Annotated in this window: 53 protein-coding genes and 2 pseudogenes (1 of these 55 running past the window's edge); 22 read left to right on the top strand and 33 right to left on the bottom strand. The window is 73.2% G+C overall.

The annotated features are described in order from the left end of the window. Positions 1-111 precede the first annotated feature (111 nt). On the top strand, positions 112-792 hold the full coding sequence (locus tag ACIF8T_RS21315; protein WP_400037261.1) for a recombinase family protein: 681 nt from the start codon (positions 112-114) through the stop codon (positions 790-792). Between the two features lie 20 nt (positions 793-812). Next, positions 813-1070, top strand: coding sequence for a hypothetical protein (locus tag ACIF8T_RS21310; protein WP_400037259.1), 258 nt, complete (start codon positions 813-815; stop codon positions 1068-1070). Positions 1071-1146: 76 nt separating this feature from the next. Here the strand turns inward: ACIF8T_RS21310 and ACIF8T_RS21305 are convergent, their stop codons facing one another. Next, positions 1147-1320: a hypothetical protein gene (locus ACIF8T_RS21305; protein WP_400037257.1), complete on the bottom strand. Its 174-nt coding sequence runs from the start codon at positions 1318-1320 to the stop codon at positions 1147-1149. A 212-nt stretch (positions 1321-1532) separates the two neighbouring features. Here ACIF8T_RS21305 and ACIF8T_RS21300 point away from each other — a divergent pair, with 212 nt between their 5' ends. After that, positions 1533-1727: a hypothetical protein gene (locus ACIF8T_RS21300; RefSeq protein WP_400037255.1), complete on the top strand. Its 195-nt coding sequence runs from the start codon at positions 1533-1535 to the stop codon at positions 1725-1727. Between the two features lie 21 nt (positions 1728-1748). Continuing rightward, the gene (locus ACIF8T_RS21295) at positions 1749-2138 is read left to right on the top strand and encodes a hypothetical protein (RefSeq protein ID WP_400037253.1); all 390 of its coding nucleotides are present in this window, start codon (positions 1749-1751) and stop codon (positions 2136-2138) included. Positions 2139-2243: 105 nt separating this feature from the next. Here ACIF8T_RS21295 and ACIF8T_RS21290 read toward each other — a convergent pair whose 3' ends face one another. Continuing rightward, complete coding sequence (locus ACIF8T_RS21290; RefSeq protein WP_400037251.1) at positions 2244-2585, bottom strand: hypothetical protein; 342 nt, start codon at positions 2583-2585, stop codon at positions 2244-2246. A 26-nt stretch (positions 2586-2611) separates the two neighbouring features. Next, positions 2612-2809, bottom strand: a complete 198-nt coding sequence (locus ACIF8T_RS21285; protein WP_400037249.1) for a hypothetical protein — start codon at positions 2807-2809, stop codon at positions 2612-2614. Between the two features lie 69 nt (positions 2810-2878). On the opposite strand from ACIF8T_RS21285, the gene ACIF8T_RS21280 reads away from it, so the two are divergent. The 3 genes from ACIF8T_RS21280 to ACIF8T_RS21270 are packed head-to-tail and all read left to right on the top strand — an operon-like array spanning position 2879 to position 3733. Then, complete coding sequence (locus tag ACIF8T_RS21280) at positions 2879-3205, top strand: hypothetical protein (protein WP_400037247.1); 327 nt, start codon at positions 2879-2881, stop codon at positions 3203-3205. 2 nt (positions 3206-3207) lie between these two features. Next, the gene (locus ACIF8T_RS21275; RefSeq protein WP_400037245.1) at positions 3208-3459 is read left to right on the top strand and encodes a hypothetical protein; all 252 of its coding nucleotides are present in this window, start codon (positions 3208-3210) and stop codon (positions 3457-3459) included. A 10-nt stretch (positions 3460-3469) separates the two neighbouring features. Further along, positions 3470-3733: a hypothetical protein gene (locus tag ACIF8T_RS21270; protein WP_400037244.1), complete on the top strand. Its 264-nt coding sequence runs from the start codon at positions 3470-3472 to the stop codon at positions 3731-3733. A 58-nt stretch (positions 3734-3791) separates the two neighbouring features. On the opposite strand, the gene ACIF8T_RS21265 is transcribed toward ACIF8T_RS21270, so the two are convergent. The 4 genes from ACIF8T_RS21265 to ACIF8T_RS21250 all read right to left on the bottom strand — a co-directional run bounded on the left by ACIF8T_RS21265 (position 3792) and on the right by ACIF8T_RS21250 (position 7125). Continuing rightward, positions 3792-3983, bottom strand: a complete 192-nt coding sequence (locus ACIF8T_RS21265) for a hypothetical protein (RefSeq protein WP_400037242.1) — start codon at positions 3981-3983, stop codon at positions 3792-3794. A gap of 34 nt (positions 3984-4017) precedes the next feature. Beyond that, complete coding sequence (locus ACIF8T_RS21260) at positions 4018-4275, bottom strand: GntR family transcriptional regulator (protein WP_400037240.1); 258 nt, start codon at positions 4273-4275, stop codon at positions 4018-4020. A gap of 727 nt (positions 4276-5002) precedes the next feature. Continuing rightward, on the bottom strand, positions 5003-5626 hold the full coding sequence (locus ACIF8T_RS21255) for a GntR family transcriptional regulator (protein ID WP_400037238.1): 624 nt from the start codon (positions 5624-5626) through the stop codon (positions 5003-5005). An 833-nt stretch (positions 5627-6459) separates the two neighbouring features. Continuing rightward, entirely contained in the window at positions 6460-7125 is a 666-nt protein-coding gene (locus ACIF8T_RS21250; RefSeq protein WP_400037236.1) for a TetR/AcrR family transcriptional regulator, read from the bottom strand. Positions 7126-7282: 157 nt separating this feature from the next. Here ACIF8T_RS21250 and ACIF8T_RS21245 point away from each other — a divergent pair, with 157 nt between their 5' ends. Together ACIF8T_RS21245 and ACIF8T_RS21240 are read left to right on the top strand one after the other, a co-directional pair. Further along, complete coding sequence (locus ACIF8T_RS21245) at positions 7283-8158, top strand: shikimate dehydrogenase (RefSeq protein ID WP_400037234.1); 876 nt, start codon at positions 7283-7285, stop codon at positions 8156-8158. 31 nt (positions 8159-8189) lie between these two features. Next, entirely contained in the window at positions 8190-9986 is a 1797-nt protein-coding gene (locus ACIF8T_RS21240) for a bifunctional sugar phosphate isomerase/epimerase/4-hydroxyphenylpyruvate dioxygenase family protein (protein ID WP_400037232.1), read from the top strand. On the opposite strand, the gene ACIF8T_RS21235 is transcribed toward ACIF8T_RS21240, so the two are convergent. The 8 genes and pseudogenes from ACIF8T_RS21235 to tkt all read right to left on the bottom strand — a co-directional run bounded on the left by ACIF8T_RS21235 (position 9973) and on the right by tkt (position 20297). Further along, positions 9973-11433, bottom strand: coding sequence for a membrane-associated oxidoreductase (locus tag ACIF8T_RS21235; RefSeq protein ID WP_400037230.1), 1461 nt, complete (start codon positions 11431-11433; stop codon positions 9973-9975). The two genes, ACIF8T_RS21240 and ACIF8T_RS21235, sit on opposite strands and share 14 nt — an antisense overlap. 45 nt (positions 11434-11478) lie before the next feature. After that, a complete protein-coding gene (locus tag ACIF8T_RS21230) occupies positions 11479-12072 on the bottom strand; it encodes a histidine phosphatase family protein (RefSeq protein ID WP_400037228.1) in 594 nt (197 codons plus the stop codon). 5 nt (positions 12073-12077) lie between these two features. Then, positions 12078-12962 (bottom strand): phosphogluconate dehydrogenase (NAD(+)-dependent, decarboxylating), encoded by an 885-nt coding sequence (gnd, locus tag ACIF8T_RS21225; RefSeq protein ID WP_400037593.1) that lies wholly within the window; start codon positions 12960-12962, stop codon positions 12078-12080. Between the two features lie 10 nt (positions 12963-12972). Beyond that, positions 12973-14640 carry a glucose-6-phosphate isomerase gene (pgi, locus tag ACIF8T_RS21220; RefSeq protein WP_400037226.1) on the bottom strand — a complete coding sequence of 556 codons (1668 nt, stop codon included), beginning with the start codon at positions 14638-14640 and terminating at the stop codon, positions 12973-12975. Next, on the bottom strand, positions 14633-15568 hold the full coding sequence (gene opcA / locus ACIF8T_RS21215; protein WP_400037224.1) for a glucose-6-phosphate dehydrogenase assembly protein OpcA: 936 nt from the start codon (positions 15566-15568) through the stop codon (positions 14633-14635). Before opcA ends, pgi begins: the two co-directional genes overlap by 8 nt. Beyond that, positions 15565-17352: a glucose-6-phosphate dehydrogenase gene (gene zwf / locus ACIF8T_RS21210; protein WP_400037222.1), complete on the bottom strand. Its 1788-nt coding sequence runs from the start codon at positions 17350-17352 to the stop codon at positions 15565-15567. Before zwf ends, opcA begins: the two co-directional genes overlap by 4 nt. Further along, a pseudogene (locus ACIF8T_RS21205) lies at positions 17349-18169 on the bottom strand (transaldolase family protein); the annotation flags it as partial. The pseudogene ACIF8T_RS21205 and the gene zwf, both read right to left, overlap by 4 nt. A 52-nt stretch (positions 18170-18221) precedes the next feature. Further along, on the bottom strand, positions 18222-20297 hold the full coding sequence (gene tkt, locus ACIF8T_RS21200; RefSeq protein ID WP_400037220.1) for a transketolase: 2076 nt from the start codon (positions 20295-20297) through the stop codon (positions 18222-18224). Between the two features lie 146 nt (positions 20298-20443). Between tkt and ACIF8T_RS21195 the strand changes: the two genes are divergently transcribed. Beyond that, entirely contained in the window at positions 20444-21349 is a 906-nt protein-coding gene (locus tag ACIF8T_RS21195; protein ID WP_400037218.1) for an AraC family transcriptional regulator, read from the top strand. Positions 21350-21432: 83 nt separating this feature from the next. On the opposite strand, the gene ACIF8T_RS21190 is transcribed toward ACIF8T_RS21195, so the two are convergent. The 6 genes from ACIF8T_RS21190 to ACIF8T_RS21165 all read right to left on the bottom strand — a co-directional run bounded on the left by ACIF8T_RS21190 (position 21433) and on the right by ACIF8T_RS21165 (position 28532). Continuing rightward, the gene (locus ACIF8T_RS21190; RefSeq protein WP_400037217.1) at positions 21433-22176 is read right to left on the bottom strand and encodes an SAM-dependent methyltransferase; all 744 of its coding nucleotides are present in this window, start codon (positions 22174-22176) and stop codon (positions 21433-21435) included. Between the two features lie 206 nt (positions 22177-22382). After that, complete coding sequence (locus tag ACIF8T_RS21185) at positions 22383-23780, bottom strand: glycoside hydrolase family 16 protein (RefSeq protein WP_400037215.1); 1398 nt, start codon at positions 23778-23780, stop codon at positions 22383-22385. Between the two features lie 225 nt (positions 23781-24005). Further along, positions 24006-24773: an IclR family transcriptional regulator gene (locus ACIF8T_RS21180; RefSeq protein WP_400037213.1), complete on the bottom strand. Its 768-nt coding sequence runs from the start codon at positions 24771-24773 to the stop codon at positions 24006-24008. Then, the gene (locus ACIF8T_RS21175; RefSeq protein WP_400037211.1) at positions 24770-26137 is read right to left on the bottom strand and encodes an alpha/beta hydrolase family protein; all 1368 of its coding nucleotides are present in this window, start codon (positions 26135-26137) and stop codon (positions 24770-24772) included. The genes ACIF8T_RS21180 and ACIF8T_RS21175 overlap by 4 nt, the downstream gene beginning before the upstream one ends. Continuing rightward, positions 26134-27495 (bottom strand): MFS transporter, encoded by a 1362-nt coding sequence (locus ACIF8T_RS21170; protein WP_400037209.1) that lies wholly within the window; start codon positions 27493-27495, stop codon positions 26134-26136. Before ACIF8T_RS21170 ends, ACIF8T_RS21175 begins: the two co-directional genes overlap by 4 nt. A gap of 185 nt (positions 27496-27680) precedes the next feature. Beyond that, positions 27681-28532, bottom strand: a complete 852-nt coding sequence (locus tag ACIF8T_RS21165; protein WP_400037207.1) for a PaaX family transcriptional regulator C-terminal domain-containing protein — start codon at positions 28530-28532, stop codon at positions 27681-27683. 183 nt (positions 28533-28715) lie between these two features. Here ACIF8T_RS21165 and ACIF8T_RS21160 point away from each other — a divergent pair, with 183 nt between their 5' ends. Both ACIF8T_RS21160 and ACIF8T_RS21155 read left to right on the top strand, forming a co-directional pair. Continuing rightward, positions 28716-30053 (top strand): 6-phospho-beta-glucosidase, encoded by a 1338-nt coding sequence (locus ACIF8T_RS21160; RefSeq protein WP_400037205.1) that lies wholly within the window; start codon positions 28716-28718, stop codon positions 30051-30053. Between the two features lie 20 nt (positions 30054-30073). Continuing rightward, positions 30074-33126: pseudogene (locus tag ACIF8T_RS21155) on the top strand (glycoside hydrolase family 38 C-terminal domain-containing protein). A 46-nt stretch (positions 33127-33172) separates the two neighbouring features. On the opposite strand, the gene ACIF8T_RS21150 reads toward ACIF8T_RS21155, so the two are convergent. Further along, complete coding sequence (locus ACIF8T_RS21150; RefSeq protein ID WP_400037203.1) at positions 33173-34318, bottom strand: ATP-grasp domain-containing protein; 1146 nt, start codon at positions 34316-34318, stop codon at positions 33173-33175. 299 nt (positions 34319-34617) lie between these two features. On the opposite strand from ACIF8T_RS21150, the gene ACIF8T_RS21145 reads away from it, so the two are divergent. After that, the gene (locus ACIF8T_RS21145) at positions 34618-35478 is read left to right on the top strand and encodes a metallophosphoesterase family protein (RefSeq protein ID WP_400037201.1); all 861 of its coding nucleotides are present in this window, start codon (positions 34618-34620) and stop codon (positions 35476-35478) included. Next, positions 35475-36152, top strand: coding sequence for a 4'-phosphopantetheinyl transferase (locus ACIF8T_RS21140; protein ID WP_400037199.1), 678 nt, complete (start codon positions 35475-35477; stop codon positions 36150-36152). The genes ACIF8T_RS21145 and ACIF8T_RS21140 overlap by 4 nt, the downstream gene beginning before the upstream one ends. 25 nt (positions 36153-36177) lie before the next feature. On the opposite strand, the gene ACIF8T_RS21135 is transcribed toward ACIF8T_RS21140, so the two are convergent. The 3 genes from ACIF8T_RS21135 to ACIF8T_RS21125 all read right to left on the bottom strand — a co-directional run bounded on the left by ACIF8T_RS21135 (position 36178) and on the right by ACIF8T_RS21125 (position 37897). Continuing rightward, positions 36178-36414, bottom strand: coding sequence for a hypothetical protein (locus ACIF8T_RS21135; RefSeq protein WP_400037197.1), 237 nt, complete (start codon positions 36412-36414; stop codon positions 36178-36180). Between the two features lie 258 nt (positions 36415-36672). Further along, positions 36673-37215 carry a toxin-antitoxin system, toxin component gene (locus ACIF8T_RS21130; protein ID WP_400037591.1) on the bottom strand — a complete coding sequence of 181 codons (543 nt, stop codon included), beginning with the start codon at positions 37213-37215 and terminating at the stop codon, positions 36673-36675. 31 nt (positions 37216-37246) lie between these two features. Further along, the gene (locus tag ACIF8T_RS21125; RefSeq protein ID WP_400037195.1) at positions 37247-37897 is read right to left on the bottom strand and encodes a helix-turn-helix domain-containing protein; all 651 of its coding nucleotides are present in this window, start codon (positions 37895-37897) and stop codon (positions 37247-37249) included. 239 nt (positions 37898-38136) lie between these two features. Here ACIF8T_RS21125 and ACIF8T_RS21120 point away from each other — a divergent pair, with 239 nt between their 5' ends. The 7 genes from ACIF8T_RS21120 (at position 38137) to ACIF8T_RS21090 (ending at position 47015) form a co-directional block, all read left to right on the top strand. After that, positions 38137-38796 carry a hypothetical protein gene (locus ACIF8T_RS21120; protein ID WP_400037193.1) on the top strand — a complete coding sequence of 220 codons (660 nt, stop codon included), beginning with the start codon at positions 38137-38139 and terminating at the stop codon, positions 38794-38796. A gap of 84 nt (positions 38797-38880) precedes the next feature. Further along, positions 38881-39876, top strand: coding sequence for a LacI family DNA-binding transcriptional regulator (locus ACIF8T_RS21115; protein ID WP_400037191.1), 996 nt, complete (start codon positions 38881-38883; stop codon positions 39874-39876). Between the two features lie 133 nt (positions 39877-40009). Further along, complete coding sequence (locus ACIF8T_RS21110; protein WP_400037189.1) at positions 40010-41356, top strand: ABC transporter substrate-binding protein; 1347 nt, start codon at positions 40010-40012, stop codon at positions 41354-41356. Between the two features lie 5 nt (positions 41357-41361). Then, on the top strand, positions 41362-42309 hold the full coding sequence (locus tag ACIF8T_RS21105; RefSeq protein ID WP_400037187.1) for a carbohydrate ABC transporter permease: 948 nt from the start codon (positions 41362-41364) through the stop codon (positions 42307-42309). Further along, positions 42306-43169 carry a carbohydrate ABC transporter permease gene (locus ACIF8T_RS21100; RefSeq protein WP_400037185.1) on the top strand — a complete coding sequence of 288 codons (864 nt, stop codon included), beginning with the start codon at positions 42306-42308 and terminating at the stop codon, positions 43167-43169. Before ACIF8T_RS21105 ends, ACIF8T_RS21100 begins: the two co-directional genes overlap by 4 nt. Before the next feature lie 33 nt (positions 43170-43202). After that, positions 43203-44786: an alpha-amylase family glycosyl hydrolase gene (locus tag ACIF8T_RS21095; protein ID WP_400037183.1), complete on the top strand. Its 1584-nt coding sequence runs from the start codon at positions 43203-43205 to the stop codon at positions 44784-44786. Positions 44787-44837: 51 nt separating this feature from the next. Next, positions 44838-47015 (top strand): discoidin domain-containing protein, encoded by a 2178-nt coding sequence (locus tag ACIF8T_RS21090; protein WP_400037181.1) that lies wholly within the window; start codon positions 44838-44840, stop codon positions 47013-47015. Here ACIF8T_RS21090 and ACIF8T_RS21085 read toward each other — a convergent pair. The 7 genes from ACIF8T_RS21085 to ACIF8T_RS21055 form a co-directional block, all read right to left on the bottom strand. Beyond that, positions 46987-47808, bottom strand: coding sequence for an ABC transporter ATP-binding protein (locus ACIF8T_RS21085; RefSeq protein ID WP_400037179.1), 822 nt, complete (start codon positions 47806-47808; stop codon positions 46987-46989). The two genes, ACIF8T_RS21090 and ACIF8T_RS21085, sit on opposite strands and share 29 nt — an antisense overlap. Before the next feature lie 20 nt (positions 47809-47828). After that, positions 47829-48608 carry an ABC transporter permease gene (locus tag ACIF8T_RS21080; protein ID WP_400037177.1) on the bottom strand — a complete coding sequence of 260 codons (780 nt, stop codon included), beginning with the start codon at positions 48606-48608 and terminating at the stop codon, positions 47829-47831. Next, positions 48605-49378: an ABC transporter permease gene (locus ACIF8T_RS21075; protein ID WP_400037175.1), complete on the bottom strand. Its 774-nt coding sequence runs from the start codon at positions 49376-49378 to the stop codon at positions 48605-48607. The genes ACIF8T_RS21080 and ACIF8T_RS21075 overlap by 4 nt, the downstream gene beginning before the upstream one ends. Further along, positions 49375-50352 (bottom strand): ABC transporter substrate-binding protein, encoded by a 978-nt coding sequence (locus ACIF8T_RS21070; protein WP_400037173.1) that lies wholly within the window; start codon positions 50350-50352, stop codon positions 49375-49377. The genes ACIF8T_RS21075 and ACIF8T_RS21070 overlap by 4 nt, the downstream gene beginning before the upstream one ends. Before the next feature lie 155 nt (positions 50353-50507). Beyond that, positions 50508-51443, bottom strand: a complete 936-nt coding sequence (locus ACIF8T_RS21065) for a PDR/VanB family oxidoreductase (RefSeq protein ID WP_400037171.1) — start codon at positions 51441-51443, stop codon at positions 50508-50510. Beyond that, positions 51440-51622 (bottom strand): hypothetical protein, encoded by a 183-nt coding sequence (locus ACIF8T_RS21060; RefSeq protein ID WP_400037169.1) that lies wholly within the window; start codon positions 51620-51622, stop codon positions 51440-51442. The genes ACIF8T_RS21065 and ACIF8T_RS21060 overlap by 4 nt, the downstream gene beginning before the upstream one ends. Next, the gene (locus ACIF8T_RS21055) at positions 51619-52689 is read right to left on the bottom strand and encodes a Rieske 2Fe-2S domain-containing protein (RefSeq protein ID WP_400037167.1); all 1071 of its coding nucleotides are present in this window, start codon (positions 52687-52689) and stop codon (positions 51619-51621) included. The genes ACIF8T_RS21060 and ACIF8T_RS21055 overlap by 4 nt, the downstream gene beginning before the upstream one ends. A 297-nt stretch (positions 52690-52986) precedes the next feature. Here ACIF8T_RS21055 and ACIF8T_RS21050 point away from each other — a divergent pair, with 297 nt between their 5' ends. Beyond that, entirely contained in the window at positions 52987-55047 is a 2061-nt protein-coding gene (locus ACIF8T_RS21050) for a phosphocholine-specific phospholipase C (RefSeq protein ID WP_400037165.1), read from the top strand. Here ACIF8T_RS21050 and ACIF8T_RS21045 read toward each other — a convergent pair. Further along, positions 55028-55155 carry the end of a hypothetical protein gene (locus tag ACIF8T_RS21045; RefSeq protein ID WP_400037163.1) on the bottom strand. Its footprint extends 802 nt past the window's final position, so only the last 128 of its 930 coding nucleotides appear in the window; its start codon lies off the right edge, out of view; its stop codon occupies positions 55028-55030. The two genes, ACIF8T_RS21050 and ACIF8T_RS21045, sit on opposite strands and share 20 nt — an antisense overlap.

Genomic DNA, 55155 nt, shown 5'->3' with positions numbered 1-55155 from the left:
GTGGCAGAACCCGAGAGGAGGACGGGGGCCTGTTCATCAATCGGTCGGAACATGAACCTGAACGGTGGCCTTGCTCAACTCCCCGTTCGGCAAGTCGGGTTGTTCAGAAACTTGTTCATCAACCTGGTAGTGTTCAAGATGTTCGCCGATACGTTTGATGAACGAAAGGGGATGTGGATGGCCCTAGTCGGCCTCGTCCGCGTCAGCACCGACAAGCAGAACGTCCAGCGGCAGCACGACGCCCTCGACCCGATCTGCCTCAAGGTCTTCGAAGAGAAGATCAGTGGCAAGCTCACCGCCGAAGAACGTCCCGGGCTCACGGCAGCCATCGAGTACCTACGCGACGGCGACATGCTCTGCGTCCAGGAAGTCGACCGCCTCGGCCGCAACCTCCTCGAAGGGCTAATCGTCCTCAACGACCTCTTCGAACGCGGCATCGCCGTCAAGGTGCTGGAAGGCATCGCGGCCGGCGAGCACAAGGAACGATCGCTCATCCTCGACCTGGCCCTCGCGCTCGCTGAAGACCGACGCCGCGACATCGTCAAGAAGACCAAGGACGGATTGGAGGCCGCACGCAAGCGTGGTCGCGTCGGCGGACGCAAGCCCGTCATGACCGAAGCCCTCACCGTCCAGGCTGCTGCGCTCCGAGACCGCGGCTTCACCATCAGGCAGATCCAACCCCACCTCCGGATCGCCGAGGGCGCGAACAAGGGTAAGCACCCCAGCATCGGCGCCATCTCTCAGGCGCTCCGCGCGCACGACGAAGCGCTGGCCATGAAGCAGGCAAGCTGATGGGCGACGACCTGGGCAACGTGGTCCCCCTCTTCCGGGAGGAGCCCAACGAGCGCATCAAGCGGGAGATGGCGGAGAGCTGGGAGATCGCCTTCATGAGGGCCGGCCAGTCGCTGAGTAACCCGGAGACGGCCACGAGCGCGCGAGTGGCAATCTCCGTGATGAGCCACTTCATCCGAGGCCACTACGAGGTCGGCCACATCACGGAAGAGCAGAAGGACTCGCTCCTGTGGTGGCTCGGCACCGGCATCTACGCAGCTAACGAACTGCACAAGTAGGCGCCTACCGCCTTGCCCCCGTGCCACACTGGCTTTGGCCCGCCTCGCATCCCCCGTCGAGGCGGGCCGCGCCGTGTCAGCCCCGCGGTGCCGGCAGCTCGCCGGGCGCCACTTCGACGATCTCGATGTCCATGCAGCCGGCGTCCTTAAGCTCAGCCATCCGCTCGTCGGCGGAGGGCTTGTCGTAGGCGACGGCGGATGCGCGCGGGGTGCCGGTGGGGCTGGTCCAGATCAGGGCGTAGTTCTGCATGCGGGCATCATGCCTGCTGGCACTGACAGCGAAAGTTTCCGGCCTTGATCTATCGCGTGGCTGGATCGTGGTGCATGGTGGTGTGCACGGGATCCCCAGCCTCCCCGTGGAGGCTCCCGCCGGGGCCTGCCGTCATCGCCGGCCGGCAGGGCCCGCCGCACCTCCCGGCTCCCCACGGGAGGTCATGCGGCTGCCCGCCGTAAGGTGGCGGCATGCACCCCGACCGCTACCACCTCACCCTCTCCTCGGACGGCCGCCCGGTCGCACAGGGCTGGTGGGCATCGGAGGCGACGGCCCGCGGGAAATTCACGGAGTGGGTCGGCGACTGGGGAAAGCCCGGCGTGCAGGTCACCCTCATCGATGAGGACACCGGCGAGACGTTGACGGAGTGGCCGGAGGAGTCGTGAGCCTCTGCCATCCTGGCCTGCATGGACTCGCTACCTGCCTACGATCCGGCGCTGCATGATGAGGTGGCCCGCTCGCAGGGCCTGATCCCTGCCTCGATGGACGGGCTCACCCACTACTGCTCCAGCCGTGGCGACAAGACGCACCCCAAGTGCGGGGCGGTGGAGGGAACGCAGCTGTCACGGAACTGGGCGCTCGTGGACTGCCCGGAGTGCCGGGGCGAGGAGCGGCCGGACCCGTTCACCCCGGTCGTGGACACCTACCGCCTGTCGACGCGCGATGATGAGCACGACTTCCAGTACGGGGGCGACGGGGTGCAGCGCTGCACCCGCTGCCGTCACCCGCACTCGCAGTGGGCTGGCGGACCGTGCCCTGGGTTGCCGCAGGAATGGGGTCCCGGCCGATACGTGTGACCCGGCGTTGTCGGCGGCACCTCGTAGGCTGGTCGTATCTATCAGCCCATGCTGGCGCAGTGCTGAAGCCGCCCCGTCTGGTCACGCAGACGGGGCGGACTGCTGTCAGGCGTCGGCCGCAGGCGCCAGCTCGGCATCGATGACCTGAAGGAGTTCGGCCGCTGCCCCGGCCTGCAATTCCTGTTCGGTGTAGCCAATCGCCTGGAAGTGCGCCGCCACTGCGACGATCTGGCGCTTGACGCCTAGGCCAGCGGAAACGGCTGAGACGAGCTGTGGCGTCACCTTGTAGTTCATGCCGGCGATGATGTTCCCGACCAGGCTCTTACTGGGAGACCAGCCCGTCTGTGGGTCTACGGCAGCCGCAGCGAACTCGCGCGTGGTCATGCGGCGGCCCTCGCCGACGTGGCACTTCACGAGTTCGGTGAGCGCGTCACGCTGCTGGACCATGCGGCCCCTCCCTTCTAGTCGACTTCCTAGCCTTCCGCGTGCCGGACGGCCCGCTTGAGCGCCATCTCCACCTTGTACCGGTCGAGCCCTGCGGCTTCGGCGTAGGCGGTGATGCCGGCCTGCACGGCGACGGCCTGGTCGACGGTGAGCGTCCCGGCCTGGATCGCAGCCCAGGCCTCACGCTCAGCCGCCAGCAGGTCAGGGGGGAAGTCGAAGTCGCTCATAGGTTGATCCTACGGTGGACGCACCCTTATGCGCCTTGACTGCAAGTCTTGACTTGCTATCTTGAATGCATGCCAAGCAATGACAAGCCCCGTCTCCTGCCGACCGGCAACTGCTGGTGCGGCTGCGGCCGTGAGGTCGGCCTTGGGAAGTTCTTCGCCCAGGGCCACGACAAGACCGCCGAGTCCGCGCTCATCGCCCTCAAGTACGAGGGCAGCGTCCCGCACTTCCTCCACGCCCACGGCTACGGCCCACACCACTCGGTCACCGGCGACGCGGTAGACAGCGAGAAGACCGACTGGGTGGAGTGCGACGAGTGCACCACCAAGCCCGGCTACCGAGGAGCGCGAGCCAGCGTCGCCAAGCACAAGCGGATCTACCACAAGAAGGAGGGCTGACCATGCCGATCGTCCACTCGGACCGAATCAGCGGCACCATTTACGTCATCGCCGACAACGCCGAGACCGCTGGCGACCAGGCGATCGAGTACCTGCGGGACAAGGGCGACGATCGGGAGCACAACCACTACGGCGTCTTCGATGAGCGCGAGGCCGCCGACAAGGAGTTGCACAACCAGTACAACTCCTACGACCCCAAGCGCGACCGCGTGTACGCCTTCAGCCTCGACATCCGCATCGCCGACGAGAAGTAGGGCATCGACCATGGGGCAGCAGATCATCAGACAGCCGGACGGGAAGCTCGCCGTCTTCTCCAGCATCACCGACACGTTCATCGTCGTCGACGCCACTCCAGACGAGCTCATCGAGTGGCGGGCCGAGGAGGCGGCGGAGAGGGCCCGCGAGCAGACCCGCCGCGAGCTGGACAAGGTACTCGCCGGAAACCCGCAGGCCGCCTACCACCAGTCCGCCATGACGTGGGAGGAAGCCGCCGCGAAGGACCGCGAACACGGCGGCGACCTTCAGTAGCCAGCGCACGCAGGAGCGCCCCGGCCAGGATCAGTGGCCGGGGCGCTCGCGTGTCAGCCTACGCCGCGGTGGTGACGTCCCCACTCTCGACTCGCTGCAGCTCATCCAGCAGCCGCCGGTACTCGGCCCGCTGATCGTCGGTGAGCCGCAGCGTCGGATGCCCGCCCGGCCCCATCCACAAAGCACGGATCGCCGCATTCAGCTCGGCAGCAGACCGCGCGGCACCCTCAGCCGGGGGAGTGGTGGGCATGACGATCAGTCTAGGGTCGGGGTCTGACACCGGCCTAGGAATCCGCCCGCTCCGTGATGTACGTGCCCTTCGCCGGCAGCGTGACGACGAGGCCGCGCTCCCGTAGATCCTCGACCGCGCGCCGTACCGTGCCGACGGCGACACCGAGGGACTCCGCCAGCTCTCGCTCACCCTCCAGCCGGGCGCCAGGCTGCAGCTCCCCGGACGCGATCCGACCGGCGATGTGGTCGGCGACCTGCCGCCACACGTACACGGGCCGCGATGGGTCCACTGGTCTCTGATCGTCACCCATGAGTGGACCGTAGAGAGACGCACCGCGGCGCGCGTCCTCAGGTAGCGGCATGCTGCGCCATATAGCGGTATAGAGCAGTGGGTAGCGGTACCGTGAAATTGCACGCAGGACCCCCGCGACCGCTGGCCCGCGGCCCGGGGGCATGGCCGACGAAGGAGCCGTCGACGTGGACGAGCCTACGGATTCCCCGCCCGAGCACCAGGGCGCATCGCAGGACACGATGCCTTGCGTCTGTGGCAGCCAGGATCACGAGCCGCTACGCATTGGGGAGCGGCTGTCGCCGTCCGGGGGTGCCATAGGGCCGGTGTACGTGTGCCCCGCCCAAGCCCCGGCCGGCCTGAGGAGCGTCCTGTGAACCCCAAGACGGAGGAGGCGGAGAAGGGAGGCGTTGCCGGCGCCTGCCAGTTGGGGCAGTGCAGGCACTGTCACGGCAACGTGGTCTTGCAGTACGGGTCCAGTCCCGCGGTGCCGCTGCTGCGGTGCGCGCACCACTGCCACCGACGGCAGCCGGTCCGGGTGCGGAAGGTGTGACGGCAGTGCCTCACAGGCAATGAATGGGGCTCATCGTTGCCTGACAGGAAAGCGCTAGCCAAAGCTTTAACGGCTGGTCACGGAAACATGTCATTCAAGAACAGAACGTCAATGAATATGCAGTGGACACGCTTCCAGTTTCAACAGAAGTGAGCTTTACTTCAGAGTCAGTAGCAACTTGAAGGACGGTGCATACCTACCGGGCAGATGGCAGGCGGATCAGCCAACGATCCATCGGCAACACCAGATCGGCAGTCTCCAGGGGGCGACCTTGGCGGTCGAAGCGAGTACGAACCACACGGAACGCCACCGTGTCCACCAGCAGGCCCAGTGCATGAGCCTGCTCCGCCGACAGTTCCACACACCCCACCTCGGCGATGTACGACACGTGCGGCAGGCGCCGGCCGCGCCACCAGGACGACACCAACATCGCCGACCTGCCACCCGGGTCCAGGCACTCCACTGTCTCGTGATGAAGGAGCGCCCCGGTGCGCACGCCAAGCCGAGCGGCCAGCTCCTCGGTCGCAGGCCGCGGGTTAGTGTCGGTGGTCTCGCTCGCGTGCGGCCAGTCGGCGTCTGGGTCCGTAAGGGTGCGCATAGCAGGAGGATGCGCCACATAGACCGCCCGCCGTTCTTCTCCTTCGAGGATGCCGGTGCGACGTAGCAAGACGTAGGCGAGACGAACAGTTTGTGGGTGCACGCCGAGTTCGGCAGCTAGCTCGGCGCGAGATGGCAGCGGTTCGCCGGGCCGCCACTCGCCGGCGGCGATGCGGCGACGGATGTCGGCAGCGATGCGCCTGTAGCGCGCTGCTTCCGACATCGAGACCCCTGCCGTCGATCATGACGTGAGGTCCGAAGCTAGGGCCCTGCCCCGTAGCTGGATATATCCAGCTACGGGCGAGCGCTGTTGTCACCTGAAGAGTGAAGGTTTCGGTACCGCGGGGTTCAGGTCTCCGTAGGTACCGATGGGCTGTCCACCTGTCGCGTACCCCGGCGGCGCATGGACGGCCCCGGTGGGTACCCGGCAACCCCATCAGGGTATCCACTCGAACGAGTGAACTAATCCCCGTGTTCGATGCAGGGGGCACTCGTTGAAAATAGAAGCCGGGCCCGACTCCCGTCCATCGCCTTCGAGGGCGTCCCCAGGGAGTCGGGTCCGGCGCTTTTGTGCGTCGCCTTGCAGGACCAGTCTGCCACTGGGAAACGAGTGGGAAACGATCACGCGCACACATGCCTACACATGAGCACAGATGACTACCGATTCGAGTCATCCACCCAGCTAGAGAAGCTAAACGACTTCAAAGCGCAAGGTGGCAGAAGCCTGCCCGAACGGTGCTTCGAGAAGTCGTAGTACTCCAGGGCGCTGCCGATCCAGGCGGCGGTCGCGGCTTTCCTGGGCTGCCCGGGTGGGGCAGGGGCGCTGGCGGGCGTGCTGGGGACGGACACGGCGGCTCCTTTGGGGGACTCCGACGTAGGCGGAGTGCACGAGCGAAGGGCAAGAGGGCACGGGGGAGAAGGCCGGATCGCGGCTAATTAACCCACTGGGTAGTTACTAGGGGTTGCCAGGGATGCTGCGCCCGTGTGCCGCCGGTGTCAAGGGGGTGTTACGGAATCGGTCCGCGGGCCGGTCCGCCGCCCGTCCGGTCCCGCCGTTCAGCCGGCCGCGCGCTCGGCCGTCAGGTAGGCGATCACCATGTCGCCCAGCATGGCGCGGTAGTGCGCGCGCTGGGCCGGGTCCACCAGGTCGCGGCCGAACAGCGCGCCGAAGGTGTGCCGGTTGGCGACCCGGAAGAAGCAGAAGGACGAGATCATCGCGTGCAGGTCGACGGCGTCGACGTCGGCCGTGAACAGGCCCGACTCCCGGCCCTGCGCCAGGATGCGGCGGATCACGTCCAGCGCGGGCGAGCCGATCCTGCCCAGCTCCTCGGAGGCGGCGATGTGCTCCGCGCCGTGGATGTTCTCGATGCTCACCAGGCGGATGAAGTCGGGGTGCTGCTCGTGGTGGTCGAAGGTCAGCTCCGCCAGGCGCCGGATGGCCGCCACCGGGTCGAGGTGCTCGACGTCGAGCTGCTGCTCCGCCTCGCGGATGACGCCGTACGCCCGCTCCAGCACGGCCGTGAACAGCTGTTCCTTGCCGCCGAAGTAGTAGTAGATCATTCGCTTGGTGGTGCGGGTGCGGGCGGCGATCTCGTCCACGCGGGCCCCGTCGTAGCCGGCCCGGGCGAACTCCTGCGTGGCCACGTCGAGGATCTCGGCCCGGGTGCGGGCGGCGTCGCGGATGCGCTCGCCGGGTCGTGCCGGTTCTTCCACGCGGGTCATGGGGTTCCTTCGGGCGACGGGCGGCCTGTGCCGGTGATTCTAGAAGCAGTCCCCGCGCCCGGACCGGGGCTCCCCGCAGGTCTTCCCGCGCGACCGGTCCTCCTGATATAGCTAACGTACTAGTTCGTACATTACGGAGCCGCTCAGGAGGCACCCGGTGACCAAGGACTCGTATCTCGTCGGACTCATCGGGTCCGGCATCGGCCCGTCGCTCAGTCCGGCCCTGCACGAGAGGGAGGCCGACCGCCAGGGCCTGCGGTACCTGTACCGGCTCATCGACATCGACACCCTCGGCGTCCCGCCCGAGGCGGTCGGCGACCTGGTGCGCGCCGCCCGCGACCTGGGCTACGACGGCCTGAACATCACGCACCCCTGCAAGCAGCTCGTCACCGGCCACCTGGACGCGCTCGCCCCGCAGGCCGAGGCGCTGGGCGCGGTCAACACCGTCGTCTTCGAGGACGGCCGCGCCGTCGGCCACAACACCGACGTCACCGGGTTCGCCGCCTCCTTCGCGCGCGGCCTGCCCGACGCGCCCCTGGAGCGGGTCGTGCAACTGGGCGCCGGCGGGGCGGGCGCGGCCGTCGCGCACGCCACGCTCACCCTGGGCGCCGAGCGGGTCACCGTGGTGGACGCGCTGCCCGACCGGGCGGCCGGCCTCGCCGCGGCCCTGAACCGCGCCTTCGGCGCGGGCCGGGCCGCCGCCGCGGCCCCGGACCGCCTGGCGGAGCTGCTCGCCGGCGCCGACGGCATCGTCCACGCCACCCCCACCGGCATGGCCGCCCACCCCGGCCTGCCCCTGCCGGCCGAGCTGCTCCACCCCGGGCTGTGGGTCGCCGAGGTCGTCTACCGCCCGCTGGAGACCGAGCTGCTGCGCACCGCCCGCGCCCGGGGCTGCGCCGTCCTCGACGGCGGCGGCATGGCCGCCTTCCAGGCGGTGGACGCGTTCCGCCTGTTCACCGGCCGGGAACCCGACGGCGCGCGGATGCTCGCGGACATCACCGAACTGGCCGGGGCCGTCACGGCACCCCGCTGAAGCCGCCCCGCACGGAAGGACCGAGGTCATCATGCGCACGTCCATCGCCACCGTCTCCCTGAGCGGATCCCTCACCGAGAAGCTCACGGCCGCCGCGCGGGCCGGCTTCGACGGCGTGGAGATCTTCGAGAACGACCTGCTGGCCAGCCCCCTCGCCCCCGAGGAGATCCGCGCCCGCTGCGCCGACCTGGGACTGGGCATCGACCTCTACCAGCCGATGCGGGACATCGAGGCGGTGCCCGCCGAGGAGTTCGCCCGCAACCTGCGCCGCGCCCGGCACAAGTTCGAGCTGATGAGGCGGCTCGGCGCCGATACCGTCCTGGTCTGCTCCAGCGTCTCCCCGTCCGCCGTCGACGACGACGCCCTCGCCGCCGAGCAGCTGAGCCGGCTCGCCGACCTGGCCCGGGAGCACGGGATCCGGGTCGCCTACGAGGCGCTCGCCTGGGGCCGGCACGTCAGCACCTACGACCACGCCTGGCGCATCGTCGAGGCGGCCGGCCACCCGGCGCTCGGCACCTGCCTGGACAGCTTCCACATCCTGTCCCGGGGCAGCGACCCCCGGGGCGTCGAGGACATCCCCGGCGAGAAGATCTTCTTCCTCCAGCTGGCCGACGCGCCGCTGCTCGCGATGGACGTGCTCCAGTGGAGCCGCCACTACCGCTGCTTCCCCGGCCAGGGCGGCTTCGACGTCACCGGACTGGTGCGCCGGGTCCTGGCCACCGGCTACGACGGCCCGCTCTCGCTGGAGGTCTTCAACGACGTCTTCCGGCAGGCCGAGGCCGGCCCGACCGCCGTGGACGCCCGGCGCTCCCTGCTGGTGCTCCAGGAGGCGCTGGGCGCGGCCGGGCCGCCCGCCCCCGTCGTCCCCACCGGCGTCGCCTTCGCCGAACTGGTCACGCCCGACGCCGAACCCCTCACCGCGCTGCTCGGCGCCCTCGGCTTCACCCGCACCGCGCGCCACCGCGGCAAGCCCGTCGACCTGTGGCAGCAGGGCGAGGCCAGGATCCTCGTCAACACCGGGCCGGCCGTCCGCCGGGACGGCACCGGACTGGCCGCCGTGGGCCTGGAGTCGCCCGACCCCGCGGGCGCCGCCCGCCGCGCCGAGGCGCTGCTGGCCCCCGTCCTGCCGCGCCGCCGCGCCCCGGGCGACGTCCCGCTGGAGGCGGTCGCCGCCCCCGACGGCACGGAACTGTTCTTCTGCGCCACGGGCCGGCCCGGACTCCCCGACTGGCGGGCCGACTTCGAGGACACCGGGCGGGCGCCGCGCCCCGGCGGGGTCCGGCGCATCGACCACCTCGCGCTGACCCAGCCCTGGCACCACTTCGACGAGGCCGCCCTCTTCCACCGCAGCGTCCTCGGGCTGCGCGCCCAGGAGAGCGTCGACGTCGCCGACCCCTACGGCCTGCAGCGCAGCCGGGCCGTCACCGACGACGACGGCAGCGTCCGCATCGTCCTCAGCGTCGGCGCGGCCCCCGCCGACGACACCGTGCACGCCCAGCACATCGCGCTGGCCACCGACGACGTGGTCGCCGCGGCCCGCCGGTTCCGCGCGGCCGGCGGCCGGCTGCTGCCCATCCCGGCCAACTACTACGACGACCTCGCGGCCCGCCACGACCTCGGCGAGGAGGAGCTGGCCGCCTACCGCGACCTCGGCATCCTCTACGACCGCGACGCGCACGGCGTCTTCCGGCACTGCTACACCCGCACCGTCGGCCGCGTCTTCTTCGAGCTCTGCCAGCGCGACGGCGGCTACCGCGGCTACGGCGCCCCGAACGCCGCCGTGCGGCTGGCGGCCCAGCACGCGGTGGCGCGGCCTACTGGCGGCTGATGGTCCGGGACACGCCCGCGGCGACGGTCGTGACCAGGACCCACCCGGCCAGGACGAGGACGTACGCCAGCGTCTGGTAGCCGCCCTCCGGCGCGAACGCGGGCTCCTGGCCGAAGGAGATCACCGGCAGCAGCAGGTCCAGCGTGTAGAAGACCGGGTCGAAGTCCGGCGCCTCGGACGGCTTCAGCGCGCGCGGGTGGTGCGCCGCGAAGACGACGGAACCGACCGCGAGCAGCGACAGCAGCCAGCCCGCCGCGCGCAGCGGACGGAAGCCGTAGCCGACGGTGGCGTCCTGCACGTGCCCCCACAGGCGGCCGTACCAGGCCAGGGTGGCGCGGTGGCGGCGCTGCTTGGCGAGCTGCACCAGACGGGCGGCCTGGTCGTCGCCGATGCGGCGGTACGCCGCCGACAACTGCTCGTAGGCGTGCGGGACGTAGCCGTCGCCGTCGCGCTCCAGCAGGGGCAGGCGGCGCGCGGCGGGCTCGCGCGGGGTGAGGGAGGTGTAGACGAGACCGTCCAGCAGTACCCGGTCCGGCACCGCCTCCGGTTCGAGGAAGAGGTGCTCGACCTGCGCGCGGCGCAGGTTCAGCGTGCCGTCCGGGGGCGCGCTCCTGCGCAGCCACAGCTGCCCGAGGACCGCGCCGGGGGCCCGCAGCACCGCGTCCCCGGGGTTCGACAGGCGCGCGTACGACAGGTCCAGGCGGCCGGCGACCCGCGCGCCGCGCAGGCCGACCCAGCCGTCGACCTGGGCGTTGCGCAGCAGGACGTCGCCCGTCACGTCGAGCGTCTGGGCGTCCAGGGCCACCTGGCCGGGGCGGGTCAGGCGGGCCCCGGTGAGGTTCACCGAGCCGCTGACGACGACCCCGTTGAGGCGCACCTCGCCGCGGGCCCGCAGCTGCGGCGCCGACAGGTCGTCCTCGACGACGGCCCGTTGCAGCTTGAGGACGGGCTCGGAGTCGTCCTGGGCGGTGAGTTCGGCGCGTTCCAGGAACAGCCCGCCGGATATGTGGGCGCCGCTGAGCTGGACCCGGCCGCGCACCCGGCACTCGCGCAGCACCACCGAGCCGTCGACCCGGGCCCCGCCCAGATCCACGGCGGGCAGCACCGAGCCGCGCAGGCTGAGCCTGCGCAGCTGGGTGCCGTAGAGGCCGGGCGGGTCGGTGAAGAAGCAGTGGCTCAGGCGGACCGGCGGGTCGACGACCGCGTGGGCAAGGTCGAGCGGGCCGGTGATCCGCGCCCCGGCGACCCGCAGCGCGGCCACCTCGCCGTCCTGCCGGGGCGCGCTGACCAGTAACGCCTTCAGCACCGAGGCGCGCAGTACCCGCTCCGGCCCCCAGTCCGCCCCGGCCGCCGCGTCCTCGTCCCCGGTGCGGAAGTCCACGGCCTCCCCGCGCGGGAAGGCCCGCCAGACCCGCTGCTCGGCCGGTGTCAGATCGTCGATCTCCATCGGCAGGGGACTCTGACGCAGCGGGCCCGGGGTGTCAACTCGCTTTCAGGGCCTGGTGTTCCACTCCGCGAGCACGTGCCGTCCGTGCTCCGTCGACAGCCGGCCCAGCGTGCCGGTCGCCAGCTGGAACAGGCGCCCGTCGGCCGGCGGCAGGCCCAGCCGGCGGGCGGTCAGCACCCGCAGGAAGTGCCCGTGCGCCACCAGCAGCACGTCCCCGGGGTAGCACTGCAGGGCCGCGTCCACCCGGGACAGCACCCGGTCGGCCCGGTCGCCGACCTGCTCGGGCGACTCTCCCTGACGGTCGTCCGGGCCGGGCGCCACGCCGTCCGTCCACAGGTCCCAGCCGGGCCGGGTGCGGTGGATCTCCCGGGTGGTGACGCCCTCGTAGCCGCCGTAGTCCCACTCGTGCAGGTCCGGGTCCCGCACCGCCCCGGTCAGGCCCGCCAGTTCCGCGGTCCGCACCGCGCGGCGCAGCGGGCTGGTGGCGACGAGCGCGTAGGTACGGCCCGCCAGCAGCGGTGCGAGCGACTTGGCCTGCGCCTCGCCGGCCGGGGTGAGGGGCAGGTCGGTGAAGCCGGTGTGCTGTCCCGACCTGCTCCACTCGGTCTCGCCATGGCGGACCAGCAGCAGATCCCCCACGGTCCCTACGCCTTCTTCGCCGACTCGACGGCGTGCCCGCCGAACTGGTTGCGCAGCGCCGCGATCATCTTCATCTGCGGCGAGTCGTCCTGGCGGGAGGCGAACCGCGCGAAGAGCGACGCGGTGATCGCGGGCAGCGGCACCGCGTTGTCGATGGCCGCCTCCACCGTCCACCGGCCCTCGCCGGAGTCCTCGGCGTAGCCGCGCAGCTTGTCCAGGTGCTCGTCCTCGTCGAGGGCGTTGACCGCGAGGTCCAGCAGCCAGGAGCGGATGACGGTGCCCTCCTGCCAGGAGCGGAACACCTCGCGGACGTTCTCCACCGACTCCACGGCCTCCAGCAGTTCCCAGCCCTCGGCGTAGGCCTGCATCATGGCGTACTCGATGCCGTTGTGGACCATCTTCGCGAAGTGCCCGGCGCCCACGCTGCCCGCGTGGACGTAGCCGTACGGTCCCTCCGGCTTCAGCGCGTCGAAGATCGGCCGGAGCCGGTCGACGTGCTCCTTGTCGCCGCCGACCATCAGGGCGTAGCCGTTCTTCAGGCCCCACACGCCGCCGGAGACGCCGGCGTCGACGAAGCCGATGCCCTTGGCGCCGAGCTCGGCGGCGTGCTTCTCGTCGTCGCTCCAGCGGGAGTTGCCGCCGTCGACGACGGTGTCGCCGGGCTCCAGCAGCTCGCCGAGCTCGTCGATGACGGACTGGGTGGCGGCGCCGGCCGGGACCATCACCCAGACCGTGCGGGGGGCGTCGAGCCGGCCGACGAGTTCGGCCAGGCCGCCGACGTCCGAGAGGTCGGGGTTGCGGTCGTAGCCGATGACGGTGTGGCCGGCGCGGCGGATCCGCTCGCGCATGTTGCCGCCCATCTTCCCCAGACCGATCAGGCCGAGCTGCATCGCTGTCATGTCAGTTCACTTCTCCCTGCGCGTTGTCGGCGTTCTTGAGCGAGCGGTACGCGGCCACGAGGGCGGCGGTGGAGGGGTCGAGGTCCGGCACCTCGGCGCCCTCGGTGAGGGCGGGCTCGACGCGCTTGGCGAGCACCTTGCCGAGTTCGACGCCCCACTGGTCGAAGGAGTCGATGTTCCAGACCGCGCCCTGCACGAACACCTTGTGCTCGTAGAGGGCGACGAGCTGGCCCAGCACCGACGGGGTCAGCTCGGTGGCCAGGACGGTCGTGGTCGGGTGGTTGCCCCGGAAGGTGCGGTGCGGCACCTGCTCCTCCGGCACGCCCTCGGCCCGCACCTCCTCCGGCGTCTTGCCGAAGGCCAGCGCCTGGGTCTGCGCGAAGAAGTTGGCCATCAGCAGGTCGTGCTGGGCCCTGAGCTCGTCGCCCAGCTCGTCGACCGGCCGGGCGAAGCCGATGAAGTCCGCCGGGATCAGCTTGGTGCCCTGGTGGATCAACTGGTAGTACGCGTGCTGCCCGTTGGTGCCCGGCGTGCCCCACACCACCGGCCCGGTCTGCCAGTCCACCGGCCGCCCGTCGCGCTGCACCGACTTGCCGTTGGACTCCATGTCGAGCTGCTGGAGGTAGGCGGTGAACTTCGACAGGTAGTGCGAGTACGGCAGCACCGCGTGCGACTGGGCGCCCAGGAAGTTGCCGTACCAGACGCCGAGCAGGCCCAGGATCAGCGGGGCGTTGGCCTCCGCGGGGGCGTTGACGAAGTGCTCGTCGACGATCCGGAACCCGTCGAGCATCTCCAGGAAGCGCTCCGGGCCGATGGCGATCATCAGGGACAGGCCGATCGCCGAGTCGTAGGAGTAGCGGCCGCCGACCCAGTCCCAGAACGCGAACATGTTGTCCGGGTCGATGCCGAAGTCGGTGACCTTCTCCGCGTTGGTCGACAGCGCGACGAAGTGCCGGGCGACCGCCTTCTCGTCGCCCCCGAGGCCCGCCAGCAGCCAGGAGCGCGCCGAGGTCGCGTTGGTGATGGTCTCGATGGTGGTGAAGGTCTTGGACGCGACGATGAACAGCGTCTCGGCCGGGTCCAGGTCCCGGACCGCCTCGTGCAGGTCCGCGCCGTCCACGTTCGACACGAACCGGAAGGTCAACTCCCGTGCCGTGTACGCCCGCAGCGCCTCGTACGCCATCGCCGGGCCCAGGTCGGAGCCGCCGATGCCGATGTTGACGACGTTGCGGATGCGGCGGCCCGTGTGCCCGGTCCACTCGCCGGAGCGGACCTTGCGGGCGAAGCCGGTCATCTGGTCGAGGACCGCGTGCACCTGGGGCACGACGTTCTCGCCGTCGACCTCGATCACCGCGTCGCGCGGCGCGCGCAGGGCGGTGTGCAGCACGGCCCGCCGCTCGGTGACGTTGATCCTCTCCCCGCGGAACATCGCGTCGCGCAGCCCGAACACGTCGGTGGCGTCGGCCAGTTCGCGCAGCAGTTGCAGCGTCTCGTCGGTGACCAGGTGCTTGGAGTAGTCCACGCGCAGGTCGCCGACGTGCACGACGTACCGCTGCGCGCGGCCCGGGTCGGCGGCGAACAGGTCGCGCAGGTGCGCCTGCCACGCGGCCCGGTGGTCCTCCAGGGCCGTCCACTGGGGACGCCGGGTGAGCTCGGGGGCGTCAGACATGTGCGGGTGTCTCCTCGCTGCTCTCGCCGCGCAGGGCGACGGCGTACATCTCGTCGGCGTCGAGGCGCCGCAGCTCCTCGGCGATGAGTTCGGACGTGGTGCGGACCTTCAGCGCCAGGGTGCGCGAGGGCTGCCCCGGCAGGTGCAGGGTGGCCAGCGGGCCCTCGGGCCGGTCGATGACGATCTCGCCCTTCCCGGTGCCGAGCCGCACGCCCGTGACGACGGGTCCCGCGGTCTCCACCCGGTCGACCTGCACCTTCAGCCGGGCCTCCAGCCAGCGGGCCAGCAGCTCGGCGCTGGGGTTGTCCGCCTCGCTCTCCACGGCCGCCGAGGTCACCGTCAGCCGGGCCTGGTCCAGGGCCGCCGCCAGCATCGAGCGCCACGGCGTGAGCCGGGTCCAGGCCAGGTCGGTGTCCCCGGGCGCGTAGGACCGCACCCGGGCCTCCAGGGCCCGCAACGGGCGCTCCACGGCGTACATGTCGGTGATCCGGCGCTGGGCGAGCGCGCCCAGCGGGTCCTTGGCCGGGTTCTCCGGCGCGTCCACCGGCCACCACACGACGACCGGCGCGTCCGGCAGCAGCAGCGGCAGCACCACCGAGTCGGCGTGGTCGGACACCTCGCCGTACAGGCGCAGCACGACCGTCTCGCCGGTGCCCGCCTCGGAACCCACCCGGACCTCGGCGTCGAGGTGGGAGCGGGTGCGGTCGCGCGGGGTGCGGGCGTGCCGCTTGATGACGACCAGGGTGCGCGAGGGGTGCTCGTGCGAGGCCTCCTCGGCCGCCTTGATCGAGTCGTAGGCGTTCTCCTCGTCCGTGACGATCACCATCGTCAGGACCATGCCCACAGCGGGGGTGCCGATGGCGCGGCGACCCTGCACGAGGGCCTTGTTGATCTTGCTTGCCGTGGTGTCGGTCAGGTCGATCTTCATGGCCTGCGCCAGCTCCGTCCGTCTCGTGCGAGCATCTCGTCGGCTTCCGCGGGGCCCCAGCTGCCCGCCGTGTACTGGGCCGGCCTGCCGTGGTGCGCCCAGTGCTCCTCGATCGGGTCGAGGATCCTCCAGGACTCTTCCACTTCCTGGTGACGGGGGAACAGGTTGGCGTCCCCGAGGAGCACGTCCAGGATGAGCCGCTCGTACGCCTCCGGGCTGGACTCCGTGAAGGACTCGCCGTAGGCGAAGTCCATCGTCACGTCCCGGATCTCCATGGAGGTGCCCGGCACCTTGGAGCCGAACCGGACCGTGATGCCCTCGTCGGGCTGGACGCGGATGACGATCGCGTTGGAGCCCAGCTCCTCGGTCGCCGTCGAGTCGAAGGGGGAGTGCGGCGCGCGCTGGAAGACCACCGCGATCTCCGTCACCCGGCGGCCGAGCCGCTTGCCGGTGCGCAGGTAGAACGGGACGCCCGCCCAGCGGCGGTTGTCGATGCCCAGCTTGATCGCCGCGTAGGTGTCGGTGGTGGAGGCCGGGTCGATGCCCTCCTCCTCCAGGTAGCCGCGCACCTTCTCGCCGCCCTGCCAGGCCCCCGCGTACTGGCCGCGCACGGTGTGCCGGGACAGGTCCTCGGGCAGCTGCACCGCGCGGAAGACCTTCAGCTTCTCGGTGAGCAGCGACGCCGCGTCGAAGGAGGCGGGCTCCTCCATCGCGGTGAGCGCCATCAGCTGCAGCAGGTGGTTCTGGATGACGTCCCGGGCGGCGCCGATGCCGTCGTAGTAGCCGGCCCGGCCGCCGATGCCGATGTCCTCGGCCATCGTGATCTGCACGTGGTCGACGTACGAGCGGTTCCAGATCGGCTCGAACATCGTGTTGGCGAAGCGCAGCGCCAGGATGTTCTGGACCGTCTCCTTGCCCAGGTAGTGGTCGATGCGGAAGACCTGGTCGGGTTCGAACACGTCGTGCACGATCGCGTTCAGCTCGCAGGCGCTGTCCAGGTCGTGCCCGAACGGCTTCTCGATGACCGCCCGCCGCCAGGACCCCTCCGGCGCGTTCGCCAGCCCGTGCTTCTTCAGCTGCCGGACGACCTTCGGGAAGAACTTCGGCGGCACCGAGAGGTAGAACGCGTAGTTGCCGCTGGTGCCCCGGGAGGCGTCCAACTCCTCGACCGCGGAGCGCAGTTGCTTGAACGCCATGTCGTCGTCGAAGTCGCCCGGGATGAACCGCATGCCCTCGGCGAGCTGCTGCCAGACCTCCTCGCGGAACGGGGTCCGGGCGTGCTCGCGGACGGCGTCGTGCACGACCTGCGCGAAGTCCTGGTTCTCCCAGTCCCGGCGGGCGAAGCCGACCAGGGAGAAGCCCGGCGGCAGCAGACCGCGGTTGGCCAGGTCGTAGACGGCCGGCATCAGCTTCTTGCGGGACAGGTCGCCGGTGACGCCGAAGATGACCAGCCCGGACGGGCCGGCGATCCGCGGCAACCGGCGGTCGCGCGCGTCGCGCAGCGGGTTCGCCCATGCGGCGGCGGGCACCTGGGCGTCGCCGCCGGTCCCGGCGCCCCGGCCGTGTCCGGAGCCCTGTCCGTCTCCGGATTCCCGGTCGGTCCCGGATTCCTCGTCGGCCCCGGATTCCCGGTCGTCTCCGGACGCCTCGCCGCCCGCGGGGGTCCCCGCCGCCTCGACCGCCGCCTCCTCCACGCCCGCGGCCTCCCGGGCCGCCCGCGCCTCCTTGGCCTCTTTCGTGCCCTTGGTCTCCTGTGTCGCCGACACGGGAAGCTCCTGGCTCATTCCCCGTCAACTCCCTTGCTGTTCGATGACTTCGTCACGGTGTCCAGCAGCTCCTGCCGGGCCGCCCCGAACGTGGCCACGCCCTCCTCCGCCGGCCGCCGCACCACCTCGTCGCCGGAGATGCCGAGCCGCTCGACGGCCGCGAGGCCGGCGCGGGCCCGCGCGTAGCCGCCGGTGGACCGTGTCGCCGGTGACGGCGCCGTGGCCGGCGGTGGCCCGCGGCGTGGCCTCCGGCACGGTGGTGACGTGCCGGGGGCGACCAGCGCCTCGACATACAGGGTGTCCCGGTATGCCGGGTCCTTCACCCCGGTGGAGGCCCGCAGGGGGCGCTGCCGGTTCGGCCGGATCCCGGCCGGGGCGGTCCGGCGGCCACCGGCGAGGACCTGCTCGCGGGCCTCGCGGGCCTCGTGTGCCTCGCGGGCGAGCCGCGCGTTCGCCGGCGCCGCCCGGTCCCTCGGGTCGAGCGCCCCGGGGTGCCCGGCAGCGTCAGCCGCTCGCCGGTCCCGGTGCCGACGCGGGAGACGGGGAAGCAGGCCCCGGAGCGCGGGGTGCCCGGGTCCTGGCCCGCGGCCCGGGCCCGCTCCGGGCCGGTCAGGCAGGCGTCCGGCCAGGCCGGCCGCCGGGCCTCGGCGACGCCGGCCGCGGTGTCGTGGGCGCACCGCGGGCCGGCCTCCGGAGGGACCCGCCCGTCCCGGCCGCCGCTCGCCTCGCGCACGGGCCGCGGCACGGCCGCGGCGGCGCGCACGTCCGCGGTCGTCATCACGCGCACGGCCTCGTCCGCCGTCACGCCGCGCACCGCCGGGCCGGCGGAGGGCTCCGGTGCGCGTGGCTGCTTCGGTCACAGTGATCATCTTCTTTCCGCGGCCGGCTCAACCACGCGCGGCGGCCAGCGATTCCCTGGCGGCGGCGACGACGTCCTCCGGGGTGAAGCCGTACGCGGCGAACAGGGTCCGCGCGTCGGCGGAGGCGCCGAAGTGCTCCAGGGAGACGATGCGGCCGGCGTCCCCGACGTACTTGTGCCAGGTGAGGCCGATGCCGGCCTCGACCGCGACACGGGCCCGCACCGACGGCGGCAGGACGCCCTCGCGGTACGCGCGCGGCTGCTCCTCGAACCACTCCACCGACGGCATCGACACCACCCGGGTGCCGACCCCCTCGGCCTCCAGCCGCTCCCGCGCCGCCACCGCGAGCTGCACCTCCGAGCCGGTGGCGATCAGGATCACCTCGGGGGTGCCCGTGGACGCCTCCCGCAGGACGTAGCCGCCGCGTGCCGCGTCGGGGTCCGGCTCGTACGTCGGGACGCCCTGGCGGGTGAGCGCGAGGCCGTGCGGGGCCGGGTCGGTGGCGTGGCGCCGGAGGATCTCCGCCCAGGCGATCGCGGTCTCGTTGGCGTCGGCCGGGCGCACCACGTTCAGGCCGGGGATGGCGCGCAGGCTGGCCAGGTGCTCGACCGGCTGGTGGGTCGGGCCGTCCTCGCCGAGGCCGATGGAGTCGTGCGTCCACACGTACGTCACCGGCAGCTGCATCAGGGCCGACATGCGCACGGCGTTGCGCATGTAGTCGGAGAACACCAGGAAGGTGCCGCCGTAGATCCGGGTGTTGCCGTGCAGCGCGATGCCGTTCATCTCCGCGGCCATGGAGTGCTCGCGGATGCCGAAGTGGATCGTGCGGCCGTACGGGTTCGCCTCGGGCAGCGGGTTGTCCGCCGGGAGGAACGACGACGTCTTGTCGATCGTGGTGTTGTTCGAGCCGGCCAGGTCGGCGGAGCCGCCCCACAGCTCGGGGATCACCGCGCCGAGCGCCTGGAGCACCTTGCCGGACGCGGCGCGCGTGGCGACCGCCTTGCCGGGCTCGAAGACCGGCAGGGCGTCCTCCCAGCCGTCGGGCAGCGCGCCCTTGCTGACGCGGTCGAACAGCCCGGCGCGCTCCGGCCGGGCGTCGCGCCACGCGGCGATCCGCTTGTCCCAGGCGGCGTGCGCCTCGGCGCCCCGGTCCAGGGCCCGGCGGGTGTGGGCCAGCACCTCCGGTGCCACGGCGAAGTGCTCCCGCGGGTCGAAGCCGAGCAGGCGCTTGGTGGCGGCGACCTCGTCCTCGCCGAGGGCGGAGCCGTGCGCGGCCTCGGTGTTCCGCGCGTTCGGCGCGGGCCAGGCGATGACCGTGCGCAGGGCGATGATCGAGGGCCGCCCGGTCTCGGCGCGCGCGGCCTCCAGCGCCGCGTACAGGGCGTGCACGTCGACGTCGCCGTCCCCGGCGGGTGCGACCCGCTGCACGTGCCAGCCGTAGGCCTCGTACCGCTTCAGCACGTCCTCGGAGAACGCGGTCGCGGTGTCGCCCTCGATGGAGATGTGGTTGTCGTCGTAGAGGAGGACCAGGTTGCCGAGCTTCTGGTGGCCGGCCAGCGAGGACGCCTCGGCCGAGACGCCCTCCTGGAGGTCGCCGTCGGAGACGATCGCCCAGACGGTGTGGTCGAAGGGGGAGTCGCCCTCGGGGGCGTCCGGGTCGAACAGGCCGCGCTCGTAGCGGGCGGCCATCGCCATGCCCACCGCGTTGGCGACGCCCTGGCCCAGCGGGCCGGTCGTCGTCTCCACGCCCGCGGTGTGCCCGTACTCGGGATGGCCGGGCGTCTTGGAACCGTGCGTGCGGAACGCCTTCAGGTCGTCGAGCTCCAGCTCGTAGCCCGCGAGGTACAGCTGCGTGTAGAGCGTCAGCGAGGTGTGGCCGGGGGACAGCACGAAGCGGTCCCGACCGGCCCACTCCGGGTCCGCCGGATCGTGACGCATCACCTTCTGAAAGATCGTGTACGCCGCCGGGGCCAGGCTCATCGCGGTGCCCGGGTGGCCGTTCCCGACCCGCTGCACGGCATCGGCCGCCAGCAGGCGGGCGGTGTCGACGGCACGCCGGTCCAGTTCGGTCCACTCCAGGCGGTCGGGTGTCTGCGTGCTCATCTTCAAGAAGTCCTCGATCCGAGCGCAATGGCTGGTCTGACGTGTTCAAAACTAAAAGTCTGACTTTTTGGTGGCCAGGTCACGGTGTGCCAGCCTGTGGTGAAAGTGGGACACCGGACACGCGAGCGGGGCGGCACGACACGGACATGGCGGACAGAACCACGCAGGACGACGGCGAGGACGACGGCGGCGGCGGGATCAGAACCTTCCCCTTCCCTGTCGATCTGAGCGTCCTGGGCGTCGGCATGCAGGTCGGCCCGATGGGCGACGGCCGCACCTGGCACGCCCGGGCGCCCCTGGAGCGCGTGCACCGCGTCGACTTCCACGTCGTCCTGCTCTTCGGCGACGGCCCCGTCCGCCACATGGTCGACTTCGTCGAGTACGAGGCCACCGCCGGCGACCTGCTGTGGATCCGCCCGGGGCAGGTCCACCGCTTCTCGCGGACCAGCGAGTACCGCGGAACCGTGCTGACCATGCAGCCCGGCTTCCTGCCCCCCGCCACGGTCGAGGCCACCGGCCTGTACCGCTACGACCTGCCGCCCCTGCTGCACCCGGACGCGGCACAGCTGGCCGGCCTGGAGGCGGCCCTCGCCCAGCTGCGCCGCGAGTACGAGGACACCGCCACGCTGCCGCTGGGCCCGCACACCGCGGTCCTGCGCCACTGCCTGACGGCGTTCCTGCTGCGCCTGTCCCACCTGGCGGCCGGCGCCGCGCAGGCGGCGCGCACACCGGCCGACACGGCGTTCACGCGCTTCCGGGACGCGGTGGAACGGGACTTCCCCGTCAACCACAGCGTCAGCGCCTACGCCGACGCGCTCGGCTACTCCCGCCGCACCCTCGTCCGCGCGGTCCGCGCGGCCACCGGCGAGACCCCGAAGGCCTTCATCGGCAAACGCGTCGTCCTGGAGGCCAAACGCCTCCTCGCCCACACCGACCTGCCGATCGGCCGTGTCGGCGCGGCGGTCGGCTTCCCCGACGCGGCGAACTTCTCCAAGTTCTTCCACCAGCACACGGACAGGACGCCGGCGGCGTTCCGGGAGGAGCTGCGGTAAGGGCTCCGGGTGCCGGCAAGGGCTCCGGCGGGGCCGGTCCGGGCGGTCCGGGGAGGTGGTGCGGGGTGGCGGTCGGGGGCCGCTCAGGCGGTCCCGGGGGCCGGGCGCAGCACCAGGCAGACGAACCCGAAGGAGTCCCGGTAGCCGCGCAGCCACTCGGTGCGGTGAGCCTCGGCCGTCGCCAGCGCTCGGGCGTGGTCCGGGTCGTCGGGGTGGTCCAGGGCCCAGGAGGCCAGCGACCCCGTCCAGGCCCACTCGTAGGCGTCGAGCTCCCGGCGGGTGCTGACGTGCCCGTGGACCGGCACCCAGCCGTCGCCGGTCACGCGGTCCACGGTGGCCGGCAGGTCGGCGAGCTCGCCGAGCAGGCCGACCGCCTCCGGTGAGGGCGCACCGGCCCAGAAGCCGTCCCCGACCAGCACGCGTCCGCCGGGGGCCAGGTGTCCCCGGGCCGCCGCCAGGGCGCCGGGCAGACCGCCGAAGGCGTGCGCCGCCCCGACGCAGAGCACCAGGTCGAACCGGTGGGGGGAGGCGAAGCCCGCGGCGTCCCCCTCGTGCAGGACGAGACGCTCGTGCACGCCCCGGGCGTGCGCGGCCCGCCGCGCGTCCGCCAGCGCCTCCGCGCTGCTGTCCACGCCCTCCGCCCGCACCCCCGGGTGCGAGGCCAGCGCGCGCAGCAGCCACTCCCCGCCCCCGCAGCCGAGATCGAGGACACGGGCGTCGGGGCGCGGGAGGCCGTGCTCCAGGAGACGGCGTACCGAGTCGTCGCCGAGCGGGGCCGCGATCGGGTGGTCCGCGTGGGCGAGCCGGGAGAGCTGTGCACGGTTCATCCGGCCGAGCCTGGCACGGCCGCCACCGGCCCCGCACCCCCATTTCCGTGCCCCCGCCGGCCCCTTCCCCGCGCCCCGCACGGCAGGGGGCTCCGCGCCCACGGGAACGCCCGCACGGCACAGGACCCCGCCCTGGCGCGAACGTCCCCCGGAGCAACGGCGAAGGGCCCCGCGCACCCGCGTGGGGCCCTCGCCGCGAACGCCGCTCAGCGGCCGAACGTGAACCAGTTGACGTTGACGAAGTCCGCCGGCTGCCCGCTCGTGAAGGTCAGGTACACGTCGTGCGTGCCCGTCACCCCGCTGATGTTCGCGGGCACCGTCCGCCACGACTGCCAGCCGCCCGTGTTGCCCACCGCGAAGCTGCCGATGGGCGCGCTGGTGCGGCTGTCCAGCCGGACCTCCACCAGCCCGCTCACGCCGGAGGCCGCGCCGCTCGCCACCCGGGCGCTGAACTGACGGGCCGCCGTGGAGCCGAAGTTGACGCCCTTGTAGAGCGCCCAGTCACCGTTGGCCAGCGCGCCGATGTTCTGGCCGCCGCCGGAGTCGGTCGTCGTCTCGGTGATCGTGCCGGACTGGCTGTCGTACGACTCCGCCTGGAGCGTGCCGTAGGCGTCCCGGTTGCCGGTCGGCGGAGGCGTGGTACCGCTCCCACCGGCCGACAGCACCTGGACGTAGTCGACGACCATCGAGTGGCCGGGCTGGGTGCCGGCGTCGGGGCCGCCGCCGAAGGCGTTGGGGAAGCCGCCGCCCATCGCCACGTTCAGGATGAGGTAGAAGCCGTGGTCGGTGGCGTTCTTCCAGGTGGTCGCGTCGACCTGGTTGGCGCGCACCGTGTGGTAGTTGACGCCGTCGACGTAGAAGCGGATCTCCTCGGGGCTCGTCGAGCGGTCCCACTCCATGCGGTAGGTGTGGAAGCCCGCCTGGCACGTCGTCCCGGGGCACGCGGTCGAACCGCCGATGCCGCTGGTCTCGTTGCAGGGGCCGCCCGGCGAGGTGCCGCAGTGCATGGTGGCCCAGACCGTGTTCAGGCCCTGGGTGTTCTCCATGATGTCCAGCTCGCCGACGGCGGGCCAGTTCCAGTAGTTGCCCCGGTAGGGGGCGCCCAGCATCCAGAACGCCGGCCAGTAGCCCTTGGCCGCGGCCCCGGTGACGTTGGGCACCTGGATGCGGGCCTCGACGCGCAGCTTGCCGCCGGCCGGGGGCTGGAAGTCGGTGCGGTTGGTCTCGATGCGGCCCGACGTCCAGTTCCCGGCGGCGTCCCGGCGCGGGGTGATGCGCAGGTTGCCGCTGCCGTCCAGCGCCACGTTGTTCGTGCTGGACGTCATCGTCTCGATCTCGCCGGTGCCCCAGCCCGCGGGGCCGCCGGGGTAGCCGGTGCCGGTGGCGTACTGCCAGTTGGCGGTGTTGACGCCGGAGCCCGCCGGCCCGTCGAAGTCGTCGGCGAAGACCTGGGTCCAGCCCGACGGGGGAGGCGGCGCGGAGGCGTTCGCGGACGGGGCCGCCAGCGTGGCCCCGCCCGCCGCGAGGCCGAGCGTGCTGACCACGGCGACGAGCGCCCGCCGCAGCGGGCGCCGTCTGCGGCGGCTGCCGGAGGTTTCACTCATGTGGGGGTGCCTTCCGGTACGGAACGGTGATGACGCGGGTGACTTCGGCGCGCTCCCCGGACCGTTCTGAGAGCGCTCTCAAAGTGCCGCCAATGTGCTCCACGCCCTTGCGGCCGTCAAGAGGTGAAGCGGAGAAAGTCCGTGCGGGGCAGGCCGGTTCACCCCATGAATGCGTGAATCGCCGCTGCTGTCCGCCGGGCCGGGGCCGCCCGGGCCGCGGCGGCGTCAGGGGACGGGCCCCGCGCCGCTCCCGGGCCGCCAGCCCAGCGCCCGCGAGACGCCGCGCGCCGCGAGCCGCACCGCCGGGGCGAGCACCGGCACCTGCGCGCCCGGATGCGGCACCACGACCGACACGGCGGCGGCCACCGCGCCGTCCGGCCCGCGCACCGGCGCGGCCACCGACAGCGCGTCCGCGGTGACCTGGCGGTCGCTGACCGCGACGCCCGTGCGCCGCACCTCGGCCAGCACCCGCCGCAGCCGCGCCGGGTCGGTGACCGTGTACGGGGTGAAGGACGCGAGCGGGGCCGCGCAGTACTCCTCCTGGAGTCCGGGTCCGCCGTGCGCCAGCAGCGCGAGACCGACGCCGGTGGCGTGCAGCGGCCAACGGGCGCCGACCCGGATGTGCACGCCGACCGCGGACCGGCCCGACAGCCACTCGACGTACACCACCTCGTGCCCGTCGCGCACCGCCAGCTGCACGTTCTCGTGGGTCGCCTCGTACAGGTCCTCCAGGTAAGGCAGGGCGAGTTGGCGCAGCGCCAGGCCGCGCGGGGCGAGCGCGGCGACCTCCCACAGCCGCAGCCCGACGTGGTAGACGCCGGACGCGTCCCGCTCCAGCGCGCCCCACCGGGTGAGCGCGCCGACCAGCCGGTGCGCGGTGGTCAGGGTCAGCCCGGCCCGCCGGCTGATGTCCGTCAGGGACAGCGCCGGGTGCTCGTGGTCGAAGGCCGCGAGCACGGACAGCAGCCGGTCGGGCGCGGTGGGGCCGGTCACGGCCGGGCGTCTCCCGGGTGGGCGAGGTCGTGGGGGCGGGGGTGGGGGGCGGGCCGGTAGGCGGCGTAACGCGCCTCGGCCGCCGGATCGTCCCGTTCCGCACGGGAGTTGAGGGACCCGGCGGAGGTGTCCCAGCGGCCGGTGTCCAGGCGGTGCTCCAGGGCGTGCAGGGCGGCGGTGGTCTCGCCCGTGGTGAAGGTGCAGTGGCCGGGGCCGTCGACGTAGGCCTGGCGCAGCAGCGCCGCCGAGCCCGCCGCGGTGACGGCCCGCCGGTGGGCGCTCTCGGCCTGGACGGGGATCAGCGCGTCGCCGGTCGTGTGGATCGACAGCTGCGGGTCGGTGAGCCGGCCGCTCAGGACGCTGGTGCCGCGCATCCACCGCACGGCGTCCGGGTCGGCCGCCACGCGGGGCGCCCGGCCGAGGGCGGCGAGGTCGGCGGAGAGCGGGGCGCCCGCCCGCCGGTAGAGCTCGGCGACGTCCTTGAACAGCGGGGACCGGTGCAGCAGCGCGGTGTAGTCGACGCCGGTGTTCCAGGACGGGTTGCCGCCCGCCCGGTGCTCGGCCTCCTGCCGCCACCGGAAGGCGGGCAGCTGGACCAGCCCCCGCACGGCCGCGTACTGGTTGGCCTGCCGGGCGTCCCCGTCCCCCGGACCCGGTTCGCTCTGCGCCGGGTCGTTGTGGCCGGGGACGTGGTACAGGGCGGCGGCCAGCGCGATCCGCGCGCGGCCCTCGGGGGTCCGCTGGGCGGCGTCGACCCGGGCGGTGAGCGCGTCGGCGGCGCCGGACGCCCGCGCCTGGTCCGCGAAGCCGGTGAGCGGGATGTCCGCGTCCGGGGCGAGCAGCGTGCGCAGCGCGAACGCGGCGTCGAGGGTGCTGTTCCAGTTCGCCACCCCGCCCTGCACCAGCCCGCACATCGCCAGGGAGCCGTCGAAGCGGTCGGCGTGCCGCTCGGCGAGCACGGTGGTGACGAACCCGCCGTAGGAGGTGCCCCAGGCGAGGGTGCGCCGCGCCGGCCCGAACCGGTCCGTGAACGCGTCCAGCGTGGCGAGCTGGTCGGGCACCGCCTCCGTGACGGCCCAGCCGGTCGTCGCGTACGAGGACCCGACCAGCGCGTACCCCTCGCCGAGCAGATGGTCCAGCACGGCCTGACCGGGGCTGTTGCGGGCCGGGTTGGGGGACCCGGCGGGGGTGTAGCCGTGGCTGTAGAGCAGGACGGTGCCGTTCCAGGCGGCCGGTACGTCCATCACGTACGCGGCGCCCGAGGGCAGGCGGCCCTCCAGGTGGGTGCCGGCGGGGGCGGCGTGCGCGGGCAGCGCGGTCGCCGCGCACAGGGCGAGGGCGGACAGGACGAGGCGGATCCTCAACGGGGGGTCCCTTCCGGGGTGGGGGCGGGGGCGGGGACGGCGGGGGCGCCGAGCGGGTCGGTGCGGGTCTCGCGCAGCCGCCACACCGTCACGGCGGTGACCGCGGCGCCCGCGCACAGCAGCAGCGCCACCGGGGTGCCGCCACCGCCGGTGGAGGCGAGGAGAGCGCCCGCGACCAGCGGGGAGAGGCCCGCGCCGACCAGGGTCGCGGCCTGGTAGCCGAGGGAGGCGCCGGTGTAGCGGACGCGGGTGCCGAACATCTCGGTGAGCAGCGCGCCGAGCGGCCCGTACATGGTGGACTGGGCGACGCCGTGGCCGAGGGCGAGGGCGAGGACCAGCAGGCCGGGGGAGCCGGAGTCGACCAGCGCGAGGACGGGGAAGGCCAGCGCGGCCGAGGCGACGGCGCCGGCGAGGACGACGGGGCGGCGGCCGGCCCGGTCGGACAGCGCGGACGCGGCGGGCAGCACGGCGAGCGCCACGCAGGAGGCGACGGTCACCGCGGTCAGCACCTGCGGCCGGGTGTAGCCCCGGTCGACGGCGTAGCTGATCATGAAGCTGGTCAGCAGCGACTGGGCGGTGAAGGCGCCGATGCCGACGCACGCGGCGAGCAGCACGGGCCGGGGCCGGCGCAGCAGCTCCACCACCGGCGGCCCGGCCGGCGGCTCCCCCTTCGCCTGGGTGAACAGCGGGCTCTCGGCGACCCTGAGGCGGACGAACAGGCCGACGCCGAGCAGCACGACGCTCAGCAGGAACGGCACGCGCCAGCCCCAGGAGCGGAACTCCTCGTCGGGCAGGGCGGAGACGAGGGTGACGACGCCCGCCGACAGGACGGAGCCGAGCGGCGCGCCGAGCTGCGTGAAACCGGACCACAGACCGCGCCGGGCGCCCTGGGTGTGCTCGGCGTGCTCGACGACCATCAGGGTCGCGCCGCCCCACTCGCCGCCGATGGCGACGCCCTGCACGACCCGCAGCGCGACCAGCAGGACGGGGGCCCACACGCCGATCACGTCGTAGGTCGGCAGCAGGCCGATGAGGAAGCTGCCGCAGCCCATCAGGAGCATGGTCAGCAGCATCATCGACTTGCGGCCGATCCGGTCGCCGAAGTGGCCGAAGACGATGCCGCCCAGCGGGCGGGCGAGGTAGCCCGCGGCGAAGGTGCCGAAGGCCGCGACGGTGCCGACCGCGGGATCGGCCCGCGGGAAGAACAGGTCGCCGAAGACCAGCGCGGCGACCGTGCCGTAGACGAGGAAGTCGTAGAACTCCACCGCCGTGCCGAGCAGGCCGGACAGGGCGACGCGGCGCAACTGCCGTGTGTCGGCGGGGAGTCGGGTGGGGGACGGAGGGCGGGACGGCTGCACGACGAGCTCCCTGGGGCCGGTGCCGTGGCGGGGCGCCGACGGGGACTGCCGGCGTCCGGTGAAGTTAGGCACCAACCCGTCGGCAGTCAATCATCTGCACAACATCAAAGGGCGGAGGTCCGTAATCAGTGCAAATTATTGACGAAAACAACCATTGCTTTTACTGTCGGTCCCGGCGTCGCGCGCTACGCCGGGTGCCGGACGGGCACCAGGTCGAGGAGGCGCTGCGAGGCGTCCGCGGCGAGCGGCGAGAGCCGGTCGTACACCGCGCGGAACGTCCTCTCGGCCTGCTCCGCCGGCCAGTCGTCCGGCAGGTGCTTCACCGGCAGCCGGGGGTCGCGGCGGACCAGCCCCAGCCACTCGGTCTGCAGCCGCAGCCGCAGCACGAGCGCGGCGAGCCGGGCGTCCTCCCCGTCGCCGGCCGGGGCGGCGCCGTCGTCCTCCCGGGGCTGCCACCGCCGTACGAACGCCTCGTAGCCCGCCGCCAGGTCGGCCAGCTCCCAGGTCTCCTCGATCATCGCGGCGATGTCGGTGCCGGCGTCGGCGTGCGCGCGGAAGACCTTCACGTGGGCGGACAGGCCGAGCTCCGCCACCAGCGAGGAGACGTCGACCTCGCCCGGCGCGATCCACAAACCGTTGAACAGCGGGCCGAAACCGCTCCAGGTCAGCCGCGCGCGCAGGTCGTGCCGCTGCCGCTGCCAGGACTCGGGCAGCGAGAAGCCGAGCATCGTCCAGGTGCCGTCCCAGGTCCGGTTCACGGCGCCGGTCCGCCAGATGCGCCGTTCGCCGTCCCGCAGCACGGCCTGCGACCGCTCCGTCAGACCGAAGTACATCCGGCGGCCCTCGCGCTGGCGGCGCAGCAGACCCCGGTGGACCATGCGGGTCAGGGTCGAGCGGGTCGCCTGCTCACCGATCCCGGCCCGGGCGAACACGTCGATGACACTGCCCGAGTACACGCACACGTCCCGCCCCAGCACCTGGTCGCCCAGGAACGTCAGCATGAGGGACTGGGGCCGCAGCGGCTGTTCACCGGTCACGCGGCCCACCGTACCCCGCACGCACCGGCCGGTGACCTGCCGGTACGCGGCCCCGGCACGGGGTCCGGGGCGGCGCGGGTCCCGCCCCGCGGGCTCGCCGCGGAGCACCCGGACGCCGGCCGCGTGACACGATCCCTCCGGGCCGGCGGGCGTCGCGGCCGCCGAGGCGGGAAGGGTGCAGACGTGAAGCTGACGATTCTGGGCGGCGGCGGGTTCCGGGTGCCGCTCGTGTACGGGGCGCTCCTCGGGGACCGCGCCGAGGGCAGGGTCACCCGGGTGGTGCTGCACGACCTGGACGACGGCCGGCTGCGGGCGATCGCCCGGGTGCTGGCGGACCAGGCCGCCGGAGTGCCGGACGCGCCCGCCGTGACCACCACCACCGATCTCGACGAGGCCCTGCGCGGCGCCGACTTCGTCTTCTCCGCGATCCGGGTCGGCGGCCTGCGGGGCCGGGCGGACGACGAACGCGTGGCCCTCGCCGAAGGCGTCCTCGGCCAGGAGACGGTCGGCGCGGGCGGCATCGCCTACGGCCTGCGGACCGTCCCCGTCGCCGTGGACATCGCCCGGCGCGTGGCCCGCCTCGCCCCGGACGCCTGGGTCATCAACTTCACCAACCCCGCCGGCCTGGTCACCGAGGCCATGTCCCGGCACCTCGGCGACCGCGTCATCGGCATCTGCGACTCGCCCGTGGGCCTCGGCCGCCGGATCGCCCGCGCGCTCGGCGCGGACCCCCGCGAGGCGTTCGTCGACTACGCCGGCCTCAACCACCTCGGCTGGGTGCGCGGTCTGCGCGTCGACGGCCGCGACGTCCTCCCGCGGCTGCTCGCCGACCCCGGCCTGCTCGGCTCCGTCGAGGAGGGCAGGCTCTTCGGCGCCGACTGGCTGCGCTCGCTCGGCGCGATCCCCAACGAGTACCTGCACTACTACTACTTCAACCGGGAGACCGTCCGCGCCTACCAGCGGGCCGAACGGACCCGCGGTGCCTTCCTGCACGACCAGCAGACCCGGTTCTACGAGCGGGCCGGGGACCCCGGCGCACCCGCCCTGGAGCTCTGGAACCGCACCCGCGCCGAACGCGAGGCCACCTACATGGCCGAGAACCGCGAGACCGCCGGCGCCGGCGAACGCGACGAGGAGGACCTGTCCGGCGGCTACGAGAAGGTGGCCCTGGCCCTGATGCGGGCCGTCGCCCGCGACGAGCGCACCACCCTGATCCTCAACGTCCGCAACCGCGGCACCCTCACGGCCCTGGACCCCGAGGCCGTCGTCGAGGTGCCCTGCCTCGTCGACGCGAACGGCGCGCACCCCCTCGCCGCCGACCCCCTGCCCGGCCACGCCACCGGGCTCGTCCTCGCGGTCAAGGCGGTCGAGCGGGAGGTGCTCGCCGCCGCGGAGTCGGGCTCCCGCGCCACGGCCGTGAAGGCCTTCGCCCTGCACCCGCTCGTCGACTCCGTCCACGTGGCCCGGCGCCTCGTCGAGGGCTACACCGCCGTCCACCCCGGTCTCGCCTACCTCACGTAGCCCCGTCAGGAGGGGTCCGCATGCACGACGAACGCCGCCTGATCGAGGAACGCGTCGCCCGCCTGCACACCCAGCGCGTCCGGCCCGCGACCTACGCGGCCACCGCCCCCTGCGCGGTCGGGGCGTGGCAGGCGCCGGGCGAACCGGTCCCGTTCGCGGAGGCCGCGGCCGCCCCCTACGCGCCCTTCGCCCCGGGCACCCCGTGGGGGCCGCCCTGGGGCACCACCTGGTTCCGGCTGCGCGGACGGGTGCCCGCCGACTGGGCCGGACGGCGCGTCGAGGCCGTCATCGACCTCGGCTTCACGGGCGGCGCGCCCGGCAACCAGGCCGAGGCGCTGGTCCACCGCCCCGACGGCACCCCGCTCAAGGCGGTCAACCCGCTCAACCAGTACGTGCCGGTGGCCCGGCCGGCCGCCGGCGGCGAGGAGGTCCACTACCTCGTCGAGGCCGCCTCCAACCCCGACATCCTGGCGAACGGCTTCGCCGCCCCCACCCCGCTGGGCGACGTCCTGACCGCGGGCGACGCGCCCCTGTACGTGTTCCGGCGCGCCGACCTCGCCGTCCTCGACGAAGAGGTCTGGCACCTCGACCTGGACCTCCAGGTGCTGCGCGAACTGATGGTCCACCTCGGCGAGCACGAGCCGCGCCGCCACGAGATCCTGCACGCCCTGGACCGGGCCATGGACGCCCTCGACCTCGACGACGTCTCCGGCAGCGCCCCGGCCGTCCGCGCGGTGCTCGCGCCGGTCCTCGCCAGGCCCGCCCACGCCAGCGCCACACCGTCTCCGGCGTCGGGCACGCCCACATCGACTCCGCCTGGCTGTGGCCGATCCGCGAGACCAAGCGCAAGACGGCCCGCACCTTCTCCAACGTCGCCGCGCTCGCCGACGAGTACGACGACCTCGTCTTCGCCTGCTCGCAGGCCCAGCAGTACGCGTGGGTCCGCGACCACCACCCGCACGTGTGGGAGCGGATCGGGGAGCTGGTCGAGCGGGGCCAGTGGGCGCCCGTCGGCGGCATGTGGGTCGAGGCCGACGGCAACCTCCCCGGCGGCGAGGCCCTCGCCCGCCAGTTCGTGCACGGCAAGCGGTTCTTCCTCGAACACTTCGGCGTCGAGACCAAGGGCGTCTGGCTGCCGGACTCCTTCGGCTACACCGCCGCCTACCCGCAGCTCGCCCGGCTGGCCGGCAACGAGTGGTTCCTCACCCAGAAGATCTCCTGGAACCAGACCAACCGCTTCCCCCACCACACCTTCTGGTGGGAGGGCATCGACGGCACCCGCATCTTCACGCACTTCCCGCCGGTCGACACCTACAACGCCCGCCTCAGCGGCGAGGAGATGGCCCGCGCGGTGCGCAACTACGCGGAGAAGGGCGGTGGAACGCGCTCCCTGGCCCCCTTCGGCTGGGGCGACGGCGGGGGCGGCCCCACCCGCGAGATCATGGAGCGGGCGCGCCGGCTCGCCGACCTGGAGGGTTCGCCGAAGGTCGTCGTCGAGCACCCCGACGCGTTCTTCGCGCAGGCCCGCGAGGAGTACCCGGACGCACCCGTCTGGAACGGCGAGCTCTACCTGGAGCTGCACCGCGCCACCTCCACCACCCAGGCCCGCACCAAGCAGGGCAACCGCCGCTCCGAACACCGGCTGCGCGAGACCGAGCTGTGGGCGACGACGGCGGCGCTGCACGCGCCGGACTACCGCTACCCGTACGAGCGGCTCGACCGCCTGTGGAAGACGGTCCTGCTCCACCAGTTCCACGACATCCTGCCGGGCTCCTCCATCGCCTGGGTGCACCGCGAGGCGGAGGCCGAGCACGCCCGGGTGGCGCGGGAACTGGAGGCGCTGACGACCGAGGCGATCACCGCCCTGGGCGCCGGCGGACCCCGGGTCTTCAACACCGGCCCGTACGACCGCGCCGAGGTGGTCCGCACCCCCGAGGGCACACCGGCGTACGTACGGGTGCCCGCGAACGGCAGCGCGCCCCTGGTGCCCGCCGGACCCCCGCACCCCGTGGCCGTCACCGGCCGCGTCCTCGACAACGGGCTGGTCCGGGTCGAGGTCGCCGAGGACGGCACGCTGTCCTCCGTGCGCGACCTGCGGGCGGACCGCGAGGTCCTGGCCGGCCCGGGCAACCTGCTGCGCCTCCACACCGACCTGCCCAACCACTGGGACGCCTGGGACATCGACCGGCACTACCGCAACCGCCGCACGGACCTGCGGGACGGCGCGTCGGTCACCGTGGCCGGCGCGGACCCGCTGGTGGGCGCGATCCGCGTCGAGCGCCCCTTCGGCACGGGCTCCCGCATCACCCAGACGATCACCTTGCGCGCCGGCAGCCCCCGCGTCGACATCGCGACCGACCTCGACTGGCACGAGAGCGAGAAGATCCTCAAGGCGGGCTTCCCGGTCGACGTCCGGGCCCCGTACTCCTGCGCCGAGATCCAGTTCGGCCACGTCCAGCGCCCCACCCACACCAACACCAGCTGGGAGGCGGCCCGTTTCGAGGTCTCCGGCCACCGCTGGGTGCACGTCGGCGAACCCGGCTACGGCGTCGCGGTCCTCAACGACTCGACGTACGGCCACGACGTCTCGCGCACGGTCCGCGCGGACGGGGGGACGACCACCACGGTGTGCCTCAGCCTGGTCCGCGCCCCGCGCGTCCCGGACCCGCGGGCCGACCAGGGCCGGCACCGCTTCACCTACGCCCTGCTGCCCGGCGCGGACATCGCGGACGCCGTCGCGGAGGGCTACGCCCTCAACCTCCCGCTGCGCGTGGCCCGGGCGGCGGGCGCGCCCCGGCCCGTCGTCTCCGTGACCGGCCGGGGCGTGACCGTCGAGGCGGTCAAGCTCGCCGACGACGCCTCCGGCGACGTCGTCGTACGGCTCTACGAGTCCCGCGGCGGCCGTGCCCGGGGCACCCTGCACACCGGTTTCCCGCTCGCCGGAGCCCAGGTCACCGACCTCCTGGAACGCCCGCTGGGCGACGCGGACACCGACGGCGCGGGAGGGGTCCCCGTCGCGCTGCGCCCCTTCCAGATCCTCACCCTGCGCCTGCGGCGCGCCGACGGCGGCTGAGGAGAACGCCGCAGGGGTACGGGGAACCCCCGTACCCCACCGGTCCCTACAGCGGCAGCGCCTGCGCCTGCTCCTGCTCCTGGGGCTCCGCCCCGGTCGCGGCGCCCACCTGGGCCGGCACGGCCGGCAGCAGGGGCTGCGCCGCCTCCGGCCGCAGCTGCGGCGCCGACACCGGCCGCAGCGGACGCGGCCCCGACACCACCGTGTAGTCCTGCCCGAGGAACGGCGGCACCACCTCGCCCGGGTCCTCCCCGAGCGCCAGCTGCACCGCCGCCCACGGGGCGTTGACCCCGCACAGGGACAGCTGGTGCAGCCCGCCGGCCGGGCGGGTGTTGACGTCCATCAGCACGGGCCGGTCGCCGTACATCCGGAACTGGATGTTGGACAGGTAGTGCAGGCCGAAGCCCTCCGCGATCCGCCGGGCGGGCTCCAGCCACCGCTCGTCCAGGGTGAAGCCCCGGCGGCGGCCGTTCTTGGTGCGGCCCACCGCCAGGCGGATCCGGTTGTCCGGGCCGGTCAGGCAGTCCACCGACACCTCCGGCTGCTCCAGACGCGGCATCACCAGCCAGTCGACCGGCTCGGCCGCCCGGTGCACCGCCTCCAGCACCAGGTCCAGCGGCACGTACGGGCTCGGGAACCCCTCCAGCTGCGCGAGCGAGAACGGGGAACGGGTGATCACGCGGAAGCCCACCCCGCCCGCACCCGACGCCGGCTTGAAGCACGCCTTGTGGCCGCCCGCCTCCAACGCCTCGACGGCGGTGAGGAGTTCGTCCGCCGAACGGACCCGCCACCACGGCGGCACGGGCACGCCGATGGCCTGGACGGCCTCGTAGGCGATCACCTTGTCGTGGAAGACGGCCACCGCCTCGGGCGGCGGCGCCAGCAGCGCGGTGCCGGCCGCCGCGAACTCGGCGCGGTGCGCCACGACCGCCGCCTGGTGCAGCCGGGGCACGAACACGTCGATGCCGCGCCGCGTGCACTGGTCCAGCGCGTACTCGACGTACGCCGCCGGGGACAGGCCCTCGGGCTCCAGTTCGGCGGTGTCGGCCGCGGCCAGCACGGGGGAGTCCGGGTCACCGTGCGTCGCGTGGATCTCCACGGCCCGGTCGCTGGGATTTCTCCGCAGCTGGTCCATGAAGAACACGTTCTCCGCGTACGTGCGGTTGAGCCAGACGCGTACGCGAGAGACCATGCAGGCCGCCTTTCACGGTTCGCGGGCAGGGCGGAGCAGCCCGTGCCCGGGCAGGAGGAAGGGAGGGACACCAAACCGCCCCTGAGTGAAGGGACGTTCGCAGCGGTGGTGTTGGGGCAGATCATACGGCTTCGGCGGGCCGCCTCGTGCAACGTACGTGTTACGGATTTTCCGATCATGACCGCCTTGATCATGCTCATCCGGACAGGGCCGGGCGCCGCCCGCCGCGGCGGGGCCGCCTTGTCCCGGCGGCGCGGATGTGATCTCGTGGGGACGTTCGCGCGCGGAGGGGGCGGAAGGTGACGTCGACGGCCGATGGCGGCGGCCAGGTGTGGGCCATCAGCGATCTGCACATCGGCTACGCGGAGAACCGCGCCCTGGTCGAGGCCATGCGCCCCGAGTCCGAGGACGACTGGCTGCTGGTGGCCGGTGACGTCGCCGAGACCGTGTCGGACGTCCGCTGGGCCCTCAAGACGCTCGCGGGCCGCTTCGCCAAGGTCGTGTGGGCGCCCGGCAACCACGAGCTGTGGACCCATCCGAGGGACTCCGTCACCCTGCGCGGCGTCGCCCGGTACGACCATCTGGTCGACATGTGCCGCGAGCTCGGCGTCGTCACCCCGGAGGACCCCTACCCCGTCTGGGAGGGCCCCGGCGGCCCGGTCGCCGTCGCACCCCTGTTCCTGCTGTACGACTACTCCTTCCTGCCGCCCGGCTGCGCCACCAAGGAGGAGGGCCTGGCGTACGCGCAGGGCACCGGCGTCGTGTGCAACGACGAGTACCTGCTCCACCCCGACCCGTACCCGACCCGGGAGGACTGGTGCCGGGCGCGGGTCGCCGAGACCGAGCGCCGGCTCGCCGCGCTCCCCGCCGGACTGCCGGTCGTCCCCGTCAACCACTATCCGCTGGACCGGCATCCGACGGACGTGCTCTGGTACCCCGAGTTCGCCATGTGGTGCGGGACCCGGCTGACCGCCGACTGGCACCGCCGGTTCCCCGTCCACACCATGGTCTACGGCCACCTCCACATCCCGCGCACCACCTGGCACGAGGGCGTCCGCTTCGAGGAGGTGTCGGTGGGCTACCCGCGCGAGTGGCGCAGCCGCCCCGGGCCGCCGGGGCGGCTGCGCCGCATCCTGCCGAGGAAGGACGAAGACCGGTGATCGAGGAACTGCTGCCCGACTCCGTGGTCGCCGTCGAGGCGTACGGCGACGACGGAGCGGACGCGCCGCTGTACCCCGAGGAGGCGGCCCTGGTGGAGCGGGCGGTCGCCAAGCGGCGCCGGGAGTTCACCGCCGTACGCTCCTGCGCGCGCCGCGCCATGGACAAGCTCGGCGTGCCGCCGCAGCCGGTCCTGCCCGGGGAACGCGGCGCGCCGCGCTGGCCGGACGGGCTGGCCGGCAGCATGACCCACTGCGACGGCTACTGCGCCGCCGCCTTGGTCCGGGCCGCCGACCTGGCCTCCGTCGGCATCGACGCGGAACCCCACGGGCCGCTGCCCGACGGGGTGCTGTCCTCCGTCGCGCTGCCCGCGGAGGCGGAGCGGCTGCGCCGCCTGGCCGCGGACCGGCCCGACGTCCACTGGGACCGGCTGCTGTTCAGCGCCAAGGAGTCCGTGTACAAGGCCTGGTTCCCCCTCACGGGGCTGTGGCTGGACTTCACGGAGGCCGACATCGAGATCCACGCGGACCCCGGCGAGCGGCCCGCCGGCGGCTTCCGCGCGGACCTCCTCGTGCCGGGGCCGACGGTGGGCGGCCGCCGCCTCGGGCACTTCCGGGGCCGGTGGACCGCCGGGCGCGGCCTGGTCGTGACGGCGGTCTCGGTCCCGCACGGCTGAGCCCGCCGGGCGGCCGGGGCGGCTCTCACCCCTCCGGGCACCAGGCGCGCAGCAGCCGGAAGAACTCCTCCTCGTTGCCGGCCAGCCCCGCCCGCCGCAGCGCCCGCTCGGCCTCGGCGAGGACGGACGGCGGGACGACCGGGGGCAGCGCGGCGCCGGGCGGGCCGGACGCGGCGTCGAAGGCGGCGCGCACCGTGTGCAGCAGCCGCAGATAGGCCTGGACTGCGGTGCGTTCGCGGTCGGTCAGTACGGCGGTGGGCATCCGTCGGCTCTCCCCGTGTCGGCGTGATCCGTCAACGCGCCCCGGACACGGCCGCCGCAGGAGACGGCCGTCCCAGGACCCGCACGCCCCCGTGCACGGCGGCGCCCCACCAGCTTGCCGCCCCCCACTGACAATCCCGCCCCGCCCGCCGCCGCCCGCCCCGATCGGGCGAGGACGCGGCGTGCGGGGTTCGCCCGCTCGGCGGAGGCGACCCCCGCGCGATCAGCGCGACGCGACCCCGCGGACGGCGGGGGCCGGTCAGCCGTGCGACGACCCCAGGTACCCCAGCGACGCCTCGATCCGCCCGGCCAGCCGGTCGCGCTGCACCGGGCCGCGCAGCTCCGAACCGGCCAGCCAGGTGCGGCACTTGCTGGCCAGCAGCAGGCCGAAGCTCTCCGCCTCCCGCTCGTCGGCGAGGTCGAACCGGGTGCGCGCCGCGACCCTGAGGACGGTCGCCCGCAGGGCGTCCTCGTCGGGGTCGTCGCCGAGCAGGCGGGCGGCGACCGCCGCGCCCCCGACGTGGTGCCCGCAGTGCCCGGCCGTCATGTGCCACAGCTCGTGGCCCAGGATCACCAACTGGTGGTCGGGGGCGGTGCGCTCCTCGACCACGACCAGGTCCCGGTCGGTCATGTCGAGCCACAGCCCGCTGGCCGTGCCGGGCGGGAAGGCGGCCGTACGGAACTGGACGGGGCGGCCCCGGCGCCGGCTCATGGCGTCGCACAGCGCGCCGTACAGGTCGGCGGGCCGGGCCGGGGCGGGCAGCGTGAGCTCCGTGACCAGCTCGGCGCACAGGCGGCGCATGTTCCTACCGATGCCCACGCTTCTCCCCACGTCAGGACTCGGGCCGCTTGACGCTCTCCAGGAGCATGTCCAGCCACTCGGCGACCTTGTCGCGGTGCTGGTCGGTGGGCAGCTGGGCGGCTCGCCAGGCGATGCCGCGCACCCCGTGGTCCTGCAGCAGGCGCTCCAGCGGGTCGTCCTCGGCGGCCCTGCGCTCGCGGTCGGCGAGGTTCTGCAGCAGCTCCTGCTCGGTGTGCTGCAGGGCGATCGCGAGGGCCTCGGGGTCCTCGGCCGTCAGGAAGCCGGCGTGCACGCGGAAGAAGCGCTGGATGGCGTCGCAGTGCTCCATGGTGGGCCGCCGGTCGCCGTTGATGAGGGCACCGGCCTGCTGGCGCGACATGCCCGCGCCGTCGGCGATCTCCTGCTGGGTGTAGCGGCGGCCGTTGGGCTTGAGCCGGGTGCGGCGCAGCAGGTCCAGGCGCTGCACGAAGCGGGCCTGCACGTCGGGCTCGCCCGCGGGACGGCCGCTCAGCAGGGCCTTCACCACGGGCTCCGGGACACCGGAGGCGACGGACAGGCGGCCGACGTCGAAGACCTCGTGATGCGGCACGCCGAGCCGGTCGGCGAGCGCGGCGACGCGGGAGACGACGGCCGGCAGCGCGGCCGTCGGCGTGGTGCCCGGACCCTCGAAGCCACCTGTCACCGACAGATCTCCTACGTCTCTCACAGGTCTCTCACAAGCAGGCTTCTCACATGCGGTTGCCGTGAACTTCCCGGAGAGTAGCGGGTGCCTCGAACTCACATCCAGGTCTCGCCACAACTGTGGCCTATTTCAGCCGTCAACAGGCATGAAATGCCACGATAGTTGACATGCCTCGCGTCCGGGCAGCAGGATCGGGGCGGCCGCGTCGAGGCCGCACAGGCAAGAGGGGTGACCTCCCGATGGCACATCAGGCAGGAGGGCCGCGGCCGGTACCGCGGTCCGTGCCCGAAACTCCCGAGGACCAGGCCTACCTGGAGGACTACACCGCCTTCCTGGAGGCCGTCCCGTTCCCGTCGTTCGTCGTCGACCGCCGCTGGGACGTGGTCCTGGCCAACAGCGCGTTCCGGACACTTTTCGCCGCCGTCGGACCGCACCCGACGGCCATGCCCGGCGAGAACTTCCTGCGGTTCGTCCTCTTCCACCCCGACGCGGCCACCGTCCTCGGCGACCACGAGTCCAGCTGGTGCCTGCCGATGCTGGCGCAGTTCGCCGCCGCCCTGGAGCGGCACGGCCACGACCACGCGCTGCAGTCCGTCCGCCGCGACATCGCCCAGGACCCGATCATGGAGGCCGCCTACCGGCACGGCCTGCCGCACTGGATCCGTGCGGTCGGCGCGGAGGCCGCCGAGCACGACGGCGCCGTGCGCCCGCTGCTGCACCCCGATCCGCGCTGGGGCGCCACCGACTGCCGGATCGTGGTGGAGGCGCCCCGGACGCTGCGGCGGACGGGCTGCGCGCGGTGGACCCTGGTGCTGCGCGAGGCGCGCCGCGCCCCGGCCCGGGTCCGCGGGACCCGCCGCGCGGCCTCGCACCTGAGAGTGGTCCCCGCCGCCGACTGAGGGCACGGCGCGCCGCCCCCCTCACCGCCGCCGCTTGCGCGCTTTACGCAAAAAACTTGCGTTACTTGCGCTAGCCTTGCGTCCATGACGCGACGACTTGCCGAGGTGGCGAAGAAGGTAGGGGTCAGCGAGGCCACGGTCAGCCGGGTGCTCAACGGCAAGCCCGGGGTCTCGCAGGCCACCCGGCAGGCCGTGCTGTCCGCCCTGGACGTCCTCGGCTACGAGCGGCCCACCCAGCTGCGCGGCGAGCGCGCCCGGCTGGTCGGCCTCGTCCTGCCCGAGCTGCAGAACCCGATCTTCCCCGCGTTCGCCGAGGTCATCGGCGGGGCGCTGGCCCAGCTCGGGCTCACGCCGGTGCTGTGCACGCAGACCCGGGGCGGGGTCTCGGAGGCGGACTACGTGACGCTGCTGCTCCAGCAGCAGGTCTCCGGCGTGGTCTTCGCGGGCGGCCTGTACGCCCAGGCCGACGCGCCGCACGACCACTACCGGCAGCTCGCCGAGCGCCACATCCCGGTCGTCCTCGTCAACGCGGCCATAGAGCACCTCGGCTTCCCGGGCGTCTCCTGCGACGACGCGGTGGCCGTGGAGCAGGCCTGGCGGCACCTCGCCTCGCTCGGGCACGAGCGGATCGGCCTGGTGCTGGGCCCCGGCGACCACGTGCCCTCCGCGCGCAAACTGGCCGCCGCGCGGGCCGTGGGGAACGTGCCGGACGCGTACGTGGCCCGGGCCATGTTCTCCATCGAGGGCGGTCACGCGGCGGCCGGCCGGCTGATCGACCAGGGGGTCACCGGCTTCATCTGCGCCAGCGACCCGCTCGCCCTCGGCGTCGTGAGGGCCGCCCGCCGCAAGGGACTCGACGTGCCGTCGCGGATCTCCGTCGTGGGATACGACGACTCCGCGCTGATGAACTGCACCGAACCCCCGCTCACCACCGTCCGGCAGCCCATCGAGGCCATGGGCAGGGCCGTGGTGGAGCTGCTGAACGCGCAGATCAGCGGCGGTTCGGTGGCGGCCGAGGAGCTCCTGTTCGAGCCGGAGCTGGTGGTGCGCGGATCCACGGCGCAAGCACCGCGCGCCTGAACTCCGCACTCCTGTCGAATAATTACAAACTCTGCGCGATATCTTGCGGCGAGATGTCGGCGGTGCTTGAGTGTGCGACGCCCACCGCTCCCGTCCCAGGGGGCGGTCCGCTCCTGCCCCAAGGAGTCCGCCGATGACCAGCACCGGGATCCGCCGTACCGTCGCCGCGTCCGGCGCCCTCGCCCTCTCCCTCGCCCTGACCGCCTGCGGTTCCGACGACGACTCCGCGAGCGGCAGGACCCGCATCACCGTCAACTGCATGCCGCCCAGGAGCGCCCGGGTCGACCGGGCCTTCTTCGAGGAGGACGTCGCAGCCTTCGAGAAGGCCCACCCGGACATCGACGTGGTCCCGCACGACGCGTTCCCCTGCCAGGACCCCAAGACCTTCGACGCCAAGCTCGCCGGCGGCCAGATGGAGGACGTCTTCTACACCTACTTCACCGACGCCCGGCACGTCGTCGACATCGGCCAGGCCGCCGATCTCACCCCGTACCTCAAGGAGCTGAAGAGCTACGGCACCCTCCAGCGGCGGCTGCGCGACATCTACACCGTCGACGGCAAGGTCTACGGCATCCCGCGCACCGGCTACTCGATAGGCCTGGTCTACCACCGGGAGCTCTTCGAGAAGGCCGGCCTCGACCCGGACCGCCCGCCGGCCACCTGGGAGGAGGTCCGCGCCGCCGCGAAGAGGATCGCCGCCCTCGGCGACGGCACCGTCGGGTACGCCGACTACAGCGCCCAGAACCAGGGCGGCTGGCACTTCACCGCCGAGCTCTACTCCCGGGGCGGCGACGTCGTCAGCGCCGACGGGAAGAAGGCGACCGTCGACACCCCCGAAGGCCGGGCCGTCCTGCGCACCCTGCACGACATGCGCTGGACGGACGGCTCGATGGGCAGCAAGCAGCTCCTCGTCATCAACGACGTCCAGCAGATGATGGGCGCCGGCAAGCTCGGCATGTACCTCGCCGCGCCCGACAACATCCCCGTTCTGGTCAAGGAGAAGGGCGCCGACTACGAGGACATCGCCCTGGCCCCCATGCCCGGCGGCAAGGCCACCCTCATCGGCGGCGACGGCTACATGGTCGACAAGAAGGCCACCCCCGCGCAGATCCGCGCCGCCCTGAAGTGGCTCGACCACATGTTCCTCACCCCCGGCGACGGCTTCCTCGGCGACTACGCCCGCGCGAAGAAGAAGGGCGCCCCGGTCGGCCTGCCCGAGCCCCGGCTGTTCACCGGCGCCGCCGACGCCGAGGACCAGCGGGTCAAGAGGGCCCACGCCAACGTCCCGGTGGAGAACTACCGGCCGTTCCTGGACGGCAGCCGGAGACTGGAGACGAAGATCGAGCCGCCGCACGCCCAGCAGATCTACTCCGTCCTCGACGGCGTGGTCTCCGCCGTCCTCACCCAGGAGGACGCCGACATCGACCGGCTCCTGAAGGACGCCTCCGGCAAGATCGACGGCATCCTGGCGCGGGGCTGACACCGATGAAGACGGCCGAACGGCGGCGCGCCCCGGCCCCCGCGGCGCGACCGGCCCAGGCCCCGCCGCCGGCGGACCGGCGGCGCCGCCTCGCCGACCAGGGCCGCGCCTACGCCTTCCTGCTCGGCGGACTCGTCTGCTTCGCGCTGTTCTCCTGGTACCCCGCGATCCGCGCGGTCGTGATCGCCTTCCAGGAGTACACGCCCGGCACCGGGGCCGAGTGGGTCGGCACCGCCAACTTCACCCGCGTCGTGCACGACCCCGAGTTCGCCGCCGCCTGGCGCAACACGCTCACCTTCACCCTGCTCGCCCTGCTCATCGGCTTCGCCGTCCCGTTCGTCCTGGCCCTGGTCCTGAACGAACTCCGGCACGCCAAGGCGTTCTTCCGGATCGTGGTCTACCTGCCGGTGATGATCCCTCCCGTGGTCAGCGCCCTGCTGTGGAAGTGGTTCTACGACCCCGGAGCCGGCCTCGCCAACGAGGCGCTGCGCTTCCTGCACCTGCCCACCTCGAACTGGTCCAACGGCGCCGACACCGCCCTGGTCTCGCTGGTCCTCGTCGCCACCTGGGCCAACATGGGCGGCACCGTGCTCATCTACCTCGCCGCCCTCCAGTCCGTCCCGGGCGAACTGTACGAGGCCGCCGAACTGGACGGCGCGAACCTGCTCCAGCGCGTGCGGCACGTCACGGTCCCGCAGACCCGGTTCGTCATCCTCATGCTGATGCTGCTGCAGATCATCGCGACGATGCAGGTCTTCACCGAGCCGTTCGTGATCACCGGCGGCGGCCCGGAGAACGCCACCGTCACCGTCCTGTACCTGATCTACAAGTACGCCTTCCTCTACAACGACTTCGGCGGGGCCTGCGCCCTGAGCGTCATGCTGCTGGCGCTGCTCGGCCTGTTCTCCGCCGCCTACCTCCGGCTCACCCGCTCCGGCGAGGAGGACGCATGAGCGGCACCCGCACCCTGGTCTCCCCGGCCGTCCTGGCCCGCCCCCGGGCCAGGGCCGTGTACTGGACCGTCTTCACCGGCGTCGTCCTGCTCTTCGCGCTCGCGTTCCTGTTCCCCGTCTACTGGATGGTCACGGGCGCGATGAAGTCCCCGGACGAGGCGGCCCGCACCCCGCCCACCCTCGTCCCCGAGGAGTGGCGGCTGCGCGGCTACACCGACGCCTGGGAGCTCATGCAGCTCCCCACCCACCTGGGCAACACCCTCGTCCAGGCGGCCGGCGCCTGGGTGTGCCAGCTGGTGTTCTGCACGGCCGCCGCGTACTCCCTCTCCCGGCTGCGGCCCGTCTTCGGCCGGCTGGTCCTCGGCGGCATCCTCGCCACGCTCATGGTCCCGGCACAGGCCCTGGTGGTGCCGAAGTACCTGACGGTGGCGGACCTGGGGCTGCTCAACGACCCCCTGGCCATCTGGCTGCCGGCCGTCGCCAACGCCTTCAACCTTTACCTGCTCAAGCGGTTCTTCGACCAGCTCCCGCGGGACGTGCTGGAGGCCGCCGAACTGGACGGCGCCGGGCGGCTGCGCGTCCTGTGGTCGATCGTGCTGCCGATGTCACGACCGGTGCTCGGCGTCGTGTCGATCTTCGCGCTGGTCGCCGTGTGGCAGGACTTCCTGTGGCCGCTGATGGTCTTCTCCGACACCGGCAAGCAGCCCATCAGCGTGGCGCTGGTGCAGCTGTCGCAGAACATCCCGCTGACCGTGCTCGTCGCCGCGATGGTGATCGCCAGCCTCCCGGTGGTCGCCCTGTTCCTGGTCTTCCAGCGGCACGTCATCGCCGGTATCGGCGCGGGCAGCACCAAGGGCTGACACCGCCCTCCACCCCAGAGAAAGGCACCCGCCGTGGGACAGCCCACCCCCGCCCGGACCGACTGGTGGCGCTCCGCCGTCATCTACCAGGTGTACGTCCGCAGCTTCGCCGACGGCGACGGCGACGGCACCGGCGACCTCGCGGGCGTCCGCGCCCGTCTGCCCTACCTCGCCGGACTCGGCGTGGACGCCCTGTGGTTCACCCCCTGGTACCGGTCCCCGATGAAGGACGGCGGCTACGACGTCGCCGACTACCGCGCGATCGACCCGGCGTTCGGCACCCTCGCCGAGGCCGAGAAGCTGATCGCCGAGGCCGGGGAACTGGGCATCCGCACGATCGTCGACATCGTGCCGAACCACGTCTCCGACCAGCACCCCTGGTTCCGCGCCGCGTTGGCCGGCGGACCGGAGCGCGAGCTGTTCCACTTCCGCCCGGGGCGCGGCGAGCAGGGCGAACTCCCGCCCAACGACTGGCGGTCGGAGTTCGGCGGCCCCGCCTGGACCCGCCTGCCCGACGGCGACTGGTACCTCCACCTGTTCGCCCCGGAGCAGCCCGACCTGAACTGGGCCCACCCAACGGTCCGCCGGGAGCACGAGGACGTCCTGCGCTTCTGGTTCGAGCGGGGCGTGGCCGGCGTGCGCATCGACTCGGCCGCGCTGCTGGCGAAGGACCCCCGCCTGCCGGACCTCGCCGGGGGCCGCGGCCCGCACCCGTACGTCGACCGCGACGAACTCCACGACGTGTACCGCGCCTGGCGGTCGATCGCCGACGCGTACGGGGCGGTGTTCGTGGGGGAGGTGTGGCTGCCCGACAGCGAGCGCTTCGCCCGCTACCTGCGCCCCGACGAGCTGCACACCGCCTTCAACTTCTCCTTCCTGACCTGCCCGTGGGACGCGGCCCGGCTGCGCGCCGCCATCGACGAGACGCTCGCCGAGCACGCCCCGGTGGGCGCGCCCGCCACCTGGGTGCTGTGCAACCACGACGTGACCCGGACGGTGACCCGCTACGGCCGGGCCGACACCGGCTTCGACTTCGCCACGAAGGCCTTCGGCACCCCCACCGAGCTCGCGCTCGGCACCCGCCGGGCCCGCGCCGCCGCCCTGCTGTCACTGGCCCTGCCCGGCTCGGTCTACGTCTACCAGGGCGAGGAGCTCGGCCTTCCCGAGGCCGAGGTGCCCGTCGAGCGCATCCAGGACCCCATGCACGCGCGCTCCGGCGGCACCGACCCGGGCCGGGACGGCTGCCGGGTGCCGCTGCCGTGGGCCGCCGGGGAGCCGTACGCGGGGTTCGGCTCCCGGCAGGAGCCCTGGCTGCCGCAGCCGGCCGGCTGGGCGTCGTACGCGGTCGACCGGCAGCAGGGCGACCCGGCCTCCGTGCTGGCCCTGTACCGCGCGGCGATCCGCCTCCGCCCGGTCTTCGGCGACGGGCCGCTCACCTGGCTGCCCGCCCCCGACGGCGTGCTCGCCTTCACCCGCGCCGAGGACGTGCTGTGCGTGGTGAACCTCGCCGGCACGCCCGCCGACCTGCCCCCGCACACCGGCCTCCTGCTCGGCAGCGGTCCCCTGGACGACGACGGGCGGCTGCCGACGGACACCGCGGTCTGGCTGCGCGCCTGAGACCGCGGGCATCCGCTGTCCCCGTACCCCCCACCACGAAGGGATCGGCACATGCACACGCACGTCTCCGGATCCATCAGGCGCATGTCGTCGGCGGCCACGGCCGCCGCCCTGGCCGCCGGCGCGCTCGTCGCGCTCTCCCCGGCCCCCGCGCACGCCGCCGCGGGCGCCACCCTGCCCTTCACCTCGGTCGAGGCCGAGTCCGCGACCACCACCGGCACCAGGATCGGCCCCGACCACACCCAGGGCACCCTCGCCTCCGAGGCGTCCGGACGCCGGGCCGTGCGGCTGGCCGCCGGGCAGCGCGTCGAGTTCACGGCGCCGCGCGCGGCCAACGCCGTGACCGTCGCCGTCAGCGTCCCCGACGGCCAGTCCGGCTCGCTCGCCGTGTACGTCAACGGCCTGCGCCTGGCGGAGAGCCTGCCGGTGACCTCCAGGTACTCGTACATCGACACGCCCTGGATCGCGGGCTCGAAGACCCACCACTTCTACGACAACGCCCGCCTGCTGCTCGGCCGGGACGTCCGGGCCGGCGACACGGTGGCCTTCGAGGCGACGGGCGTCCAGGCCACGGTGGACGTCGCCGACTTCGAGCAGGTCGCCGCGGCGGCCGGACAGCCCGCGGGATCGGTCTCGGTCACCTCGCGGGGCGCGGACCCGACCGGCCGGGGCGACTCCACCCAGGCGTTCCGCGACGCCATCGCCGCCGCGCAGGGCGGCACGGTGTGGATCCCGCCGGGCGAGTACCGGCTCACCTCCTCCCTCGGCGGCGTCCAGAACGTCACCCTGCGGGGCGCCGGCCCCTGGCACTCGGTGGTGCGCACCTCCCGCTTCATCGACCAGCCGAGCTCCGCCGGGAACGTCCACATCCGGGACTTCGCCGTCATCGGGGAGGTCACCGAGCGCGTCGACTCCAGCCCCGACAACTTCGTCAACGGCTCGCTCGGGCCGGACTCCACCGTCTCCGGGATGTGGCTCCAGCACCTCAAGGTCGGCCTGTGGCTGACCGGCACCAACGACGACCTCGTCGTCGAGAACAACCGCTTCCTCGACATGACCGCCGACGGCCTCAACCTCAACGGCACCGCCCGCGGGGTGAAGGTCCGCAACAACTTCCTGCGCAACCAGGGCGACGACGCCCTCGCGATGTGGTCGCTGTACGCGCCGGACACCGCCAGCAGCTTCGAGAACAACACCATCACCCAGCCCAACCTCGCCAACGGCATCGCGATCTACGGCGGCACCGACATCACGGTCCGCGACAACCTGATCTCCGACACCAACGCGCTCGGCAGCGGCATCGCGATCTCCAACCAGAAGTTCCTCGACCCGTTCCACCCGCTGGCCGGCACCATCACGGTCGACGGCAACACGCTGGTGCGCACCGGGGCGATGAACCCCAACTGGAACCACCCCATGGGCGCGCTGCGCGTCGACTCCTACGACAGCGCGATCGAGGCGCAGGTGCGCATCACCGGCACCACGATCACCGACAGCCCGTACAGCGCCTTCGAGTTCGTCTCGGGCAGCGGACGCGGGTACGCCGCGAAGAACATCACCGTCGACGGCGCGACCGTCCGCAACACCGGCACGGTCGTCGTGCAGGCCGAGACGCAGGGCGCGGCCACCTTCCGCGACGTCACCGCCACCGGGGTCGGCGCGGCCGGGGTCTACAACTGCCCCTACCCGTCCGGCTCCGGCGCCTTCACGCTCACCGACGGCGGCGGCAACTCCGGCTGGAGCAGCACCTGGTCCGACTGCTCGGCCTGGCCGCAGCCCGGCCAGGGCAACCCGGACCCCGAGCCCACCCGCAACCTCGCCCAGGGCCGCCCGGTCACCGCGACCGGCTCCCAGGACGTCCACACGCCCGGCCGCGCGGTCGACGGCGACGCCCACAGCTACTGGGAGTCCGCGAACCACGCCTTCCCGCAGTCCCTCACCGTCGACCTCGGCTCCGCGCGGGCCGTGCGGCGGCTCGTGCTGAAGCTGCCACCGCAGGCCGTCTGGCAGGCCCGCACCCAGACGCTGTCCGTGCAGGGCAGCACCGACGGCTCGGCGTACACCACGGTGGTCGCCCCGAAGGAGTACCGCTTCGACCCGGCGACCGGCAACACGGTCACCGTGCCCCTGCCCGCCGGCACCGGCCTGCGCCACCTGCGGCTGCACGTCACCGCCAACACCGGCTGGCCCGCCGCCCAGTTCAGCGAAGTGGAGGCGTATCTTTCCTGACCGCGTCGGCCGGGCCCGGCCCGGCCGCCCCGCGCTTCGCCGCCTGGATCTGCTCGTACACACGGGTCCGCAGCTCGGCGAAGCGCGGGGCCGCCCGCGTGCGCGCCTGGTCCCGCTCGGCGGGCAGGTCGACCGCCAGCTGCTCGCGCACGACCGTGGGGGAGGCGGACAGCACGATCACCCGCTCGCCGAGGTACACGGCCTCGTCGATGTCGTGGGTGACGAACAGGACCGTCATCCCGCGCTCCCGCCACAGCCGCCGTACGAGGTCCTCCAGGTCGGCCCGGGTCTGCGCGTCCACCGCCGCGAACGGCTCGTCCATCAGCAGCACCGCGGGTTCGTACGCCAGCGCCCGGGCGATGGCGACCCGCTGCTGCATCCCGCCGGACAGCTGCCACGGATACGCCCCGGCGGCGTCCGCCAGCCCCACCGACTCCAGGGCGTCGCGGACCAGTGCGCGGCGGCGCGCCCGGCTCAGGTCCTTCTGCTTCAGCGGCAGTTCCACGTTCTGGCCGACCCGCAGCCACGGGAAGAGGCTGCGCCCGTACTCCTGGAAGACGAACGCCATCCCGGGCGGCGGCCCCGCCACCGGCCGGCCCGCGAGCAGGACCTCGCCCGCGGTGGGGGCGAGCAGCCCGCCGACGCACTTCAGCAGGGTCGTCTTGCCGCAGCCCGACGGGCCCACCAGGCAGACCAGTTCCCCCGCCGCCACGCCGAACGTCAGGTCGCGCACCGCCTCGACGCGGCGCCCGGACTGCTCGTAGACCTTCCTCAGGCCGCGTACGTCGAGCATCGGCCGCCCTTTCGCGAGCGTCACCGCGACCGCCGGTCGGCGGCGCGCAGACCGTGGTACCAGCCGAGCACCCGCCGCTCGGCCAGCCGGAACACCACCGACAGGACGAAGCCGAGCAGGCCGAGGACGAGGATCCCGGTCCACATGCCGGGCAGGGCGAAGGAACGCTGGAACTGCACCACGGTGAAGCCCAGGCCGTTGCTCGCCGCGAACATCTCGCTGATGACCATCAGGATCACGCCGACCGACAGCGCCTGCCGCAGCCCGGCGACGATCTGCGGGCTCGCCGCGCGCAGCACCACGTCCTTCAGGCGCACGGCGCCCGTGATGCCGTACGAGCGGGCCGTCTGCGCCATCACCGGGTCGAGCGCGCGCACGCCCTCCACCGTGTTGAGCAGCACCGGCCACACGCAGCCGGACGCGATGACCAGGATCTTCATGGTGTCGCCGATCCCCGCGAACAGCATGAGCACCGGGACCAGCACCGGCGGCGGCACCGCCCGCAGGAACTCCAGCACCGGCTCGCACACCGCGCGCACCCGCCGGTGGGAGCCGATCAGCGTGCCGAGCGCGATCCCGGCGACGGCCGCCAGGGCGTAACCCGCCGTGAGCCGCAGCACGCTCGGCAGCACGTCCGCGCGCAGCCGCTCGGCGGTCCACACGTCCGGGAAGGCCGCCAGGATCGTGCGCAGGGGCGGCCAGTACACGTTCGTGCTGCCCTCGGACGCCACCCACCACAGCGCCACCAGCACCGCCGGCAGCGCGGACGCGAGGCACAGCCGCAGCAGCACGACCCTCACACCGGCACCTCCGCGCGCACCGACGGGTGCCAGGCCAGCACCCGCCGCTCCACCGCCCGGGCACCCGTGTTGATCAGCAGCCCGAGCAGACCGGTCACCACGATCAGCGCGTACATCTCCGGCACCGCCTGCGAGGTCTGCGCGACCGCGATCCGCGCCCCGAGCCCGGGCGCGCCGATGACGAGTTCGGCGGTCACGGCGAGGATCAGCGCGACGGCCGCCGCCAGCCGCACCCCGGTCATCACGTACGGCAGCGCGGTCGGCCACAGCACGTGCCGGACGCGTGCCCAGGCGCCGAGGCCGTAGGAGCGGGCGGTCTCCTCCGCGACCGGGTCGACGTCCCGCACACCGTGCAGGACCTGGACCAGCACCTGCCAGAACGCGGCGTACCCGACGAGCAGCAGCACCGAGCCCAGCCGCGTGCCGTACAGCAGCACGGCGAGCGGGATCAGCGCGACGGACGGGATGGGCCGCAGGAACTCGATCGTCGAGGCGGTCGCCTGCCGCAGGTACGGCACGACGGAGAGCACCACGCCCGCGACGACGCCCGCGCCCACCGCGATCGCCAGGCCCAGCGCCCAGCCGGTGAGGGTGTCGCCGAGCGCCGTCCAGAAGGCGGCGTCGGACGCCTCGCCGGCGAGCGCGCCCGCGACGCGGCCGGTGGGCGGGAAGTGGTCGTCCTCGACCAGGCCGAGCCGCGGCACCGCCTCGCCCAGGGCGAGGAAGGCCGCGAGTCCCGCCGCGCCGAGGGCGGCGTTCCCGCCCCTCACGGCAGCAGTTCGTCCAGGTCCGGCGCCTCGTCGAACAGGCCGTCCGCGCGGCCGAGTTCCGCGAGCCGTTCCAGGGAGGCGCGGTCCGGCTCGGCGGGCCACCGGGGCAGCGTCATGTCCTTCAGCAGCCCGGCGGGGATCCTGGTGTAGGTGGAGAGGATCTGCCGGGCCTCCTCCGGGTGGCTCTGGGCGTATGCGAGCGACTCGACGGTCGCCTCCCGGAACCTGCGCACCACGTCGGGGTTCTTCTGGGTGTACTGCCGGGAGGTGAAGTACATCGCGACGGTCAGGTCCGGTGAGACGTCGTAGAAGTTCGACGCGATCTCGGTGCCGCCGGCGGCCTTGACAGTGGTGAGCGCCGGCTCCACGGCGCAGGCCGCGTCGACCCGTCCGCCGTCCAGGGCGGCCGGCATCTGGTCGAAGGGCATCTCGACGAACTCGACCTCCGAGGGGTCGCCGCCGTCCTTGCGGACCGACTCCTTGACGGAGGTGTCGCAGATGTTGTTGAGGGTGTTGACCGCGACCTTGCGGCCCTCCAGCCGCTTCGGGGACTTCAGGGGCGAGTCCTTCCCCACCACGACGGCGGCGAAGTCGGCGCCGTCCTCGCCGGTGGAGGCGACCCCGTTGGCGACGGCCTTGACCGGCACGTCCTTGGACTGGGCGATCAGCAGGGAGGTGGTGTTGCTGAACCCGAAGTGGAACTGCCCCGAGACCACCCCGGGCACGATCGCCGCCCCGCCCTGGGCGGGCGACAGCTCCAGCTCGATGCCGCGCTCGCCGTAGAAGCCCTTCTCCCGGCCGAGGTAGAGCGGGGCGACGTCCACGATCGGGATGATCCCGACCTTGACCGTGGTGGTGCCGCCGGACGGGGAACCGCCGTCCGAGGAGTCCTCTCCGCCGGACGACGAGCCGCAGGCCGCCGTGGCGGCCAGGACGGACAGGGCCGTGAGGCCGGTGAGCAGACGACGACGCATGACTCGACTCCCCCTGGGGGACCGTTGCGGAGTGCTCCGACAGGCTGTGCGCAGACAGGACGAACGTGCTCAGCGTGAACGTAGGCCCCCGTCCGATCCGGGGTCAATCCCCGTACGGGGAGCGGTAGTTGAATCGCGATCCCACGGGTGGAGGATCACAGGTCCAGCACGAGCCGCCGTCCCCGGCACCGGGACACGCAGATCATCATCGTCTCCCCCGAGTCCCGTTCCTCCCGGGTGAGCACCGAGTCGCGGTGGTCCGGCTCGCCCGCGACGACGTCCGTCTCGCAGGTGCCGCAGGTGCCTTCCGCGCAGGAGTACAGCACCTCGACGCCGGCGGCGCGCACCGTGTCGAGGACGGACCGGTCCGGCGGGACGGTGAGGACCGTGCCGCTGCGCGCGAGCTCCACCTCGAACGCGCCGTCCCCGCCCGCCCGCCGCTCCTTCGGCCGGAACCGCTCCGTGCGCAGCAGCCCCGGCGGGCACCGCTCCTCGACGGCGTCGAGCAGCGGCCCGGGACCGCAGCAGTACACGAGCGTGCCGTCCGCGACGCCGTCCAGCACGGGGGCCAGGTCCAGCGGCCCGGTCTCGTCCCGGGGCGCGAGCACCACCCGGTCCCCGTAGCGCGCCAGTTCCGCGGTGAACGCCATGGACCGGCGGGTCCGTCCGCCGTACAGCAGCGTCCACGCGGCGCCCGCCGCCTCGGCCGCCGCCAGCATCGGCAGGAGCGGGGTGATGCCGATGCCGCCCGCGACGAACCGGTAGCGGGGCGCGGGCTCCAGCCGGAAGTGGTTGCGCGGCCCGCGCACCCGGACCGTGTCGCCCGCGCCGAGCCGGTCGTGCACGTGGGCGGAGCCGCCGCGTCCGTCCGGCTCGCGCAGCACCGCGATCCGCCACCGGGAGCGGTCCGCGGGGTCGCCGCACAGCGAGTACTGCCGTTCCAGGCCGGGGCCGAGGACGAGGTCGACGTGGGCGCCGGGCTCCCAGGCCGGCAGCTCCTCGCCCGCCGGGCGGCGCAGGTGCAGGGCGACCACGCCGTCGGCCACCGGCTCCCGCCCGGCGACGACGGCGTCGAACTCCCGGGCGCTCACGAACCGTTCCCCCGCGGCTCGTGCCCCCGCGGGTGGGCGAGCATCCACTCCCACAGGGCGACCGGGTCCTGCGCGGTGTGCTCGCGGCCGCAGTGGCAGGTGCCGTGCAGGACGTCGGTGCCGGGCAGCCAGTCGATCCGGTAGACCTCGCGCGGGCCGTCGGGGCGACGGGACGTCACCGGACCCCCTCCACGGGCTCGGCGCCCTCCTCGGCCAGCCGGGCGAGGATGCGGCGGGCGGCCAGGCCGCCGGTGTCGATGTTGATGCTCAGCTCCTGGTAGCCGTGGCGCTCGGTGCCGAGCGTGCGCTGGAGCAGGTTCAGCGCGGTCACGTCCTGCAGGACGACGGTGTGGTTGTTGCCGCGCAGGAACTCGGTGACCTCGGCGTCGTCCGTGGCCCAGTCCCGCGAGACCGCCCAGAAGTCGTACACCCTGCCGTCGGCGGACGGGGTGATGCAGTAGGTGATCTCGGTGTGGAAGCCGTGCGGGTCGCTGCCGTCCGGCCCGGGCAGCACGCCGACCGGGGCGATGCGGCTGTGCAGCAGGTACAGGCAGGGCGCGTGGTACTCGATGTCCTGCCAGCGGGTGATCCGGCCCCGCAGGCCGGTGGACCGGGCGTAGAACGGCGGGCACTCGGCGTCGTCCATGTGCCGGCTCACCCGGACGATGCCGGCGCCCTCGTCGACCTCGGTGCTGATCGGCGTCTCGGCGACCTCGGGGGTGCCGATGGAGCCGCCGTGCAGATAGGTCTCGTGGGACAGGTCGAGCAGGTTGTCGACCAGGAGGCCGTAGTCGCAGTCGACGGGCTCCATGCCGCGGACGGTGACCCAGCCGGGGGAGTCGAGGTGCCGGGCCCGGGGGACGGCGCCGGGGTCGGCGAGCGCCGGGTCGCCGATCCACACCCACACCAGCGAGTCCTGCTCGACGACCGGGTAGGAGGCGACGCGCGCGGTGCGCGGGACGCGTTTCTGCCCCGGCACGGACACGCAGGCGCCGGTGGTGTCGTAGGTGAAGCCGTGGTAGCCGCAGACGATCCGGTCCCCGTCGAGACGGCTCGGTGCCTCGGACAGCGGGTAGCGCCGGTGCACGCACCGGTCGTGCAGCGCGACCGGCGTCCCGTCCCCCTCGGTCCGGTACAGCACGAGCGGCTCCCCGAGCACCGTCCGGCCGAGCGGTTCGCGCCCGACCTCGTGGCCGTGGGCGGCGACGTACCACTGGTTCCTGGCGAAGGCGGTGGCGTGCGGCATGGGGGCGGCTCCCGTCTGTCGACTGTGGCGTCATCGTCCGCGAGCCCGTCACCGGGCCGCAACGGGGCTTCCGCGTCACGGAAGACGTCCTGCGGCGGGGCCGGTCCGGCGGCGCGGCTCCCGCTGCCGGACCGCCCGCCGCACCCGCCGCCGGGCTCGCGCATCGTGCGTACCGCCTACCTTCACGCCCCCGCCATCCCGCCCTTCCCGGACGTTCGGTGGCCCTGGAACACTCGCTGCGCGCACGGGCCGTCACCCGCCGGCCGGTTCCCGACCAGGACGAGAGGTCCCTCACCCATGCCCGAAGTCAACCGGCGCCGGTTCCTCCAAGCAGCGGGCGTCACCACGGCGTTCGGCGCCCTGTCGGCCAGCATCGAGCGGGCCGCCGCGCTCCCGGCCAACCACCGCACGGGATCGATCGAGGACGTCGAGCACATCGTCGTCCTGATGCAGGAGAACCGTTCCTTCGACCACTACTTCGGCACCCTGTCCGGAGTGCGAGGTTTCGGCGACCCGCGGCCGGTGACGCTCGGCACCGGCAAGCCGGTGTGGCACCAGGAGCAGGACGGCCGGGAGGTCCTGCCCTTCCGCCCGGACGCCGACGACCTCGGCATGCAGTTCCTGGAGGGCCTGCCGCACGGCTGGACCGACGGGCAGGACGCCTACCACGGCGGCCGTTACGACCGGTGGCTGCCCGCCAAGGGCACCACCACCATGGCGTACCTCACCCGCGAGGACATCCCCTTCCACTACGCCCTCGCCGACGCCTTCACCGTCTGCGACGCCTACCACTGCTCGTTCATCGGCTCCACCGACCCCAACCGCTACTACATGTGGTCCGGGTACACCGGCAACGACGGCACGGGCGGCGGCCCGGTCCTCGGCAACGACGAACTCGGCTACGGCTGGACGACCTACCCCGAGCGCCTGGAGCGGGCCGGGATCTCCTGGAAGATCTACCAGGACATCGGCGACGGCCTCGACGCGGCCGGCTCCTGGGGCTGGATCGAGGACGCCTACCGGGGCAACTACGGCGACAACTCGCTGCTCTACTTCGATCGGTACCGCACCGCCCGGCCCGGCGACCCCTGGTACGACAAGGCCCGCACCGGCACCGACGTGAAGAACGGCGACGGGTACTTCGACCGGCTGCGCGCCGACGTCAAGGCCGGCACCCTGCCGCAGATCTCCTGGATCGCCGCCCCCGAGGCGTTCTCCGAGCACTCCAACTGGCCGTCCAACTACGGCGCCTGGTACATCGCGCAGGTCCTGGACGCGCTCACCTCGAACCCGGCCGTGTGGGCGAAGACGGCCCTGTTCATCACCTACGACGAGAACGACGGCTTCTTCGACCACGTGGTGCCGCCGCTGCCGCCGGCGTCCCCCGAGCGGGGCAGGTCCACCGTCGACGTCTCCTCCGACCTCTACCCGGGCGACGCCAAGCGCCCGGCCGGTCCCTACGGCCTCGGCCCGCGCGTGCCGATGCTGGTCGTCTCGCCGTGGAGCAAGGGCGGTTACGTCTGCTCCGAGACCTTCGACCACACCTCGATCCTGCGGTTCATGGAGCGCCGCTTCGGCGTGCGCGAGACGAACATCTCGCCGTGGCGCCGGACGGTCTGCGGGGACCTGACCTCCGCGTTCGACTTCTCCCGCAAGGACGCCCGCCCCGCCGGCCTGCCGGACACCGGCGGGTACGCGCCGCAGGACCGCGAGCGCCACCCCGACTACCGCCCGACGCCGCCGGCGGACCCGCGCATGCCCCGGCAGGAGCGCGGCCGGCGCCGCACCCGGCCGCTGCGGTACGCGCCGCACGTGGACGCCGCCGTGGACGCGGCGGCCGGGACCCTCACCCTGACCTTCGCCTCCGGGCCCCGCGCCGGCGGCGCCTTCCACGTCACCTCCGGCAACCGCGCCGACGGTCCCTGGACGTACACCACCGAGGCCGGCAAGACCGTCGCCGACACCTGGGACGCGGCCCGCCCGGAGGGCTCCTACGACCTGACCGTGCACGGCCCGAACGGCTTCGTGCGCGTCTTCCGGGGCACGAACGGCACCGCCGGCCCGGAGGTCACGGCCCGGCACAGCGGCGACGACCTCGTGCTGACCTTCACCCACCGGGGCCCCGGCACGGTCCGGCTGAGGCTGGCCGACGGCTACGGCCGTCCGGCCTCGACCGTCACCGTGCGGCCCGGCACCACCGTGCGGCGCACGGTCGGCCTCGCGGCGAGCCACCGCTGGTACGACCTGACCGTCACCTGTCCGTCCGACCCGTCCTTCCTGCGGCGGTTCGCGGGGCACGTCGAGAACGGGCGGCCCGGGGTGAGCGACCCGGCGATCGTCACCGGCCGGCGGCCGTGAGGCGCTCCGGCCCGGACGGCCGGGGCCGCGGGGCCGGTCCGGTCACCGGTCCCGCGCCCGGGGACGGCACGGCGGCCGCCGGACGGCCGCTGGGCGGGGCCGCCCGGC

It is taken from the genome of Streptomyces sp. NPDC085946 (assembly GCF_044540485.1).
In the GTDB taxonomy this organism is placed as follows: domain Bacteria; phylum Actinomycetota; class Actinomycetes; order Streptomycetales; family Streptomycetaceae; genus Streptomyces.
This window is presented reverse-complemented; position numbering and strand designations above follow the sequence as displayed.

Coding starts and splice junctions, on each gene's coding strand:
- ACIF8T_RS21305 (WP_400037257.1), bottom strand. CDS start 1,320: ATGCAGAACTACGCCCTGATCTGGACCAGCCCCACCGGCACCCCGCGC.
- ACIF8T_RS21300 (WP_400037255.1), top strand. CDS start 1,533: ATGCACCCCGACCGCTACCACCTCACCCTCTCCTCGGACGGCCGCCCG.
- ACIF8T_RS21295 (WP_400037253.1), top strand. CDS start 1,749: ATGGACTCGCTACCTGCCTACGATCCGGCGCTGCATGATGAGGTGGCC.
- ACIF8T_RS21290 (WP_400037251.1), bottom strand. CDS start 2,585: ATGGTCCAGCAGCGTGACGCGCTCACCGAACTCGTGAAGTGCCACGTC.
- ACIF8T_RS21285 (WP_400037249.1), bottom strand. CDS start 2,809: ATGAGCGACTTCGACTTCCCCCCTGACCTGCTGGCGGCTGAGCGTGAG.
- ACIF8T_RS21280 (WP_400037247.1), top strand. CDS start 2,879: ATGCCAAGCAATGACAAGCCCCGTCTCCTGCCGACCGGCAACTGCTGG.
- ACIF8T_RS21275 (WP_400037245.1), top strand. CDS start 3,208: ATGCCGATCGTCCACTCGGACCGAATCAGCGGCACCATTTACGTCATC.
- ACIF8T_RS21270 (WP_400037244.1), top strand. CDS start 3,470: ATGGGGCAGCAGATCATCAGACAGCCGGACGGGAAGCTCGCCGTCTTC.
- ACIF8T_RS21265 (WP_400037242.1), bottom strand. CDS start 3,983: ATGCCCACCACTCCCCCGGCTGAGGGTGCCGCGCGGTCTGCTGCCGAG.
- ACIF8T_RS21260 (WP_400037240.1), bottom strand. CDS start 4,275: ATGGGTGACGATCAGAGACCAGTGGACCCATCGCGGCCCGTGTACGTG.
- ACIF8T_RS21255 (WP_400037238.1), bottom strand. CDS start 5,626: ATGTCGGAAGCAGCGCGCTACAGGCGCATCGCTGCCGACATCCGTCGC.
- ACIF8T_RS21250 (WP_400037236.1), bottom strand. CDS start 7,125: ATGACCCGCGTGGAAGAACCGGCACGACCCGGCGAGCGCATCCGCGAC.
- ACIF8T_RS21240 (WP_400037232.1), top strand. CDS start 8,190: ATGCGCACGTCCATCGCCACCGTCTCCCTGAGCGGATCCCTCACCGAG.
- ACIF8T_RS21235 (WP_400037230.1), bottom strand. CDS start 11,433: ATGGAGATCGACGATCTGACACCGGCCGAGCAGCGGGTCTGGCGGGCC.
- gnd (WP_400037593.1), bottom strand. CDS start 12,962: ATGCAGCTCGGCCTGATCGGTCTGGGGAAGATGGGCGGCAACATGCGC.
- pgi (WP_400037226.1), bottom strand. CDS start 14,640: ATGTCTGACGCCCCCGAGCTCACCCGGCGTCCCCAGTGGACGGCCCTG.
- opcA (WP_400037224.1), bottom strand. CDS start 15,568: ATGAAGATCGACCTGACCGACACCACGGCAAGCAAGATCAACAAGGCC.
- zwf (WP_400037222.1), bottom strand. CDS start 17,352: ATGAGCCAGGAGCTTCCCGTGTCGGCGACACAGGAGACCAAGGGCACG.
- tkt (WP_400037220.1), bottom strand. CDS start 20,297: ATGAGCACGCAGACACCCGACCGCCTGGAGTGGACCGAACTGGACCGG.
- ACIF8T_RS21195 (WP_400037218.1), top strand. CDS start 20,444: ATGGCGGACAGAACCACGCAGGACGACGGCGAGGACGACGGCGGCGGC.
- ACIF8T_RS21190 (WP_400037217.1), bottom strand. CDS start 22,176: ATGAACCGTGCACAGCTCTCCCGGCTCGCCCACGCGGACCACCCGATC.
- ACIF8T_RS21185 (WP_400037215.1), bottom strand. CDS start 23,780: ATGAGTGAAACCTCCGGCAGCCGCCGCAGACGGCGCCCGCTGCGGCGG.
- ACIF8T_RS21150 (WP_400037203.1), bottom strand. CDS start 34,318: ATGGTCTCTCGCGTACGCGTCTGGCTCAACCGCACGTACGCGGAGAAC.
- ACIF8T_RS21135 (WP_400037197.1), bottom strand. CDS start 36,414: ATGCCCACCGCCGTACTGACCGACCGCGAACGCACCGCAGTCCAGGCC.
- ACIF8T_RS21130 (WP_400037591.1), bottom strand. CDS start 37,215: ATGCGCCGCCTGTGCGCCGAGCTGGTCACGGAGCTCACGCTGCCCGCC.
- ACIF8T_RS21120 (WP_400037193.1), top strand. CDS start 38,137: ATGGCACATCAGGCAGGAGGGCCGCGGCCGGTACCGCGGTCCGTGCCC.
- ACIF8T_RS21115 (WP_400037191.1), top strand. CDS start 38,881: ATGACGCGACGACTTGCCGAGGTGGCGAAGAAGGTAGGGGTCAGCGAG.
- ACIF8T_RS21110 (WP_400037189.1), top strand. CDS start 40,010: ATGACCAGCACCGGGATCCGCCGTACCGTCGCCGCGTCCGGCGCCCTC.
- ACIF8T_RS21105 (WP_400037187.1), top strand. CDS start 41,362: ATGAAGACGGCCGAACGGCGGCGCGCCCCGGCCCCCGCGGCGCGACCG.
- ACIF8T_RS21100 (WP_400037185.1), top strand. CDS start 42,306: ATGAGCGGCACCCGCACCCTGGTCTCCCCGGCCGTCCTGGCCCGCCCC.
- ACIF8T_RS21090 (WP_400037181.1), top strand. CDS start 44,838: ATGCACACGCACGTCTCCGGATCCATCAGGCGCATGTCGTCGGCGGCC.
- ACIF8T_RS21085 (WP_400037179.1), bottom strand. CDS start 47,808: ATGCTCGACGTACGCGGCCTGAGGAAGGTCTACGAGCAGTCCGGGCGC.
- ACIF8T_RS21070 (WP_400037173.1), bottom strand. CDS start 50,352: ATGCGTCGTCGTCTGCTCACCGGCCTCACGGCCCTGTCCGTCCTGGCC.
- ACIF8T_RS21055 (WP_400037167.1), bottom strand. CDS start 52,689: ATGCCGCACGCCACCGCCTTCGCCAGGAACCAGTGGTACGTCGCCGCC.
- ACIF8T_RS21050 (WP_400037165.1), top strand. CDS start 52,987: ATGCCCGAAGTCAACCGGCGCCGGTTCCTCCAAGCAGCGGGCGTCACC.